Annotated in this window: 52 protein-coding genes and 3 pseudogenes (2 of these 55 only partly in view); 39 read left to right on the top strand and 16 right to left on the bottom strand. The window is 71.4% G+C overall.

Annotated features, from left to right (window positions below):
- The 4 genes and pseudogenes from ACYUED_RS22940 to ACYUED_RS22925 form a co-directional block, all read left to right on the top strand.
- On the top strand, positions 1-411 hold the 3' portion of the coding sequence (locus ACYUED_RS22940) for an amino acid ABC transporter ATP-binding protein (RefSeq protein ID WP_491294383.1). It extends 357 nt beyond the left edge of the window; only the last 411 of its 768 coding nucleotides appear in the window; the start codon falls outside the window, past its left edge; the stop codon is at positions 409-411.
- Positions 412-533: 122 nt separating this feature from the next.
- A complete protein-coding gene (locus ACYUED_RS22935; protein ID WP_491284498.1) occupies positions 534-890 on the top strand; it encodes a hypothetical protein in 357 nt (118 codons plus the stop codon).
- Positions 823-1418 (top strand): annotated as a pseudogene (locus tag ACYUED_RS22930) (IS607 family transposase). The gene ACYUED_RS22935 and the pseudogene ACYUED_RS22930 overlap by 68 nt, the downstream one beginning before the upstream one ends.
- Positions 1411-3054 (top strand): nuclease/transposase family protein, encoded by a 1644-nt coding sequence (locus tag ACYUED_RS22925; protein ID WP_491284496.1) that lies wholly within the window; start codon positions 1411-1413, stop codon positions 3052-3054. Before ACYUED_RS22930 ends, ACYUED_RS22925 begins: the two are co-directional and overlap by 8 nt.
- Before the next feature lie 125 nt (positions 3055-3179).
- Here the strand turns inward: ACYUED_RS22925 and ACYUED_RS22920 are convergent.
- Positions 3180-4265: pseudogene (locus ACYUED_RS22920) on the bottom strand (thiamine pyrophosphate-dependent enzyme); the annotation flags it as partial.
- Positions 4262-4453 (bottom strand): annotated as a pseudogene (locus ACYUED_RS22915) (hypothetical protein); the annotation flags it as partial. The pseudogenes ACYUED_RS22915 and ACYUED_RS22920, both read right to left, overlap by 4 nt.
- Before the next feature lie 574 nt (positions 4454-5027).
- Here ACYUED_RS22915 and ACYUED_RS22910 point away from each other — a divergent pair.
- From ACYUED_RS22910 to ACYUED_RS22895, 4 genes are all read left to right on the top strand, one after another.
- Positions 5028-5231 carry a cold-shock protein gene (locus ACYUED_RS22910; RefSeq protein ID WP_266518316.1) on the top strand — a complete coding sequence of 68 codons (204 nt, stop codon included), beginning with the start codon at positions 5028-5030 and terminating at the stop codon, positions 5229-5231.
- Between the two features lie 229 nt (positions 5232-5460).
- Positions 5461-6927: a DEAD/DEAH box helicase gene (locus tag ACYUED_RS22905; RefSeq protein ID WP_491284493.1), complete on the top strand. Its 1467-nt coding sequence runs from the start codon at positions 5461-5463 to the stop codon at positions 6925-6927.
- Positions 6928-7515: 588 nt separating this feature from the next.
- Positions 7516-7866 carry a MerR family transcriptional regulator gene (locus ACYUED_RS22900; protein ID WP_491284491.1) on the top strand — a complete coding sequence of 117 codons (351 nt, stop codon included), beginning with the start codon at positions 7516-7518 and terminating at the stop codon, positions 7864-7866.
- A gap of 75 nt (positions 7867-7941) precedes the next feature.
- On the top strand, positions 7942-8163 hold the full coding sequence (locus ACYUED_RS22895) for a CarD family transcriptional regulator (protein WP_491284489.1): 222 nt from the start codon (positions 7942-7944) through the stop codon (positions 8161-8163).
- A 382-nt stretch (positions 8164-8545) separates the two neighbouring features.
- Here ACYUED_RS22895 and ACYUED_RS22890 read toward each other — a convergent pair whose 3' ends face one another.
- The 4 genes from ACYUED_RS22890 to ACYUED_RS22875 all read right to left on the bottom strand — a co-directional run bounded on the left by ACYUED_RS22890 (position 8546) and on the right by ACYUED_RS22875 (position 12275).
- Positions 8546-9049, bottom strand: a complete 504-nt coding sequence (locus tag ACYUED_RS22890; protein WP_491284487.1) for a GtrA domain-containing protein — start codon at positions 9047-9049, stop codon at positions 8546-8548.
- A 12-nt stretch (positions 9050-9061) separates the two neighbouring features.
- Positions 9062-9730 (bottom strand): DUF4097 family beta strand repeat-containing protein, encoded by a 669-nt coding sequence (locus tag ACYUED_RS22885; RefSeq protein ID WP_491284484.1) that lies wholly within the window; start codon positions 9728-9730, stop codon positions 9062-9064.
- Positions 9731-9958: 228 nt separating this feature from the next.
- Positions 9959-11290 (bottom strand): phosphatase PAP2 family protein, encoded by a 1332-nt coding sequence (locus tag ACYUED_RS22880; RefSeq protein ID WP_491294381.1) that lies wholly within the window; start codon positions 11288-11290, stop codon positions 9959-9961.
- A gap of 241 nt (positions 11291-11531) precedes the next feature.
- Positions 11532-12275: a DUF4232 domain-containing protein gene (locus ACYUED_RS22875; protein WP_491284482.1), complete on the bottom strand. Its 744-nt coding sequence runs from the start codon at positions 12273-12275 to the stop codon at positions 11532-11534.
- A gap of 186 nt (positions 12276-12461) precedes the next feature.
- Between ACYUED_RS22875 and ACYUED_RS22870 the strand changes: the two genes are divergently transcribed.
- The 7 genes from ACYUED_RS22870 (at position 12462) to ACYUED_RS22840 (ending at position 19163) form a co-directional block, all read left to right on the top strand.
- Positions 12462-13850: a helix-turn-helix domain-containing protein gene (locus ACYUED_RS22870; RefSeq protein WP_491284480.1), complete on the top strand. Its 1389-nt coding sequence runs from the start codon at positions 12462-12464 to the stop codon at positions 13848-13850.
- A gap of 178 nt (positions 13851-14028) precedes the next feature.
- On the top strand, positions 14029-15393 hold the full coding sequence (locus ACYUED_RS22865; RefSeq protein WP_491284478.1) for a S53 family peptidase: 1365 nt from the start codon (positions 14029-14031) through the stop codon (positions 15391-15393).
- 246 nt (positions 15394-15639) lie between these two features.
- Positions 15640-16152 carry a signal peptide protein gene (locus ACYUED_RS22860; protein WP_491284476.1) on the top strand — a complete coding sequence of 171 codons (513 nt, stop codon included), beginning with the start codon at positions 15640-15642 and terminating at the stop codon, positions 16150-16152.
- Positions 16153-16434: 282 nt separating this feature from the next.
- On the top strand, positions 16435-16638 hold the full coding sequence (locus tag ACYUED_RS22855; RefSeq protein ID WP_007383480.1) for a cold-shock protein: 204 nt from the start codon (positions 16435-16437) through the stop codon (positions 16636-16638).
- Between the two features lie 169 nt (positions 16639-16807).
- Complete coding sequence (locus ACYUED_RS22850) at positions 16808-18274, top strand: DEAD/DEAH box helicase (RefSeq protein WP_491284466.1); 1467 nt, start codon at positions 16808-16810, stop codon at positions 18272-18274.
- A gap of 177 nt (positions 18275-18451) precedes the next feature.
- Positions 18452-18787: a CBS domain-containing protein gene (locus ACYUED_RS22845; protein ID WP_491294380.1), complete on the top strand. Its 336-nt coding sequence runs from the start codon at positions 18452-18454 to the stop codon at positions 18785-18787.
- A gap of 73 nt (positions 18788-18860) precedes the next feature.
- Entirely contained in the window at positions 18861-19163 is a 303-nt protein-coding gene (locus ACYUED_RS22840) for an SCO5918 family protein (RefSeq protein WP_491284464.1), read from the top strand.
- A 73-nt stretch (positions 19164-19236) separates the two neighbouring features.
- Here ACYUED_RS22840 and ACYUED_RS22835 read toward each other — a convergent pair whose 3' ends face one another.
- The 4 genes from ACYUED_RS22835 to ACYUED_RS22820 form a co-directional block, all read right to left on the bottom strand.
- Positions 19237-19797, bottom strand: coding sequence for a CGNR zinc finger domain-containing protein (locus ACYUED_RS22835; protein ID WP_491284460.1), 561 nt, complete (start codon positions 19795-19797; stop codon positions 19237-19239).
- Positions 19798-19841: 44 nt separating this feature from the next.
- The gene (locus ACYUED_RS22830; RefSeq protein ID WP_491284458.1) at positions 19842-20057 is read right to left on the bottom strand and encodes a hypothetical protein; all 216 of its coding nucleotides are present in this window, start codon (positions 20055-20057) and stop codon (positions 19842-19844) included.
- Positions 20058-20153: 96 nt separating this feature from the next.
- Entirely contained in the window at positions 20154-21221 is a 1068-nt protein-coding gene (locus ACYUED_RS22825; protein ID WP_491284456.1) for an alpha/beta fold hydrolase, read from the bottom strand.
- Positions 21222-21569: 348 nt separating this feature from the next.
- Positions 21570-22856, bottom strand: a complete 1287-nt coding sequence (locus ACYUED_RS22820; RefSeq protein ID WP_491294378.1) for a COG1470 family protein — start codon at positions 22854-22856, stop codon at positions 21570-21572.
- Between the two features lie 250 nt (positions 22857-23106).
- On the opposite strand from ACYUED_RS22820, the gene ACYUED_RS22815 reads away from it, so the two are divergent.
- The 20 genes from ACYUED_RS22815 (at position 23107) to ACYUED_RS22720 (ending at position 45308) form a co-directional block, all read left to right on the top strand.
- Entirely contained in the window at positions 23107-23772 is a 666-nt protein-coding gene (locus ACYUED_RS22815) for a helix-turn-helix transcriptional regulator (RefSeq protein ID WP_491284454.1), read from the top strand.
- A 146-nt stretch (positions 23773-23918) separates the two neighbouring features.
- Positions 23919-27089: a hypothetical protein gene (locus ACYUED_RS22810; RefSeq protein WP_491284452.1), complete on the top strand. Its 3171-nt coding sequence runs from the start codon at positions 23919-23921 to the stop codon at positions 27087-27089.
- Complete coding sequence (locus ACYUED_RS22805; RefSeq protein WP_491284450.1) at positions 27086-27784, top strand: Pvc16 family protein; 699 nt, start codon at positions 27086-27088, stop codon at positions 27782-27784. The genes ACYUED_RS22810 and ACYUED_RS22805 overlap by 4 nt, the downstream gene beginning before the upstream one ends.
- Positions 27781-30096, top strand: coding sequence for an AAA family ATPase (locus ACYUED_RS22800; protein WP_491284448.1), 2316 nt, complete (start codon positions 27781-27783; stop codon positions 30094-30096). Before ACYUED_RS22805 ends, ACYUED_RS22800 begins: the two co-directional genes overlap by 4 nt.
- A 112-nt stretch (positions 30097-30208) precedes the next feature.
- A complete protein-coding gene (locus ACYUED_RS22795) occupies positions 30209-30787 on the top strand; it encodes an eCIS core domain-containing protein (protein ID WP_491284446.1) in 579 nt (192 codons plus the stop codon).
- Complete coding sequence (locus ACYUED_RS22790) at positions 30766-31287, top strand: hypothetical protein (RefSeq protein ID WP_491284444.1); 522 nt, start codon at positions 30766-30768, stop codon at positions 31285-31287. Before ACYUED_RS22795 ends, ACYUED_RS22790 begins: the two co-directional genes overlap by 22 nt.
- A gap of 215 nt (positions 31288-31502) precedes the next feature.
- Positions 31503-31625: a hypothetical protein gene (locus tag ACYUED_RS22785; protein WP_491284442.1), complete on the top strand. Its 123-nt coding sequence runs from the start codon at positions 31503-31505 to the stop codon at positions 31623-31625.
- A gap of 154 nt (positions 31626-31779) precedes the next feature.
- Entirely contained in the window at positions 31780-33333 is a 1554-nt protein-coding gene (locus ACYUED_RS22780) for a phage tail sheath family protein (protein ID WP_491284440.1), read from the top strand.
- Between the two features lie 50 nt (positions 33334-33383).
- A complete protein-coding gene (locus ACYUED_RS22775; RefSeq protein WP_491284438.1) occupies positions 33384-33824 on the top strand; it encodes a phage tail protein in 441 nt (146 codons plus the stop codon).
- Complete coding sequence (locus ACYUED_RS22770) at positions 33821-34318, top strand: hypothetical protein (protein WP_491284436.1); 498 nt, start codon at positions 33821-33823, stop codon at positions 34316-34318. The genes ACYUED_RS22775 and ACYUED_RS22770 overlap by 4 nt, the downstream gene beginning before the upstream one ends.
- Positions 34315-34473: a DUF6760 family protein gene (locus ACYUED_RS22765; protein ID WP_189151611.1), complete on the top strand. Its 159-nt coding sequence runs from the start codon at positions 34315-34317 to the stop codon at positions 34471-34473. The genes ACYUED_RS22770 and ACYUED_RS22765 overlap by 4 nt, the downstream gene beginning before the upstream one ends.
- A 4-nt stretch (positions 34474-34477) precedes the next feature.
- Positions 34478-37417, top strand: a complete 2940-nt coding sequence (locus tag ACYUED_RS22760) for a hypothetical protein (protein ID WP_491284434.1) — start codon at positions 34478-34480, stop codon at positions 37415-37417.
- Positions 37418-37456: 39 nt separating this feature from the next.
- Positions 37457-37882 (top strand): phage tail protein, encoded by a 426-nt coding sequence (locus tag ACYUED_RS22755; RefSeq protein ID WP_266518219.1) that lies wholly within the window; start codon positions 37457-37459, stop codon positions 37880-37882.
- A gap of 63 nt (positions 37883-37945) precedes the next feature.
- Complete coding sequence (locus ACYUED_RS22750) at positions 37946-38668, top strand: CIS tube protein (protein WP_491284432.1); 723 nt, start codon at positions 37946-37948, stop codon at positions 38666-38668.
- Positions 38665-40515 carry a VgrG-related protein gene (locus ACYUED_RS22745; protein ID WP_491284430.1) on the top strand — a complete coding sequence of 617 codons (1851 nt, stop codon included), beginning with the start codon at positions 38665-38667 and terminating at the stop codon, positions 40513-40515. Before ACYUED_RS22750 ends, ACYUED_RS22745 begins: the two co-directional genes overlap by 4 nt.
- A gap of 64 nt (positions 40516-40579) precedes the next feature.
- Positions 40580-40897 carry a PAAR domain-containing protein gene (locus ACYUED_RS22740; protein WP_491284428.1) on the top strand — a complete coding sequence of 106 codons (318 nt, stop codon included), beginning with the start codon at positions 40580-40582 and terminating at the stop codon, positions 40895-40897.
- Positions 40897-41319, top strand: coding sequence for a GPW/gp25 family protein (locus ACYUED_RS22735; protein WP_491284426.1), 423 nt, complete (start codon positions 40897-40899; stop codon positions 41317-41319). The genes ACYUED_RS22740 and ACYUED_RS22735 overlap by 1 nt, the downstream gene beginning before the upstream one ends.
- Complete coding sequence (locus tag ACYUED_RS22730; protein ID WP_491284424.1) at positions 41319-43289, top strand: putative baseplate assembly protein; 1971 nt, start codon at positions 41319-41321, stop codon at positions 43287-43289. Before ACYUED_RS22735 ends, ACYUED_RS22730 begins: the two co-directional genes overlap by 1 nt.
- Positions 43286-43849, top strand: coding sequence for a phage tail protein (locus ACYUED_RS22725; protein WP_491284423.1), 564 nt, complete (start codon positions 43286-43288; stop codon positions 43847-43849). Before ACYUED_RS22730 ends, ACYUED_RS22725 begins: the two co-directional genes overlap by 4 nt.
- Positions 43850-43853: 4 nt before the next feature.
- Complete coding sequence (locus ACYUED_RS22720; protein ID WP_491284421.1) at positions 43854-45308, top strand: zinc ribbon domain-containing protein; 1455 nt, start codon at positions 43854-43856, stop codon at positions 45306-45308.
- A gap of 233 nt (positions 45309-45541) precedes the next feature.
- Here the strand turns inward: ACYUED_RS22720 and ACYUED_RS22715 are convergent, their stop codons facing one another.
- From ACYUED_RS22715 to ACYUED_RS22705, 3 genes are all read right to left on the bottom strand, one after another.
- On the bottom strand, positions 45542-46372 hold the full coding sequence (locus ACYUED_RS22715; protein ID WP_491294122.1) for an inositol monophosphatase family protein: 831 nt from the start codon (positions 46370-46372) through the stop codon (positions 45542-45544).
- Positions 46373-46492: 120 nt separating this feature from the next.
- On the bottom strand, positions 46493-49477 hold the full coding sequence (locus ACYUED_RS22710) for a transglycosylase SLT domain-containing protein (protein WP_491294375.1): 2985 nt from the start codon (positions 49475-49477) through the stop codon (positions 46493-46495).
- A gap of 517 nt (positions 49478-49994) precedes the next feature.
- Positions 49995-50177 (bottom strand): hypothetical protein, encoded by a 183-nt coding sequence (locus tag ACYUED_RS22705; protein ID WP_491294120.1) that lies wholly within the window; start codon positions 50175-50177, stop codon positions 49995-49997.
- A gap of 520 nt (positions 50178-50697) precedes the next feature.
- On the opposite strand from ACYUED_RS22705, the gene narJ reads away from it, so the two are divergent.
- Positions 50698-51213: a nitrate reductase molybdenum cofactor assembly chaperone gene (gene narJ / locus ACYUED_RS22700; RefSeq protein WP_491294119.1), complete on the top strand. Its 516-nt coding sequence runs from the start codon at positions 50698-50700 to the stop codon at positions 51211-51213.
- Positions 51214-51376: 163 nt separating this feature from the next.
- Here the strand turns inward: narJ and ACYUED_RS22695 are convergent, their stop codons facing one another.
- The 3 genes from ACYUED_RS22695 to ACYUED_RS22685 all read right to left on the bottom strand — a co-directional run bounded on the left by ACYUED_RS22695 (position 51377) and on the right by ACYUED_RS22685 (position 53419).
- A complete protein-coding gene (locus ACYUED_RS22695) occupies positions 51377-51769 on the bottom strand; it encodes a VOC family protein (protein ID WP_491294117.1) in 393 nt (130 codons plus the stop codon).
- A gap of 110 nt (positions 51770-51879) precedes the next feature.
- Positions 51880-52254 (bottom strand): DUF952 domain-containing protein, encoded by a 375-nt coding sequence (locus tag ACYUED_RS22690; RefSeq protein WP_491294116.1) that lies wholly within the window; start codon positions 52252-52254, stop codon positions 51880-51882.
- Between the two features lie 28 nt (positions 52255-52282).
- Positions 52283-53419, bottom strand: a complete 1137-nt coding sequence (locus ACYUED_RS22685; protein WP_491294114.1) for a sugar ABC transporter substrate-binding protein — start codon at positions 53417-53419, stop codon at positions 52283-52285.
- A gap of 255 nt (positions 53420-53674) precedes the next feature.
- Here ACYUED_RS22685 and ACYUED_RS22680 point away from each other — a divergent pair, with 255 nt between their 5' ends.
- The 3 genes from ACYUED_RS22680 to ACYUED_RS22670 all read left to right on the top strand — a co-directional run.
- Entirely contained in the window at positions 53675-53896 is a 222-nt protein-coding gene (locus ACYUED_RS22680) for a hypothetical protein (RefSeq protein ID WP_491294112.1), read from the top strand.
- Between the two features lie 574 nt (positions 53897-54470).
- A complete protein-coding gene (locus ACYUED_RS22675; RefSeq protein ID WP_491294111.1) occupies positions 54471-55403 on the top strand; it encodes a chitinase in 933 nt (310 codons plus the stop codon).
- A gap of 200 nt (positions 55404-55603) precedes the next feature.
- Positions 55604-56516 carry the 5' portion of an SCO2400 family protein gene (locus ACYUED_RS22670; RefSeq protein WP_491294110.1) on the top strand. Its footprint extends 17 nt past the window's final position, so only the first 913 of its 930 coding nucleotides appear in the window; its start codon is at positions 55604-55606; its stop codon lies off the right edge, out of view.

Below are 56516 nucleotides of genomic sequence, written 5' to 3'. Positions count from 1 at the left end.
ACGCCGAAAGCCGAAGCGAGGGAGCAGGCGCGGGCGCTCCTGGCGAGGGTGGGCCTCGAACACAAGGCGTCGTCGCGGCCGTCGGCGCTGTCCGGCGGCCAGCAGCAGCGCGTCGCCATCGCCCGCGCCCTGGCCATGAAGCCCGAGCTGATGCTCTTCGACGAACCGACCAGCGCCCTCGACCCGGAGATGGTCGGCGAGGTCATCGCCGTGATGAAGGAACTCGTCGACGACGGCATGACGATGATCGTCGTCACGCACGAGATGGGTTTCGCCCGCTCGGCCGCGGACCGGCTGGTGATGTTCGACCAGGGGGCCGTCCTGGAGGAAGGCCCCCCTGAGCAGGTCATGACCGACCCGGCCCACGAACGCACACACGCCTTCCTGCGCCGTATCCACGAGGGCGGCTGAGCACTCGCGGGCGCAGGGTGCACCGGTGCTGGGAGTTCGGATGGTTTCGGTGTGTTTAACGCACTTAGAGGCCATTTGCTGTGAATATCTCAGCACCAGCGTCCGAGTGAAGAGGAGCCGTTATGTCTGTGATCATGACGTTCAAGGTCGCCGGCGACCCCAAGGGTGTGGAGCAGTTCGCCTCGGCCAACACGGAGAAGATGCAGGCCGTCCTCGAAGCGGCGAAGCGTCATGGCCTCATCGCGCACCGCTTCTACGGCTCCGAAGACGGCAGCGGCCTGATGGTGCTCGACGAGTGGCCCGACCGGCAGAGCTTCGAGTCGTTCTTCCAGGAGCAGGGGTTGCCAACTGCTGGCAGCGGAAGGTTGTTGAGTGTGCGTAACCATGAGGGAGTGGTGGCGTTATCAGCATATGAACCTGACGGAGTGGGCGCGGGCGCAGGGGGTGAACCCGCATACGGCATATCGCTGGTTTCATGAGGGCGCCTTGCCGGTGCCCGCGCGCCGGGTGGGGCCGCGCACGATCCTGGTGAACATCGAAGCGAACACCTCACCCTCCGTGACCGGTGGTGTAGGTCTGTATGCCCGCGTCTCCTCGATGCCCGCGTCTCCTCGCACGATCGGAAGCCGGACCTGGAGCGGCAGACCGCTCGCCTGTCGGCATGGGCGGCGGAGGCGGGACAGAAGGTTGTGCGGATCGAGTCCGAGATCGCCTCGGGTATGAACGGCTGCCGCGCGAAGGTGAAGCGGCTGCCGGCCGATCCGGCGGTGACCACGGTCGTGGTCGAGCACAAGGACCGCCTCGGGCGGATGAACGTGGAGCTGATCGAGGCCGCCCTGTCCGCGACCGGCCGCCGACTCGTCGTCCTCGATGACGGCGAAGTCGAAGACGACCTGGTCCGGGACATGGTGGAGGTACTGACGTCGTTCTGCGCCCGCCTGTACGGCCGTCGGTCGGCGAAGAACCGGGCGAGGAAGGCTCTCGAAGCGGCGGCCGGCGATGAGTGAGGCGAAGAAGCAGCTCCGCACCATCGACGCACCGTTCGTCGCGCCCGGGCCGTCCGGGGTGGCGATACGCGACCGCCTCAAGCACCTCACCGACGTGGACGACAAGGTGTTGCGGCTGGTCGGTGAACACCTCGGACGCCTCGCCTCGCTGGACCTCAAGAACCGCTGCGCCGACGGCCTGGACCACGACAGCGACACGTGGGCCGCCCGCAAGCAGGGCCTGACGGCCGACTCCTCGTCCCGGTGGGCCGGTTCGATCACGAAGGCCACTCACGATCAGTGGGCGCTGTCCCGCCGCTGTCAGCTCGCCCACATCCAAGGGCTTGAGGCCGGTGTGCGGACGCTGATGCACCGACTGGCGCAGCCGGTCGGGGAGAAAGGCACCAAGCGGGCACCCGGCGGATACCGCAGTCGGGGCGAGTGGTGCCACAAGTCCCGCCGTCTGGCGACCCTGGAACACCGCCTCGATGTCGCCCGCGTGGAGCGTGAGGCCGGTGTCGTGCACGTCGTGCGCGGCGGCCGGCGCCTGCTGGGCAACCGCAACAACCTCCAGGATGCGCAGCTCAGCGAGGCCCAGTGGCGCCGGCGCTGGGAAGCCGAACGCTGGTTCCTCGCTGCTGACGGCGAGTCCGGCAAGCGGTACGGGAACGAGACGATCCGCGTCACCCCCGATGGCGAGGTCTCCATCAAGCTGCCCGCACCACTGGCCCATCTGGCCAACGGCAAGTTCGGCCGGTACGTCCTCTCCTGCAGGGTCCAGTTCCAGCACCGGGGCGCGCAGTGGCGCGACCGCGTCGAAGCCAACCGTGCTGTCGCCTACCGCATCCACCTCGATGTGGAGCGCGGGCGCTGGTACATCACCGCCTCGTGGACGAAGCCCGTGGTGAAGACGGTCCCGTTGGAGACAGCCCGCGCCCAGGGCATGGTCGGCGTCGATACGAACGCTGACCACTTCGCCGCCTACCGGCTCGACCGCAACGGCAACCCGGTCGGCGACCCGAAGCGGTTCTTCTACGACCTGTCCGGCACCGCCGACCACCGCGACGCGCAGATCCGGCACGCCATCAGCCGGCTGCTGCACTGGGCCAACCGGTGCGGCGTCAAGGCGATCGGTATCGAGAACCTGGACTTCACCGCCGAGAAGACCCGCGAGAAGCACGGCCGCAAGAAGCGGTTCCGGCAGCTCATCTCCGGCATCCCGACAGGCAAGCTCAAGGCCCGTCTGGTGTCCATGGCCGCCGAGCACGGCCTGTCGATCGTCGCGGTCGACCCGGCGTACACGTCGATGTGGGGCGACCAGCATTGGCGTAAGCCCCTGGCCGGCAAGACTCGCAAGATGTCCCGGCACGACGCCGCGAGCGTCGCGATCGGGCGACGCGCCCTCGGGCACCCGATCCGGCGACGGACGGCACCGCCCCCGCAGCACCAGAGCGATGCTGTGGGGCATCGGACCGCCCAGGCCGGACCAGGCGCACGAGGGCATGAGGGAACCCGCCCACCCGTCACGGAGCGTGCACACGATGCACGCAGCCGGACGGGGACACAGCGAACGCGGGAGACCAGCGCATCCAACACCGTTCGGGATGCGCGCAGTTCCAGGAGCTGGCAGCAAATGTCACTCCTGGACACTGTTTAGGAACGGTCCGAGATCAGGCCGATGCTCGAAGCCGCGGGAGTATCAGGCCCGGTCGAGCCGTCGTTCTGGAGCGAACTCACGACGCGCGACGCCTACGGCTGGGGCGCCTGATCCATGACGGCACGTCACCGCGCGTCCTGGGCACCGGGCCGGTCCTCGCGGTGGCGGTGGCCGGGCAGCATTTCCTGGACCTTCGCCTTGAAGCCCTGGCGGACCATGGCGGCGCGGTCGCTGTCGCCCTTGAGGACGGAGGCCCCAGCGGCCTCGATCTGGTCGAGGGACGCGTGCGGCGGAATGGGCGGCACGGCCGGATCGGTGCGGAAATCGAGGACGTAGGGCCGGTCGGATGCCAGCGCCGTCTCCCAGGCGCCCTGCACGTCCTGCGGCTTCTCCACCCGCATCCCGCCCAGGCCCACCGAGCGCGCGAAGTCCGCGTAGGCGACATCGGGCAGGAACTGCGGGGCGCCGGACATGGCACGCATCTCCCAGGTGACCTGGTTGAGGTCCTGGTTGTTGAGCACGGCGACCACCAGGCGCGGATCGGCCCACTGTTCCCAGTACTTCGCGATCGTGATCAGCTCGGCGAGGCCGTTCATCTGCATCGCTCCGTCGCCCACGAGCGCGATCGCCGGCCGGTCGCCGTGCGCGAACTTCGCTCCGATCACGTAGGGGACGCCCGGCCCCATGGTGGCCAGCGTCCCTGACAGCGAGCCGCGCATGCCGCCGCGCAGCCGCAGATGGCGGGCGTACCAGTTGGCGGCGGAGCCGGAGTCGGCGGCCAGGATGACGTTGTCCGGCAGCAGACCGTTCAGGGTGTGGGCCACGTACTCGGGGTTGATCGGGTCGGCGTCCACCGCGGCGCGCCGCTCCGTGACCTCCCACCAGCGGGCGGTGTCCTTCTCGATCTTCTTGCGCCATGCGTCGGACCTGGCCGGCTTCAGGTGCGGCAGCAGCCGCTGAAGTGTCGCGCGGGCGTCGCCGACGAGGTTGACCTCGAACGGGTAGCGCAGACCGACCATGTGCGGGTCGATGTCGATCTGCACGGCGCGCGCCTGGCCGAACTCCGGCAGGAACTGGGTGTAGGGGAAGCTCGATCCGATGACCAGCAGGGTGTCGCAGTCCTGCATCAGCTCGTACGACGGACGCGTGCCCAGCAGGCTGATCGAACCGGTGACATACGGCAGGTCGTCGTCGAGGGCGTCCTTGCCGGGACGACCACGCCGATGGGCACCTGCCGGTAGTTGGACCCGTCGGTGGCATACGCTCCCCTGCTGCCCGCGTCGAAGCGGACCTCGCCCTCGACCGCGTCGCGAAGCGCGGCCTCCAGAGCGGCCGCGTCGACCGTCGTCTCCGATCCGGCGGCCGGGCCGCGCGCGCCGTGTCGTGATGTACGAGCCATCGCATCAACCTTCGGGTCGAGGGCTGGGCTCCCAGGAGAGCCTCCGGCCGACGAGTACCCGCCTTTGCACTGCGCAAGGGAAGCATTCGGGCCCCGGCTGCACGGCGTCCTGTCGCTGGAACTCGCCGGCCACTTCACCGGTAGGGGAATCGACCCCGCGCAACTCTTCACCGCCCAGCTGGACCTCCTCGCGGGAGATGTGACCTTCGTCGCGGGAGTGGCGCCTCGGGCGGTTCGCCCTCGCACCGTCCGCTGACGACGGTGGCGGCGGCGCAGCACCCGTCGGAGGAGGCCACAGGGCTGCGGGTGGACGTGCACGACAGTGAAGGTCCCGCCCGCGGAGAGCAATATCTGCGCTCGCGAAATGAGAATTAGGTGCGGGGCACCACGAGTATTCCCCGACCGCTGACCAGGGCGGAATTATCGACCGTGCAGGGCCGATCGCACCGTGCTACTGTCGATGTCAGTTGCAGGTGTGGTTGCCAGAAGGTTCATTTCCGACGGGTTAATCATCACGGCGACACGGAATTCACACAGGGTGAATTCCTGACCCCGCCTCCGAAGGAGAAATGACATGGCTACTGGCACCGTGAAGTGGTTCAACGCAGAAAAGGGCTTCGGCTTCATCGAGCAGGACGGCGGCGGCCCCGACGTCTTCGCCCACTACTCGAACATCGCCGCCTCCGGCTTCCGCGAGCTGCAGGAAGGCCAGAAGGTGTCCTTCGACATCGCGCAGGGCCAGAAGGGCCCGACGGCCGAGAACATCGTTCCGGCCTGACACCAGCGCTGACAGATACTTCGCAGCTGGGGCCCGCACCTCTGGGGTGCGGGCCCCAGCTCGCTGCTTTTCAGGGCGAGCGACGGGAAGACTCCGCCGCACGACCGACCGGTGATGTATTCCCTGTCGGTCCGACCCGGCCCACATCGACTCTGGCTCGTCTCGAGATTCTCTGCGCCGCTCCGTGCTGCGGGAATTCCTTGCTGCGTGCCATCAAGGAAGGTTCCGCATGAATCGTGCCCGCACATCCCGTACATATGACCGCTCCGGTGGCCCGCGCCGTTCCAAGAGTTTCGGAAATCGACAGGCCCGGCCGGCCCCGCAGGGCGAGTTCGCACTTCCGAAGACGATCACGCCCGCGCTGCCCGCCGCCGAGGCGTTCGCCGACCTCGACATGCCCGCGCGGCTGCTGGCCACGCTGGGCCGCGAAGGCGTGACCGCGCCGTTCCCGATCCAGGCGGCGACCCTGCCGAACTCCCTGGCCGGTCGTGACGTACTCGGCCGTGGCCGCACCGGCTCGGGCAAGACCCTCGCCTTCGGCCTCGCTCTGCTGGCCCGTACGGCGGGGCGCCGTGCCGAGCCGCGGCAGCCGCTCGCCCTCGTTCTCGTCCCCACCCGCGAGCTCGCCCAGCAGGTCACCGACGCGCTCAAGCCGTACGCCGGTTCCGTGAGCCTGCGGCTGGCCACGGTCGTCGGCGGAATGTCCATCGGCAGGCAGGCCGGTGCGCTGCGCGCCGGGGCCGAGGTGGTCGTCGCGACGCCCGGGCGGCTCAAGGACCTCATCGACCGGGGCGACTGCCGGCTGGACGACGTCGGCATCACGGTCCTCGACGAGGCCGACCAGATGGCCGACATGGGCTTCATGCCCCAGGTCACCGCCCTGCTCGACCAGGTACGTCCCGACGGACAGCGGATGCTCTTCTCGGCCACCCTGGACCGCAACGTCGACCGGCTGGTCCGCCGCTACCTGTCGGACCCGGTGGTCCACTCCGTCGACCCGTCCGCGGGCGCGGTCACCACGATGGAGCACCACGTCCTCCATGTGCACGACGCGGACAAGCACCGGACGACCACCGAGATCGCGGCCCGAGACGGCCGGGTGATCATGTTCCTCGACACCAAGCACGCGGTGGACCGCCTGACCAAGCACCTGCTGGGCAGCGGTGTCCGCGCCGCGGCCCTGCACGGCGGCAAGTCCCAGCCACAGCGCACCCGGACCCTGGCCCAGTTCAAGAGCGGGCACGTGACGGTACTGGTCGCGACCAACGTCGCGGCGCGCGGCATCCACGTCGACAACCTCGACCTGGTCGTCAACGTGGATCCGCCCACCGACCACAAGGACTACCTCCACCGCGGCGGCCGTACGGCCCGTGCCGGCGAATCCGGCAGCGTCGTCACCCTGGTGACCCCTGATCAGCGTCGCGGCATGAGCCGGCTGATGGCTACGGCGGGCATCACCCCCCAGGTGGCCCAGGTGCGTTCGGGCGAGGCGGAGCTGAGCCGCATCACAGGTGCCCAGGCGCCCTCCGGTGTCCCGGTCGTCATCACCGCGCCGGCCGCGGAACGTCCCCGAGGCGCGGGTTCGTCGTCCCAGAGCCGTCGAGGCCGCCGGGGCCACGCAGGCCAGGGCCGGCCCGCCGGCGAAACGGCCCGCCGCAGGCCACAGCGGCGGACCGGCTCCAGCTCGGCCGCCTAGAGCCCCAGGCGAAAAGCCACACCCCAGGACCCGGTGAGGGCCCTGCCGACGCGCGTCGGCAGGGCCCTCACTGTCTTATGCCCGTGTCGCACTGCCCGGCCAAGCCCCCAGGCCACAGGATGCCTACGGCCCCCGAACACCAAAATCTACTCTTGCCAGAGTAGACATTGGGTCCCGCGGCGGTTAACGTTTTCCTCGTTGACACGGTCAAGCGAGACCCGGCAGACACGAACTGGCGGGGAGTGCGGTGTTGGGCGGCCCGCAGGTCGAGGGGCTGCCGACAGCAGCACCGAGCAGTACCGCAGTACCTGTTTCACCCAGTGATTGGTTCAGGAAGGACGGAGGAGCAGACGCCATCAGGATCGCCCGGCCCGGGTAGCTCTCGGCCCGGGTGCCGCAAGACCCCGGAATGGATGGTGGTCCCCGGTCAAGCAGTCGCGATCCCCGCACCCCTGCCCTTGCCGGGCCGGGTAGCGGAAAACAGAAGGTCGGCACAGCATGAGGGCCGACCGATGGTGTTGAATTCCCCTCGGGGCCCTGGTGCCGTACGGCATCGGGGCCCCTCGACGCGTTGCACAACGAGGTGACATGGCAGCAGATACTCCGCTCAGCGATCGTCTGGATGACGACGACTACCCCGCGTACACCATGGGTCGGGCCGCCGAAATGCTCGGCACCACCCCTGGTTTCCTCCGAGCCATCGGCGAGGCTCGACTGATCACTCCGCTGCGCTCGGAGGGCGGACATCGCCGTTACTCCCGCTACCAGCTGCGGATCGCCGCTCGCGCCCGCGAGCTCGTCGACAGGGGAACCCCGGTCGAGGCCGCGTGCCGCATCGTCATCCTCGAGGACCAGCTCGAGGAAGCCCAGCGCATCAACGCCGAGTACCGCCGTGCCGCGAAAGGGGCGTCCGACCCGTCCGGTCCCGTTTCGAGCTGATCACGTGGGCTCGGGTGGGCCGGTCATGAACGAGTGAGCGGAAGGCCCGGTTGGAGTAGGCGCATACTGGGGGCAATGACAAGGCACGCTGCACCGAAGCGCCATCTGCCCACCAGCCCCTTCAAGGCGCCGGTCGCCCCCACCCCCAAGCACTTCGCGGTGGGCGACCAGGTCACCCACGACATGCACGGCCTCGGCCGGGTCCTCGGCATCGAGGACGGAATCGCTGCGCTCGTGGATTTCGGCTCGGCCAGGATGCGGATCTTGAGTCCGTACACCAAGATGACCAAGCTGTAGAACCGCTGTGCCCGGTCACGGCACGCCAGGCCCCTTCGGGGACCTGTAACGAAAGGCAGACCCCTCATCGACCCCACCTCGCTGTTCTCCGCCACGGAGGAGCAGCCCCGCTGCTCCGCCACGGCCTTGCCGCCCCCGACCACGAGCCCCTTCCAGGCCCCCGACTTCGGGGAGTACGGGGAGTACGAGGACGAGAGCGCGCTGCCCGAGGAAGCACAGGCCCCCGCCCCGCGCAGGCGAGCGGCACGACCCAGGGCGGCTTAGCGGTCCGACGGCCGTGCCGGCGCCCGCGACCGAGTGACCGAGTGACCGAGTGACCGAGTAGAGGACGGCCGCGACCGCCTCGGTCGGGCGGCCGGACTCCCGGGGACAGCACCGCCCGCTATGCCGCCAGCAGGACGGGCGGGGCCGTCGTCCCCCGGGGTTTCAGGGGACGTGCGGTCCTGGCGCGGCCGGAGGCGAACACGTAGAGGCGCAGGATGACGAAGCGGCCGGTGCCGGCGAGGCCGGAGGCGCCGAGGTAGACGATCTGCTCGGTCGGCCTGCCGGGTGAGGCCTGCACCAGATGCAGGACGAACACCGCGACGCCCGTCACCAGGTAGGCGGCGGTGGCCGAGCCTGCGGACTGCCAGTGCTCCCGCCATCCGGCGCCGCGCCCTCTGCCGAACGTGCAGCGGGCGTGGAGTTCGGTGCACAGCACGGTGGAGGCGGCGGTGATGATCGCGTTCGAGACCGCCCAGGGCATGATCGTGACCAGGAGCGGTATCGCGAAACTGGAGAGGACTCCGACGCCGCCTCCGAAGATCACGAACCGTGCGAAGGAGGCGACGGGGCCAGGGCCGGCCGGAGTCGCCATCCCGGTTTCGCGTGCCGGCAGCGACGTCATGAGAGTCCTCCTTCAGAGGCTGCGGGCCGTGATGTCGCCGTAGGCGGTGCTGGCGTGGATGCTCAGGTCGGCGGCGCCCTCGGTGTTCCTGAGCGCGTTGTGGATGCGGCCGTAGGCGGTGCCGGCGTCCAGTGAGGCGGAGACTCCGCGGGCGGCACCGACCTGGATCCCGCCGTGCTCGGTGCGCAGGGTGACCGTGCCACGCACGGCTTCGGTGATGTGGAGATCGCCCTTCTGGGTGCTGACCTCGGCGGGGCCGCCCAGGCGGCCGACCCTCACGTCGCCGGCCTGGAGAGTGAGGCGGGCACTCGCCGTCTCGTCGAGCTTGACCGAGCCCTGCGCGCCCTCGAAGACCACGCCGCCGAGCCGTCCGACGCCCCGGAGTTCGGCGAGGGCCGCCTTCGCCTCGATGCGGGAGCCGGCGGGCAGCTGGACGGTGACCTCGACGGATCCGGAGTTGCCGAGGATCCGGTTCTTCGCGGCCGGGGCCTCGATCCGCAGGACGCCTTCGCCGTAAGCGACCTCGATCTGCTCCGCCGCCTTCACGTCGCGGCTCTTGGAGGCGTCCGCGGGCAGGACCTCGACCGTGGTGTCGGCCCGGTCGGCGGCGATGAACCGGATGCGTCCCGCGGGGATGTCGAGGACGGTGGCGATCGGGGCGGGGGTGTCGAACTTCTGCATCGTGAGCTCCTCGGTTACGTCGTTTCTGACGTTGGAAAAGCTACGTTGCGTTTATAGATTCGACAACGAGTTAGTTGCGTTTAATTCATGTCTCTGCAGGTCATCGGCGTTATATTGTTGCAATGACCTTGAACTTAACGCAACACTCCGACCCCCTACTGTTGCAATGGGCCGGGGTGAAGGCTATGCGGTGCGGCTTCACCCGCTGATGGAGGGGGTGGGGGACGGCTACGGGGACGGTGAGGGCGCCGGCACAGGTGCCGGTGCCCGCGCGGGCTTCGGCTGCTGCAGGGCGGTGTGCCGTACGAAGGCGTGGATCACGGAGGCCATCGCCAGCAGGAGAAGCGGTCCGAAAACCCACGGGTGGCGGGCCATCTCCATCGACAGATAGCGATAGGACAGCAACAGCGCGACGAATACCGTCGCGCCGTAGGCGACCGGCTGGATTCCCGACCGGTCCCAGCCGCGGTCGAGCGCCTGAAGGGCCGCCTCGACCGTGAGCGCGAACACCACGCCGGCGACGAGATCCGCGCCGTAGTGGAAGCCGAACCCCAGCGTTGCGGCGAGCGTGGCGACCAGCCAGACCGTGCCGGCCCAGCGCAGAACCCGCGGGCCCTTCCGGGAGTGAACGAAGATCGTGACGGCCCACGCCGTGTGCAGGCTGGGCAGGCAGTTGCGCGGGGTGATCCGGTCGAACGGCATCCCCTGCGGGGCACGGATCGGCGGTACCACGTCCGGCCACAGGTTGGCCACCGCCCACTGCCCGGTGGGCTGCGCGGGGAGCCCCAGGTGGGCCGCGGCCCAGTGCGCGTTTCCGGCGCCGTAGGCGTAGATCGGCCCGACGACCGGAAAGACCATGTAGATGGCCGGCCCGAGGAGGCCGATCACCAGAAAGGTGCGCACCAGATGGTGGCCTGGAAAGCGGCGCTCGACCGCCACACGACGCAGCTGGTACAGCGCGACGACGACCGCGGCCACCGGAAGCTGGCCGTAGACGAAGTTGAGAACGTGGGCGCCGATCGGGCCGGTGGCCGTGAGAGCACGGCCCACCAGCCACGACGGATTGCCCAGCGCATGGTCGGCGTTCTCCATGTACTGGTCGAGCACCACAGGGCGGGACTTCGACGTGATCAGGAGCCAGGTGTCGCCGGTCTTGCGGCCGGCTATCAGCAGCAGGCTCAGCCCGACGCCCTTCAGCAGCAGGACGCGTTCGCGGCCGGTGCGTCGCGTGACGGCCATGACCGCACAGCCGCAGATCACCCACAAGGCGCCGTTGCCGAAGGGGTGCCCGCCGGTCATCCTGGCGCCGACCACCCACCGCACCAGCAGGACGGCGGCGTCGATACCGATCGCGGCACCGATCGCGACGAAGCGTTCCCGCCGGGTGAGCACCACCGTCATCAGCGCCAGACCGGCGTACAGCACGAAGCCCGACTTGGGCGGGAATATCAGCTCCCGCACCTGACTGGTGATCGGTCCCGGCAGGCCGTAGTGGCGCGCGACGATCTCCAACGCGACAAGGAATCCAAGGGCCACGGCACCCGCCGCGGCCCAGACTATCGCCAGTGACCTGCCCCGCTCAGAGCCCGCAGTTCTGCACTTTGTTCGCGAAAGAAACCGCGACGCCATAGGTCTCAATTGTGTGGCCGATTTTCAGGACGCTTATGGAATGGAGGTGCTCATCGCGGTAAATGGCATGGTTCCCGATGGAGAGTGGACGATGGGTGACGTTCATCTCAAGTTCGAACATGCTAGCGGATCGGTGCGCGGAGTTCGCCAGTCGTGACGGGTTCCGCCGACTTCACCAGTTGACGGCGTCGTCCATCGACTGCTGCCAGTACGTGACTTTGAGCGAGTCGTCGATGTAGGCGCCCTTCGCGGGAAGCGACGGATGCGCTCCCGCGCCGACGCTCTCGTTGCCGGAGCGGCCGTGGAAGTAGACGGTCAGGGACTTCACGGTGTGGCCGTTCGAGCCGCTGCCGTCGGTGGCGGACAGGCTCACGGACGCATACCCGGACTCGCCCGGCTTCAGGGTGACGACGGCCTGCGGCTGCGACTCCTCGATGACCGGAGGCACGGCCTGGGCCTCGCCGAAGCGGACGGCCGGGTAGCCGTAGAGGAAGCAGGTCCTGCTGCCGGTGTTGGTCACCGTGAGCAGCATGTGGTTCACGGGGCGGTTCAGCGGGGCCGCGACCGTCTTGGTGTTGGACCCCTCGCAGGTGACCGGCTTGCCGGAGGAGGTGGGGGCCTTCGGCGAGGTGTGTGCGGTGGACTTCGAGCCGGCGCCGGGCTTGGCGTCGGAGGAGCCCGGGCCGTTCGAGGAACCCGAGGAGTTCGAGGAGCCCGAGGCGTCCGCGGACGAAGGGGAGCCGGAACCGGAGTCCGGCGAAGGGGCACCGGACGAGGAGCTCGTCGAGGCGGTCCCCGCGGCGCCCTCGTCGTGGGCGCCCGTTCCCTCGTTGCACGCGGTCAGGGAGAGCGCGGCGAGAACGGTGGTCGCCGCGGCGGCGGCGAGACGGGTGCGGGAGATGCGGTGGCTGGACACGTGGTCGTACCCCTTCGGTGTTCGGGTGGCGGTGGTGATTGGATGGCCGAAGCTTGTGACGTGATCCGTCCCAACTGCCACACATGGCGGGCAGTTGGGGACGCTGGAACGCCGAGACGCCCTCTGACCAGGGCGAAAGCAGTGGTTCTGGAACGCACCACTGGAATACGGGGATGAGGGGAACGGGTGTCGGGGGCGACGGAGGCAGGGCAGGCGGAGGCGTTCGCGCGGCTGCTGCGGGAGCTCAAGGACCGCTCGGGACTGAGCTACGGGGCCCTTGCCAAGCGTCTGCACATGAGTACGTCGACGGTGCACCGCTATTGCAACGGCACCGCGGTGCCGGTCGAGTACGCACCGGTCGAGCGCCTCGCCAGGGTCTGCCGGGCGACGCCGCAGGAGCTGGTGGAGCTGCACCGACGCTGGATCCTGGCGGACGCGGCACGCGGGCACCGGGCGGATCAGGTGGAGACGACGGGTTCGACGCAGGCAGCCGGTTCGGACGGTTCAGCCCATGCGGCGGGCCCCGGACGGGGCATGGAGAAGCACGAGGAGAAGCACGGGGACAACGGCGAGGACGAGGGCAAGGGCGCGGGCGAGGACGCGAACGGTGAGGCGGTTGTCGTCGACCCGCCGGACGAGTTCGCGCCGCCACTTCGCTCCCCTTGGCTCCGTCATTCCCCTTTGCTCCGTCGTCGCCGTACCGCGCTGATCGCCTCCCTCGCGGTGGTCGCCGCGCTGGGAGCCGTCGTGTTCGCCCTGCGTCCGACGGGCGCCGGGGACACCACGCAGGCGCCGATCACCGGCACGACCGGCACCACCGAGACCGGCGAGGCCGGAAAGCCCTCCGCCACGCCGTCTCCGAGCGGGATCGGACGCAAGCCGTCCGCGGCGGCTGCCAACCCCCCTGCCGCGACGGCCGGTTCCGGGGGCGCCGGCAAGCCGGGCGGGGCCCGGACCACCGGCGACAGCGTCGGCGGCGCCGTCCCGCTCACTGTCGGCACCCGCCCCTATGTCTACGAGGATCCGTGCAGCCAGCACTTCCTCGTCGACAGCGAACCCGAGCAGGTCGGCCCGCCGGCGAGCGAGCAGGACGCTCCGCGCTGGGCCGCCGCGTACGGGGCGGTGTCCTCGGGCGAACAGCGGGTCGCCCTCACGGTCCAGGGCACCGGCGAGGACACCGTCGTCCTGGAGGCGTTGCACGTACGTGTCCTCACCAAGGGCGCGCCCCTCGCCTGGAACGACTACTCGATGGGTGTCGGCTGCGGTGGCGGCGTCGGCACCAAGTCGTTCGACATCGGCCTCGACAGCGGCAGTCCCACGGTCACCGTCAAGAACGGCCAGCGCGACTTCCCGTACAAGGTCAGCGAGTCCGACCCGGAGGTCTTCTACGTCAACGCCCACACCACGGCGCACGACGTCCGCTGGGACCTCACCCTGGACTGGTCCAGCGGCGCCCGCCACGGCACGGTCCGCATCGACGACAACGGCACCCCGTTCCGCACGAGCGCCGATTTGGGCCGCCCGGGTTACGACTACCCGCTGGGCGGCGGCGAGTGGATCAAACGGGAGGGCTGACGTGAGGACCACGGGCGGCCAATCGCCGGGTAACGCGGGGTAAAAGGGTTCGGCATCGTCCCTTCAACGGCCTTGTTCTGTCCATGACCTATTCGATGGGATACCGGAGACCACCATGTCGCGATCACTTCAGTGAGACCGCGACCACTTCGTGAGACTCCGAACCACAGAGGGATCCATGCACATAGCCCGTACCGGTCGGGGGATCGCGGCCGCCACTGCCGTAGCCGCCCTCGCGGTCACCGCACTGACGACCGCCGCACCTGCCGCCGTATCCGCCGCCGTACCGCACACCCTGGCGGTACCGGCCGTCGCCGGGCACGGCCTGGCGCACAGCGTGAGCAGCCCGCTGACGAGCGAGCAGTGCGAGGCCAAGTGGCAGATCAACTGCTACAACCCGCTCCAGTACCGCAAGGCGTACGACCTGAACGCCCTTTACCGCAGGGGCGTCACGGGCAAGGGCCGCACCATCGTGATCGTCGACTCGTACGGCTCCCCGACCGTCCAGCACGATCTCGACGTCTACAGCAGGCAGTTCGGTCTGCCGAGCACCAGGGTGAAGGTGGTCAAGTGGGGGCACGTCCCGCCCTTCGACCCCAAGAACTCCGACATGACCGGCTGGGCCGGCGAGACCACCCTGGACGTCGAGATGGCGCACGCGGTGGCACCCGCCGCCAAGATCGTCGTGGTGGAGACGGCGGTCGCCGAGACCGAGGGCACCACCGGTCTGCCGGAGATGATGGACGCCGAGAAGTACATGATCGACCATGGCGTCGGCGACGTCATCAGCCAGAGCTTCGGCGCCACGGAGAACACCTTCCCCGGCTTCGACCAGGGTGACTTCGCCAGCATCAAGAACCTGCGCTACGCCTTCCAGGACGCGAGCCGCAAGAAGGTGACCGTGCTGGCCGCCTCCGGTGACGGCGGCGCGACCGACCTCCAGGCGGACGGGAAGACGTACTACAAGAAGCGCGTCAACTCCTGGCCCTCCTCGGACCCGTTGGTCACCTCGGTCGGCGGCACCCAGCTCCACCTGAACGACAAGGGCGACCGCCTCAAGCCGGACAGCGTCTACAACGACGACGGCTCCGGTGGCGGCGGCCAGTCCCACGTCTTCACCCGCCCGTCCTTCCAGAACGGCGTGAAGGGCGTGGTCGGTTCGCGTCGCGGCACCCCGGACATCTCGATGTCCGCCGCGGTCAACGGCGGCGCCTGGGTCTACTCCAGCTACGACCCGACCGCCGTCGGCTGGGACGTCAGCGGCGGCACCAGCGAGGCCACCCCGCTCTTCGCGGGCATCGTCGCGCTTGCCGACCAGGCGGCCGGCCACCGGGTGGGCAACATCCAGAGGGCCCTGTACGACCTCTCCGCCCACCACGCGAAGAGCAACGGCGTCGTCGACGTCAACGACGGCACCGACAACAGCTACAAAGGCGTCACCGGCTACAAGGCCGTGAACGGCTACGACCTCGCCACCGGCGTCGGCACCATCGACGCCCTGCGCTTCGTCCCGGCCCTCGCGAGGGCGAGCCACCACGGCTGACACGGCGGACACGTCCGGCACAGCTGACGGACACGTCTGACGCCACATGGGCGGCCCGGGTCTCGCACCCGGGCCGTCCGCGCGCCCTCCGAGGCCCCGTCCGCTTGCATATGTGAAGACCGTGTGCCGACGAGGCGGGATCCGTCCCGTCGGTCCGGGCCGCGCTGCGTAGCCTGGGTGACGTTACGGCCGACAGCCTTGCGGGGCAGGCCAGTTCATCCGAGCGAACCCGAAGGATCAGCGAACATGCCCTCGAAGAACAGCTGTCTCACGCTCGCTTCCGTGGCCTTCCTGGTGGCGCTCTCCGGTCTGGGCACGGCGGGCCCCGCCCTGGCGGCCGCCCAGCCGACGGTCGCGGGAGCGTCCACGTCTTCGCAGGTGCACGCATCCGCCGTACCGACCGGTTTCGTGGACCTGGCGACGAGCCCCCTGCCGGCCAGGGGCGAGCAGCACGAGTTCACGGTCACCTACCGCAACGACACGACAGCGGACCGGAGGGTCGCCCCGCAGCTCCTGGTGGTGTCGCCGGACGAGGGACCGTCCCTGGCGCCGTCGGACATCACGCTGGAGCGCCGCACGGCGGACGGCCGCTGGGAAGCCGTCCGGGTCGGCACCCAGACCGGCACGCTGTTCACCGACCTCTCGGCCGCCCGGCGCGTCCTGCACGCGGGCGGGACCCTGACCGAGGTCTACCGCCTCACCGTCGTCGGCCCGCAGGCCACGGGCACGGTGCAGCCGCGGGTGGCCCTCTTCGGCTGAGCCACCGCGGGGACGGCCGCCCGCCGACCGGGGACTCGCCGACACGACGGGCGGGCACGCAAAAAATCCTGGGGCGTTCGGCTCGACCTGTGATACCGTGATAAAAGTTGCAGTTTTGGTTACCAGAGACATCAGAAATTGGGTGCTCAACCGACTTGCGTCGACGAGCACCTTTTCTTGTTTCCGGAGCTTTCCGGATTTTTCCGGAGGGGCGATCATCGCGGCGACTCCGGGGCCTGCAAGGTGCGGACTCCGGTTAACTGCCCCAAAGGGAGATTCAATATGGCATCTGGCACCGTGAAGTGGTTCAACGCGGAAAAGGGTTTTGGCTTCATCGAGCAGGACGGTGGCGGCGCTGACGTGTTCGCCCACTACTCGAACATCGCCACCTCCGGCTTCCGTGAGCTTCAGGAGGGCCAGAAGGTTACCTTCGACGTCACGCAGGGTCAGAAGGGCCCGCAGGCCGAGAACATCGTTCCTGCCTGACGCCGACGCGTCGCGTTCTACGTGATCGGGGCCCGCACCCAGGGTGCGGGCCCCGATTCATTGCTCTCTCCCGTCGACCCACGGCAGGCTCATTCTTGCGAATCCCGGTACGGCCCCCGGCCGCTCTGCGGGACTTCCTCGATACGTGCCGCATCGAGGAAGGTCCTGCATGAACCGCACCGGCCGCACCACCGACGGCTCCTCACACCTCCCCCGGCAGAAACCGGCGCGCCGAAGCGCTCGGTCCCGTCCTGCCGAGGCCGGGCGGAGCGGTCGTAAGAACAACCGTCCGGCCGCGCCCCGCGAGGAGTTCGCGCCGCCGGTCACCGTCACCCCGGCGCTGCCGGCCGTCGAGGCGTTCGCCGACCTCGACCTGCCCGAGCCGCTGCTGACCGCCCTGGGCTCCGAGGGCGTGACCGTGCCGTTCCCCATCCAGGGGGCGACGCTGCCCAACTCGCTGGCCGGCCGGGACGTCCTGGGCCGCGGGCGCACCGGTTCGGGCAAGACGCTCGCCTTCGGCCTCGCCCTGCTGGCCCGTATCGCGGACCAACGGGCCGAGCCCCGGCGGCCGTTGGCACTCGTCCTCGTGCCCACCCGGGAACTGGCCCAGCAGGTCACCGACGCCCTCACCCCCTACGCCCGGGCGCTGCGCCTGCGGCTGGCGACCGTGGTCGGCGGTCTGTCGATCGGCCGCCAGGCGAGCGCGCTCCGCGGCGGAGCCGAGGTCGTCGTGGCGACACCGGGGCGGCTCAAGGACCTCATCGTCCGGGGCGACTGCCAGCTGGACCGGGTCTCCGTCACCGTCCTCGACGAGGCCGACCAGATGGCCGACATGGGCTTCCTGCCGCAGGTCACCGCGCTGCTCGACCAGGTGCGTCCCGACGGTCAGCGGATGCTGTTCTCGGCCACCCTGGACCGTAACGTCGACCGGCTGGTGCGGAACTACCTGCACGACCCGGTCGTGCACTCCGTCGACCCCGCGGCGGGCGCGGTCACCACGATGGACCACCACGTGCTGCACGTCGACGACGAGGACAAGCACGCCACCGCGACCGAGATCGCCGCCCGCGAGGGCCGGGTGATCATGTTCCTCGACACCAAGCACGCGGCGGACCGGCTGGCCAAGAAGCTGCTGGCGGTCGGGGTGCGCGCGGCATCCCTGCACGGCGGCAAGTCCCAGTCGCAGCGCAACCGGACCCTGGCCCAGTTCAAGGACGGCCATGTCACGGCCCTGATCGCCACCAATGTCGCGGCCCGCGGCATCCATGTCGACGACCTCGACCTCGTGGTCAACTTCGACCCGCCCGGTGACCACAAGGACTATCTGCACCGCGGCGGCCGTACCGCCCGCGCCGGTGCGTCCGGCACCGTCGTCACCCTGGTCCTGCCCCACCAGCGCCGCGAGATGGCCCGGCTGCTGGTCGACGCCGGCATAACCGCGCGGACCACCCGCACCCGGTCGGGCGAGGCCGAGCTGAGCCGTATCACCGGAGCCAGGACTCCTTCCGGGACCCCCGTCGTGCTCACCGTCCCGGTCGCCAATCCGCCGGCGCGCCCCCGGTCCGCCGGTCGCGGGCGGGACGGACGGCCCGTCCGGAACGGCCGTCGCAGGTTCCCGCCGAGCTCGAAGGCGTAACGCCAGTCGTCGTTCGGATGAACCAGCCGGCCGAGCCGGCCGGTTCAGCCATCCCGTCGTCATGCATGCCCCGACGCACACTTGTTCGCTGAGGAGAAGCCATTGACGCCCGACCGAACGCCCTCTCCCCTCCCGGCCGTCGAGACCGACGGCACCCGCCTGACCGCCGGTGACGCCATGGACGCGCCCGGACTGCAGGTCGACGACCACATGGCGGTCGATGTCGCGCTGTCCGTTCTCGACGGCGCCCGCGTCGCGCATCTGCTGCTGCGGGACGAGGACGGCAGGTGCGGTGGCCTGGTCACCCGGGCCCAGCTCGCCGCCCACCGCGGTGGCTCGTGGTACCGCGACCGGACCCGGCTGCGGGACATCCCGTACGACCGGGGGCCGTTCACCTCGTCCGCGGCCACGCTCGGCGACGCGGAGGCCGCCATGCGGGTACGGACGCTGGACGTCTCCCCCGTGATCGACGAGCACGGCTACACCCTGGGCGTCCTCGCTCTCCTTTCCTGACCGACCGACTGACTGACCGCCCGCACCGCGTCGGTCCGCTCCGGCGTTTCCCTCTCAACCCCGTGGAGGCAACATGCGCTGCGTCATCGCCCGTTTTCCCTTCGACTTCACCAAGTTCGAGGTGGAGCGCTCGATGGAGGGCATCAAGCCCGAGGCCGTCACGGGAGTGTCCGTGACCATCGGCCGCCGTACCTTCCCCGTCATGCAGGTCGGCGAGGTCATCACCAGGCAGAACCGTCGCGACTTCACCGTGGGCGAGGTGCGCAGGGCACTGACCCGGCTCGGCTTCACCTGTCATGACGCGCCGCCTGCCGCGCCCGCCCCGCCCGCCGACCAGCCCGCACCGTGGCAGGTCACGGGCGTCAACTGGGACTGAGCCGGACCCGCGCGATGCGCTCGGCTCGCCCCTCTCCCCTCTTACGGGCCGGCGGCGCGGCGGCTCGGGCAGGTCAGCGGGCCGGCGTGGGCGCGGACTTCTTGCGGGCGCGGTAGGCGGCCGCCTTGATCTTGTTTCCGCAGGACTCCATCCCGCACCACTGCCGGCGCGTGCCCCGCGAACGGTCGATGTAGGTGCGGGTGCACTCGGGGTTGCCGCACTCCTTGAGCAGGGGCACGTCCGGCCCGCTCAGGAGCTCGACGGCGTGACGCGCGACCATGGAGAGGGCTTCTTGCGGCGTCGCCTGCGTCCATCGCCCCGACGGGGTGAGCTGCGGCACCGCGGACGGCCTGCGCGCCGCGTTGTTCAGGACGGTCAGCGCCGCCCCGTCGCACTCCTCGCCGAGCCGCCGGGCGGTGACCAGCCGGTACACGGCTTCCCTTACGGTCGTCGCCTGCTCGACGTCGGCCTCCTGGCCGGGAGAGACCGCGTCGACGAGGCCGGACTCCACATACCATGCGTTCAGTCTGTCCGGCGTCGCGAACATCTCGAAGCGGACCGTACGGCGCGCTCGGAGTGTGGCGGCGAAGTCCAGCGCCGGGTGTCCGCAGACGAAGACATGATCGAGATTCACGTCACCATCCTGACAGGTGATGCCGGTGTGCGGCAAGGGTCGCGTCAGAGGCCCAGGTCGAGCGCGAGGCAGGAGAAAAACTTCCACGAGCCCTCGGGGTCGTAGGCGTACCGTGTCGGGTCGCTCGACACGGCCGCCCGCTCCTCGACCATCTCCTCATAGCGAATACGCTCGGGCAATGTGCCGAACCTCGCCCGCCGCACGGCAGTGGCAGCGGCAGTGGTGTCGGTGGTGCTGGTGCCGGCGCTGGTGCTTTCCATGGTCGAGCTCCGTTCGGTGGTCGGATTCGCCTTGCATGAATCAGCTGTCGATCACAGGGCGATCACCTGTCGGGACGGTGACCGGGCGGTGTTTCGTCAGAAGTGGTCCACGTCCACGACCGCCTGCGCGAAGGCCGTCGGCGCCTCCTGGGGCAGGTTGTGACCGATGCCGGCCACGGTGCGGTGCTCGTACTCGCCCGTGAACCTGTCGCGGTAGGTGGAGCCGTTGCCCGGTGCCGTGAAGGGGTCGCGCTCGGGGTCGAGGGTGATGGTGGGCACGTCGATGTACGGGCGTGCGGCGAGCCTCTTCTCCAGAACGTCGTAGCGGGGCTCGCCGTCGGCGAGGCTCAGCCGCCAGCGGTAGTTGTGGATGACGACGGCCGCGTAGTCCGGGTTCTCGAAGGCGGCCGCGGTGCGCTCGAAGGTGGCGTCGTCGAAGTCCCACGTCGGGGAGACGGTGTCCCAGACGAACCGGGTCAGGTCGTGGCGCAGTTTCGGGGTCTCCATGGCCTGCCGGCCGCGCTCGGTGGCGAAGTAGTACTGGTACCACCAGGTGTGCTCGGCCTGCGGTGCGATCGGTGAGAGCTGGGCCTCGCGGTTGGTGATCAGGTATCCGCTCACCGACACGAGGGCCTTGCAGCGCTCGGGCCACAGCGCGGCGACGATGTCGGCGGTGCGCGAGCCCCAGTCGAAGCCGGCCAGCACCGCCTTCTCGATCTTCAGGGCGTCCATCAGGGCGATGACGTCCACGGCGATCGCCGACTGCTGGGCGTTGCGGAACGTCCGGTCGGAGAGGAAGCGCGTCGTGCCGTGGCCGCGCAGGTACGGGACGATCACCCGGTACCCCTGCTCCGCCAGCAGCGGGGCGACATCGACGTAACTGTGGATGTCGTACGGCCAGCCGTGCAGGCCGATGACCGCCGGGCCGTGAGCCGGGCCCAGTTCGGCGTAGCCGACGTCCAGCAGGCCTGCCCTGATCTGCTTCAGCCGCAAAAAGCCGGTGCGTGGGCCGGATGCGGTCGCGGGGTCGGCTGTGGGGACTGTCGAGGGGACGGCCGCGGGGACGGTCTGCGCCGCGGACGCACCCTGCAGGCCGGCCACCGAAAGGGCGGCGGCGCCCGTGCCCACTCCCAGGACCTTGCCGAAGCCACGCCTGTCGATCATGCGAATCCTCCACTTGTCCCCGCGGCACCGGCTGGTGCGATGACCGACTCTCGCACGAGGGTCGTCACCAGTCAAGACGGTGACGCTTACGGAGGGGTGACGCCCAGATCCTGCCGGTGCGGGAGGGAGCGCGCCTTTCAACACCCCTTTGACCGGTGACATGAACGAAGCAGCGAAAAGCCCCGGGCCCATGGGACCCGGGGCTCATGCGCTCCGCCCGCCGGGCGGCGGGCCGAGGTTTTCAGACCGGTGTTGACGTTTTCCGGACGGATCCGGTCGCGTGAGATCGAACTCTTTGCATAAGGCACCTATGCCGATCAACAATGGCCCGGAAGTGGAGAGTTCGATTCATTGCTTGGTGCTGCGGAGCACACCGCTCACGTTCAGGACCTCGTGACAGCCCTTCGCCCGACGGCCGGTGGCCGGCGTGCCCGGCTTGTTGCAGGTCACCTCGATGGACACGGCATCGCCCTCGGGGATCTTGATGGGGGTCACCCAGTGGTAGTCCTGGTTGCGGAAGGTCTCCATGGCGATCGTGGTGATCTTGCGATCGCCGAAGGTGATCGTCAACAGGCCTTCGTCGCCTTGGAAGTTGGCAACGACGAGGTCCGTCACTTCGAAGACACTGTCCTTCGGCACCGTGTAGGTGCCGGGCTTGGTCTGGCCGCTCGCCGACTGCACGTCGATGGTCTGCGAGCTCTGCTGACCGCCGCCGGCGGTGCCGCCACCGCCCGTGCCGCCGCCGTCGCCGCCGCCCGCTCCGGCCGATCCGCCCGACCCCTGGCCGCCGGGAGTGGCCGAACCGGCGCCGCCGGAACCGCTGTTGCCCGGAGTCTGCTGTCCGGCGGGCGTGGGACGTGCCTGGACCGCCTCGTCGGCCGCGTCCTTGGCGGCACTGCGCACCGCGGGCCTGACCAGCAGGAACCAGGCGATCAGCAGCGCGAGAAGCGCGGCGAGGAGCGCGAGGAGCCACTTGGGGAAGATCGGGATCTGGACGAACTCGGCGTCCAGCGGCGTCCGTACGGCGTTCTGGTACGGGCTGGGCTCCTCCTGCTCGCCGTCCTCGGCGGTGTCCACGGTGAACGGCCAGACCACCGGGGCGCCGAACCACACCGGCTTGCCCGTGCGGACGCGCAGTCCGACCTCCGCCGACTCGCCGGGCTCCAGCTTCGGCTTCGCCGGAGTGAAGGCGAACGCCAGCTCCTCGCCCGCCTGACCGGGAGTGAAGCCCACCTGCACCGGGGTGTTGCCCTGGTTCTGGACGGCCAGCCGGTAGCGGCCGCGCAGCCAGCCGCGCCGACGGCGCGGGGCCAGCTCGGTGCGCAGCTCGTGGAACTCCTCGATGTGCACGGTCGTTTCGAGGACCCGCACGGTCTCGGGGTGCTCGGTCGGCAGGACCCGCACGCCGAGCGGCAGTTCGCCGGCCCGTATCTCGTGCGAACGCGGCGGCTCCAGACGGAGCGTCACCGTTTCGGAGGTGCCGGGATAGAGCGAGACCCGCGCGGGTTCCACGGTGGTCCAGGGTGCGCAGTCCCCGACGACCTCCAGGCTGTACGCCTCGACGATGTCGCTGTCGTTGCGGACGGTCAGAGTCGTCGTGGCGGTGTCCCCCGGCGCCACCGTCACGGCCGGGATGTCGAGGCCGGGCGCACCGGGACCGGAAGAGGCTGCGGAAGGCGTCACGCCACCACCGTAGAAACACACCCGGGGACGCCGCGAGGAACGCGAGGGCAAGATCCGGGCAGCCTCGATGCCCGTACAGTCATCGGCAACTCCCTTGTAACCGTGGGCCGTTAGTGTCGCCCGTCGCCTCCCGCGCACCGCCTGTGGTGGTCACCACGCTCCTGCGCCCCACCCCCACGAACCCATGGAACAGGTGCCCCCCATGCCCAGTGCAAGTACACAGGAGAACAGCTCGCCCGGACACAAGGACCGAGTGACCGTGACCGTGTACGCCGCCGACCCGGTCCTGCGCGTCGGTATCGTCCACCAGCTGCGCCAGCGCCCCGAGGTCGAACTGCTCGACGAGAGTGACGCGGAGCAGGCCCATGTGTCGCTCGTGGTGGTGGACACCGTCGACGACGACGTGGCCGCCCTGCTGGACCGGCTGCGGATCAACACCGTCACCCGCACCGGCCTGGTGGTCGGCACCCTCGGCTCCGGCGGGCTGCAGCGCGTCATCGAGTGCGGTGTGGCGGCGGTGCTGCGGCGTTCCGAGGCCGACCACGACCAACTGCTCAACCTGGTCCTGGCGGTGGCCAACGGCGAGGGTGTGCTCCCCGGCGATCTGCTGGGCAAGCTGCTCAGCCATGTGGGCAGCCTCCAGCGCTCGGCGCTCGACCCGCGCGGGCTGTCCCTGTCCACGCTGACCACGCGTGAGGCGGACATGCTGCGCCTGGTGTCGGAGGGCCTGGACACCGCGGAGATCGCCCGCAAGACCGCGTACTCGGAACGGACCGTCAAGAACGTCCTGCACGAGATCATCACCCGGCTCCAACTGCGCAACCGGGCCCACGCGGTGGGTTACGCGCTGCGCAACGGCCTTATATGACACCGGCGTTGCCCGAAAGCGCACCGCGCGCTTCCCCCGGGTACGGCCCCGCCGCCCTGCCGCGCCGCGCACGGCGGGTACAGGGTGGCGGGGGCCGTCCGGATGGGCACATGCGGCGGCCGCACCTGACTGCGAAGGGGACCGCGATGGGAACGGCTGACCCCGGCGGGCGGTACCGCCTGGGGAGACTCGGAACGTCGTTGCTGCTGCTGATCCCGCTGCTCGGGGTGACGGCGGCCTCCGGACAGGGCAGCGCCGTGTCCGCGCCGCGGGCGGCCGACGCCGCCGAGACCCGGGTCGCGTACGCCGGCACCGGGCACCGCAGCCTGGGCACGGTCGCCACCACCACCTCCAGCACCCCGCTGTTCGGTGCGGGCCCGGCCCACTACGACGTGCAGCCGTCCGCGCTCGGCGACCAGATGGTGTTCGCGAGCCTGCGCGACGAGAAGACCCCGCAGGTCTATCTGCGGGCCGCCGACGGTTCCGTTCGGCGTCTCACCAGCGGCATGGACGCGGCGCACCCCCGGCTGACACCGGACGGGCAGTCCGTGGTGTTCGACGCGGCCGAATCCGCCGGCCTGGGCGGCGGGACGCAGCGCGACCTGTGGCTGGTGCGCACCGACGGCACGGGTCTGACCCGGCTCACCGACACCCCCGCCAACGAGGAGTGCCCGACGGTCTCCCCCGACGGGCAGCGCCTGGCGTACTCCAGTGACGGCAATCCGCTGGTCGGGCAGCAGGTCTATGTACGGCCCCTGAAAGGCGGCACCGCCACCCGGATCACTTCCCCCGCCAACGGCACGGCCGGCGAACCCGCGTGGAACCCGGTGAACGACGACGTGAACCGGGACTGGATCGCGTACACCGCCACCACCACCGAGAACGGGAAGTCCGTACCCCGGCTGCGGATCACCAACGGGACCAGTGACGAGGCACTGTTCGCGGGCAACTACGCGGGGTGGCGGGCCCACGGGGCATCGTGGCTGCCCGACGGGGACCAGGTGATGTTCCTGAGCCCCGAGATCACCTGCACCTGCGAGGGCGACTACGACCACGTGTTCAAGTCGGTGGCGCACTCGGACCAGGAGCCCGGCCTCGTGCTCAACGAGGACCGGGAGGTCTCCTCGCCCACCTGGCTCGGCACGGCCGACGGCGGCACCGCGGTGGTGGAGCGCACCACCGCGGACGACCCCACCGAGAACCCCAACGACAAGTTCAACGGCGCCCATGTGGTGACCCTGCAGGACTCTCGGATGGACGGCTCCGACCCTCGCGACCTGGGGCTGCCGATCCTCAACGAGGACCCGGCGGCCGACACCAACACCGATCCCGCCAAGGACCCCCTGTTCCAGCCCGACGCGGACCACGACCCGTGGACCGAGCGGCAGAACTACACGCCCGACGGCCGCCGGATCGTCGTCACCCGCTTCGAGACCAACGCCCAGGGCCAGCGGATCGAGCGAATCTGGATGGTGGACGCCGACGGTTTCAACGCGGCCCCCATGCCGCTGGCCGGACGCGCCGCGACGGACTGGGACACCGACCCGACGTTCTCCCCGGACGGCAAGTACCTTGCCTTCACCCGGACTTCGCCGGGCGGCGTCGGCCAGGCGGCGGGTCCCAGCCGCATCCTCATCGCCGACGCGGCCACCGGCGCGATCACCGGCGGGATCACCCCGCCGGCCGGGCAGCAGCAGGGCGAGGACGCCCAGCCCACCTGGTCCTCCGACGGCACCACCCTGGCCTTCACCCGCAACGAGGTGATCGGCGGGAACGGCGGTAACAAGCACATCTGGACCGTGCCCGTGAACCACCTGGACCAGCAGCGCGACCTGAGCGCCACGATCTGCCCGGGCGACTGCGCGGTCATCGACGACAGCCCGGCGTTCTCCCCGGACGGCCTGAGCATCGCCTTCAACCGCAAGAGCGGCGGCGGCCAGGTCGACGAGCGCGACGGCATCCTGCTGACCTCCCTCACGGGCGACGACTGCCGGGTGCTGACCCCCGCAGCCGCCCGCGGCCTGCCCGGCGCCTGCGGCCGGCAGCTGCCGGACACCTCCACCACCGGCCCGTTCCAGCCGCGCGACGCCGCCTGGACGGCCGACGGCAAGGGCCTGGTGATCAGCTCGCGTGCCGCCGTGGCGGCCAACAGCCCCGAGAAGCTGAGCCTGTTGGACGTCGACTCCGGTGACCTCACGCCACTCTCCTCGCGGCTCCCGGGCCGGCAGAAGGAGCCCGGCGTCCAGCAGTCCGTGAACCTCGCGGTCCAGGCGCCCGGCACCACCCCCGACGTCACCGTCGGCAAGTCCACGACCGTCCGGGTCGGCCTCGTGAACAACGGCCCCGCCGCCTCCCCCGGCACCACCCTGACCATCGCCCCGCCGGCCGGCGTGCAGGTCACCAAGGTGACCTGGCCCGGGGGCACCTGTGACGCCGCCTCCCTGCAGTGCAACGTCGGCGTGGTGCAGCCCGGCACGACCGTCACGGTGAGCGTCACCCTCACCGGGGTCACCGCCGGCGACCAGCCGGTCGGCTGGACGGTCACCGGCACGGTCCTGGATCCGCAGCCCAGCGACAACACGGGCCAGACCGTGGTGCCGGTGCGCGAGGCCACGCCGCCCCCGTCACCCACCCCGCCGCCCACCGTTCCCCCGCAGCCGCCCGCGCCCGACGCCGGGCCCGGCGTCAAGGTCACCGCCCAGCCCAACCCCGGCTACGTCGGCGGCCGCGTCGTCGTGACGTACACCGTGCGCAACGGCCGCAACGCGCTGGCGACCGGGCTGCGGCTGCACATCGGCCTGCCCAAGGGCATCCCGGACAACGGGCCACCGGAGGGCTGCGACAAGGCCTGGGTGTGCGCGCTCCCGGACCTCGACCAGGGCGCGAGCACCGTCGTCCGGGTGGTCCTCTCCCCCGACAAGGCGCTGACCGGCCACGTCACCGGCCGGCTCACCACCACCGGGACGGACGCCGACAAGAGCGACAACACCGCCCGGCAGCGGCTGCGCATCCTGCAGCCGCGCATCATCGCGGTGCCGCCGATCGGCAAGCCCGGCTTCGTCACCTCGGTGCGCGGCAAGGACTTCCCGCCGGGCGTGCCGGTGCGGTTCAGCTGGAAGCCGGGGATCACCGCGGCGGCGGCGCCGACCGTTCCGCTGCGGGACGGCACGTTCATCGGCCAGTTGCTCATCCTCGCCAAGGACCAGACCGGGCCGCGGATCATCACCGCCAAGGGCCCCGGCTTCTCCCCGGTGACGACCGACTTCCTGGTGGTCACCGGCAGCGTGCAGCCGCCGGACGAGGTGACCCGCCGGTGATCCACGAGGTCGACGAGGGGCTGCGCAGGCTGCTCGGCGAGTCCGGCCTGGAGGCGTCGGGCGTCGACGTGGTCTTCGACGCCCCCACCCGGGACTGGGCGGCGCGCCGCAGCGCCCCGACGGTCTGCGTCTTCCTGTACGACATCCGCGAGGACGCCGTCCGGCGCGGCAGCGGCTCCGGGGAGGTGTACGACGAGGACGGCCACCTCGTGGCGCGGCGCACACCGCCGCGCTGGTTCGAGCTGACGTACCTGGTCACGGCGTGGGCGACCCGCCCGCAGGACGAACACCGGCTGCTCTCGCAGGTGCTCGGCACGCTGGTGGCCGCCGACAGCCTGCCCGCGCGGCTGCTCACCGGCACGCTCGCCGAACTCGGCCTGACCGTGGGGCTGGACACCGCCGGATCCGCGGACGCGCCGACCGCCTCCGACGTGTGGTCGGCGATGGGCGGCGAGCTGAAGGCCTCGCTCAACGTGCGGGTACGGGCACCGCTCGCCGGCATCACCAGGGCCACCGCGCCTCCGGTCACCGAGGGCCTCGTCGTACGCGCCACCCCGCGCACCGAGGACGCGGACGAGGGCCGCCGGCTGCGCTACGCGGAGACCAGTGACCCGGGCCCGAGCGGCTATGCGGGGCCCCGTGAACGTCCGCCCGCACCGGCCAGGCGCCGCCGCAGGGGAGACCGGCAGCCGTGACGCAGACCGCGGAACCCGTGACGGTGTCCCCCGCCGGTACCGAAGAGCATCTGTGGCTGCGGCTGCGCGCCGTCGAGGAACGGGTGCGGCTCGCGGTGGCCCTGCGGCGCGCGGGTGACCCCGATCCCGACGACCCCTACCGCGGCCAGTACCTCACGCCCGAGGCGGCGGCCCGCATCCTGGACGAGCCGGGTGGGCTCGACGTACCCGAGCAGCAGCCCTGGCAGCCCCCCGCCGGCTCCGTCCTCGGCGCTCTCGCCGCGCGGTTCGCCCTGTCCTCCCTGGACCTGGACCTGCTGCTGGTCGCGATGGCACCCGACCTGGACCCGCGGTTCGAGCGCCTCTACGGCTACCTCAACGACGACCTGACGCGTCGTCGGCCCACGGTCGGGCTGGCCCTGGAGCTGTGCGGGCTCGCCGGCGCGGCGTCCGGCCGGTTCCGGCTGGCCCCCTCGGCGCCGCTGGTCGTGGGCGGCCTGGTGGAGGTCGCGGAAGCCGAACGGCCCCCGCTGTCCCGCGTGCTGACCGTCCCCGACCGGGTCACCGGGCATCTCCTGGGCAGCACACAGCCCGACGCCCGCCTCGCCGGGGTGCTCGGCGAGGCCCGCGAGGACCCGACCGCCGAGACGGCGGAGGTCCACCGGGCGGCGTCCGCGGCCGGCACCGGCACCGGCCTGGTCCAGCTGCGCAGCCGGGGCGGTGACGCCGGGGGGCTGGCCGTCGCGGCCCTGCACGCGGCCGGGCTGCGCACCCTCGTCCTGGACGCGGCGGCACTGGCCCGGCGCCCCGACGACGTACCGGCGCTCGCCCGGGTGGTGGCGCTCGAAGCCCGGCTGACCGGTGCCGGTGTCGTCCTCGGGCCGCTGGAGGCACTGCCCGCCGAACCCGCCGAACGGGCCCGCACACTCGGCGCGTTGTGCACGACACTGCGCGGGATCCCACTGCTCACGCATGGCACCGTCGGCTGGGACCCCCTGTGGGCGCCCGACACCCCCGTGGTCCTGACCGTCCCCGCCCCCTCCCCCGAACGACAGGCCGCCCGCTGGCGGCACGCCCTGGCGCGGGCTGCGGGTGCGGGTGCGACCGCGGGTACGGATACGGGTGCGACCGCGGGTACGGGTACGGGCGATACCGCTCGGCACTCCGACGCCCCTGGCGCCGCACGCACCGCCGGGCAAACCGCTGCCGGGGACGCCGGTGACAGCGATGACGTCCGGGCTGCCGGTGACGGCGATGACGTTCAGGCTGCCGACCACGGCGCCGGCGCCCGTGTCGGCGTCGGCGTGGGTGTCGGGGTCGGCCATGGCTCGGTGGCCGGTGACGTGGAGGCTCTCGCCCGTGCGGTCGCCGCGCATCGGCTGGACTCCGGGCAGTTGCACCGTGCGGCCGACGTCGCGGTACGTACGGCCGCCCTCGCGGGCCGCCCGGTCCGCGCCGACGATCTGCGCAGCGCCGTGCGGGCCCAGAACGGCGCGGGGCTCGAACGGCTCGCCCGCCGGGTGGAGCCGGGGGTCGGCTGGGACGACCTGGTGCTGCCGCCGCCGACCCACCGGCGGCTGCGCGAACTCGCGCTGCGCGCCCGCCATCGCGAGCAGGTGCTCGGGCAGTGGGGGATGCGGCCGGGAGGCGGCCGGGGCCGCGGCGTGATCGCACTCTTCGCGGGCGAGTCGGGCACCGGCAAGACGATGTCCGCCGAGGTCGTCGCGGCGGATCTGGGCATGGACCTGTATGTGGTGGATCTGTCCACAGTTGTGGACAAGTATGTGGGAGAGACCGAGAAGAACCTGGAGCGGATCTTCACCGAGGCGTCCGCGGTCAACGCGGTGCTGCTCTTCGACGAGGCCGACGCGATCTTCGGCAAGCGCTCGGAGGTGAAGGACGCGCACGACCGGCACGCCAACATCGAGTCGGCGTATCTGCTGCAGCGCATGGAGTCCTTCGACGGGATCGCGGTGCTGACCACCAACCTGCGGGCCAACCTGGACGAGGCGTTCACCCGCCGCCTGGACGTGGTGGCCGACTTCCCGGTGCCCGACGCGGGCCAGCGCCTCGCCCTGTGGGAACGGTGCCTGGGCGAACGGCTGCCCCGGGCCGCCGACCTGGACCTCGCCTTCTGCGCGGACCGCTTCGAACTGGCCGGCGGCTCGATCCGGGCGTGCGCGGTGACGGCGGCGTATCTGGCGGCGGAGTCGGGCGCACCGCTCGCCATGCACCAGCTGGTGACGGCGATCGCCCAGGAGTACCGCAAGCTCGGACGACTGGTGCTGGAGGGCGAGTTCGGGCCGTACCTCGCGGAGGCGGCAGGGGCCTGAGGGCTCGAACGGAACAACCCCGTTGCCTGAAGGGGCAGAGTCCCGCGACGGCCGCCCCCGGGGATCCGGGGCTTTGGTACTACGGGTTTCGACCGTGTGGAAAGGACTGCGGATGCGTGCCCACGAGCAACCGAAAGAGGCCGACGGACAGGGGCAGGCGAAGGCGCGGTCGGCGGTGCCGGCAGCGGGTGTCCTGGCACAGTCCGCTGCCGGGGGGACGACACCGGCCGGGATCCTGGCTCTGCAGCGCACGGTGGGCAACGCCGCTGTGGCACGGATGATGGGGACGGAGCGGCACACGCACACCGAGGAGTGCGGCCATCTCCGGGACCCACAGGCCGTACAGCGTCGCACGGCGCCCGAGGACGCGGCGGACGTGGACGTACCCGTGCAGCGCCGTGCGAGCGTGCACGACGTCCTGAAGTCCCCTGGCCGCCCCCTGGCGGAATCCGTTCGGAAGGAAGCCCAGAGCCGCATGGGAGCGGACTTCTCCCAGGTACGGGTCCACGACAACGGCAACGCCCGCGCCTCGGCCGCCGGCATCGGCGCCCGCGCGTACACGTCCGGCCATCACGTGGTCCTCGGCGACGGCGGTCGCGACAAGCACACCCTGTACCACGAGCTGGGGCAGTCATCCAGCAGAGCCACGGCCCCGTCGAGGGCACCGACATGGGTGACGGCACACGGATGAGCACCCCGGGCGACCGGCACGAGCGTCAGGCGGACGCCTGGGCCGACACGGCCCTGTCCCGGCCGCTCTCCGCGGTGCAGCGCGCCCTCGCGCACGAGGGGGACGAAGCCCCCGGACAGCACCGGGCCGACGGTCCCGGCGTGGTGCAGCGGATGGCCAGGACGAGCTCGAAACGCAAGAAGAACGACGACAGTCCGCCGCCCGCCGACCCGCCCCCCGCCAAGGGAGGGCGGACCACCAGGTCCAGCGGCAAGAAGGTGGACCTCAGCAGGCCGGTCCTGGACTTCGAGTCCTCGTATGACGGGGTGCGGACGCAGCGGCTGGCCGACAAGCAGAAGATCGGGTTCGCGCAGGCGGCCACGCTGAGGCGCCCCAACGGGGCACCGCAGAGCACGGCGTACTACTACCACTTCTGGCAGGAAGTCCAGGACGAGTACGTATCGAGGACGAGAGCGGCAAGGAATACCCGCAGGACGTCGAGGAGTGGAAGCAGGACCTGAACTACTGGCCGCCGTACAGCAACGCGGTCATCAACAACACCGCGGCCTCGATCACCTTCAACGACAACCCCGGCTGGTCGAGCGACCGTCCCATCGGGGCGGGGGAGTGGCTCAAGTCCTACCGGATCAGTTTCCGCTGGAAGGTCGCCTACGCGAACGGCACCACGTTCCGCCGGGGTGCGGACGGCACCCGGGCCGACTGGATCAGTCCGCCGGTGACCCACACGATGACCTCCGCGTTCGACCCGGACAACCCCGACACCGAAGCTCCGGTCGTGGCCAATGCCGCGGGTTCACACCGTTGGACGGTCGAACTGCCGGCCCAGGAAGAGGGCTGAGGAAACCGCACAGCCGGGTCCCGGGCCGCGCAAAGCGTCCGGAAGGGCAGGGGAGTTGCCCCCGGCGAGGTCCGCACGTCCCTGTCGTCCGCCTCACCCGCCCCGCAGAATCGCCCTGGACACAGGTGCCCCGCAAGGACGTGAAGGAGCAAGCATGCCGACGTACCTCACCCCGGGCGTGTACGTGGAGGAGGTGCAGTCCGGTGCCCGACCGATCGAGGGGGTCGGCACCGCCGTCGCCGCGTTCGTAGGGTTCGCCGGGAGCGGTCCCTTCCACGCGCCGACACTGGTCACCAGCTGGGACCAGTACACCCAGCTGTTCGGCTCCTTCACCGAGGGCACCTATCTGGCCCACGCGGTCTACGGGTACTTCTCCAACGGCGGCGGCGCCGCCTACATCGTGCGCATCGGCGGCTCGGCCGACGGCGCCTCGGGCCCGTCGGCGAACGGCGCCGGACAGCCGAGGGCGGCCCAGCCGGTGGAGCTCGGCGGCTTCCTCGTCGCGGCCCGGCCCGGTGTGACCGGCGTGTCGGTGGAGATCGCCGACGCGGACGGCGAGAACCCGCCGGAGGACCGCTTCAAGGTGCTGGTCCGCCAGGGCGAGCAGGTGGCGGAGACGTACGACGTCTCCGTCCGCAAGAACGTCAAGGGCTACCTGCTCACGCAGACCCGCGCCTCCAAGCTGATCGAGGTCACCGAGCAGCGCGGCGCCACGCAGAGCAGGCCCGCCGCCCAGACCGTGGCGGTGCCCGACGCTCCGGGCGCGCCCGCCGCGAACGGCTCCGGCGAGCTCTCCCGCCTGGACCCCGCCGAGTACGTCGGCGACTCCGCGGCCCGCACCGGGTTCGGCGGTCTGGAGACCATCGACGAGATCACCATGGTCGCGGTGCCGGACCTGATGAGCGCCTACCAGCGCGGCGACATCGACGCCGAGGGCGTGCGCACCGTGCAGCTCGCGGTGATCTCGCACTGCGAGCAGATGGGCGACCGCGTCGCCGTCCTGGACACCCCGCCCGGCCTCAACGCCCAGCAGGTGCGCACCTGGCGCAACGACGAGGCGGGCTACGACTCCCGCTACGCCACCCTGTACTACCCGTGGGTGCGGGTCTTCGACCCGGCCGCCGGGCGCAACACCACCGTCCCGCCGAGCGGTCACGTCGCCGGTGTGTGGGCGCGCAGCGACGCCGAGCGCGGGGTGCACAAGGCGCCCGCCAACGAGGTGATCCGCGGCGCGGTCGACCTCGAACTGCGGCTCAGCAAGGGCGAGCAGGACCTGCTGAACCCGATCGGTGTGAACTGCGTACGGGCCTTCCCCGGCCGGGGCATCCGGATCTGGGGCGCCCGCACGCTCTCCTCCGACCCGGCCTGGCGCTACCTGAACGTGCGCCGCCTGTTCAACTACCTCGAAGAGTCCATCCTGTTGGGCACCCAGTGGGTGGTCTTCGAGCCGAACGACGACCGGCTGTGGTCGAGCATCCGGCGCAACGTCACCGCGTTCCTCACCGAGGAGTGGCGCCGCGGCGCGCTGTTCGGCCGCACCGCCGAAGAGGCGTTCTACGTGAAGTGCGACCGCGACAACAACCCGCAGGAGTCCATCGACCAGGGCCGGGTCGTCTGCGAGATCGGCGTCTCGCCGGTCAAGCCCGCGGAATTCGTGATCTTCCGGCTGGCGCAGTTCTCCGACAGCACCAGCCTCGTCGACGAGTGATCCCGGGTCCGCAGGAACAACGGCTCAGCAAGGAAAGGTGACAGACAGTCATGGCAGAGGGCGATGCTCTTTCCACCCACGTCTTCGGCGTGCAGCTCGGCGGCTACCGGGTCGAGTCGATCCAGGAGATCAGCGGGCTGACCGTCGAGGAGGAGGTCGTCGAGGTCAAGCAGGTCAGCGACCAGGGCAAGCAGATCATCCGCAAGCAGCCCGGCGCCCGGCAGGCCGGCGAGGTGACGATCACCCGGGGTCTCGACAAGAGCAGCGAGTTCACCAAGTGGATCAAGGAGACCCTGAACAAGGGCGCCGTCTCCTCCGCACGGCAGAACCTCACCATCGAGATCATGGACTCCGAGCTGAACACGGTCCGCCGCATCCAGCTGATGCAGGGCTGGGTGTCCAAGTGGGAGGGCCCGGCCCTGAAGGCGGGCGAGTCGTCTCCGGCCACCGAGTCCGTGACGATCGTGTTCGAGGAGATCACGGTCGAATGAGGCGCCGTACGGTCACGGCGGGCAACCTGGACGAGATCCTCGCGATGACGGCGCCCGGCCCCGCGCAGGAGCAGGCGGCGGCGCCCCCCGCCGCCGTCCCGCCGCCGCCGCGGGAGGATCACGGGCTGCGCACCGAGTTCGAGTTCGAGCTGCCGCGCGGGTACGTGGACGAGGCGGGCACCGTGCACCGGCACGGTTCGATGCGTCTGGCCACCGCCCGTGACGAGCTGCGGCCGCAGATCGATCTGCGGGTCAAGGAGAACCCGGCGTATCTGAGCGTGGTGCTGCTGAGCCAGGTGATCACCCGGATCGGCAGCATCACGGACGTGCACGCCGGGGTCGTGGAGCGGATGTACGCCACCGACGTGGCCTTCCTCCAGGACTTCTACCGCCGGGTCAACAGCGAGGGCCACACCCGCGCGGCCGTGACCTGCCCGCACTGCGAGGGCGGCTTCGAGGTCGACCTCTCGGGTGGGCGCCTGGGGGAATCGTGACGTACGCCCTTCCCCGGCTCCGGGAGGAGATCGCGTACATCGCCTACCACTTCCACTGGCGGCGCGAGGAGATCCTCGATCTGACGCACGACGAGCGCCGGCAGTGGGTGGCCGAGATCGCCCGTATCAACACCCGTGTGAACGAAGGCGGTTGAGCGCATGGCATGGCGGGACAGGCTGCGCCGCCGGACCGCCGCGCCGGACACCGCGGACCGCAGGGGTGCGGAGCACTCCGGCTCGGCGTCGAACGGTTCGCCGGACGCCGGCCCGGAGCCGGGCACGTCCGGCCACGCGGGTTCCGCCGTGCCCGGCGACTGGGACGGCGGCTGGCGTCGCACCGCGGCGCCGCAACTCACCGTGGCCCGCGCCCCGCTCGGGGTGAGCGACGGGCTCGCGTTCCGTGCGGGCCTCGCCTCCTGGCAGAACCCGACGTTCGACTCGGGTCTCGGTCACGCGGTGCTGCCCACCGCCCCGACCGGCCTGGTCCGCGGCGTCACCCGCCCGGCCACCCCGCAGGCCACCCATGCCGGCGGGGGGCCACTGCTGCTGCGCGCGCTGCGCCCGGAAGGGGCGGGCGAATCGGCGGACGGCACGCCGGGCGCCGGGCCGTCGGCGGCACCCGTACGGCCGTCCCGCGGCAAGGACGCCGCCAACGCGGCGGACACGGGATCCGGACGCGGGCCCGTGGTGGCGCGCTCCGGTGGCAACAGCACTGCCGCGACAGGGCGTTCGGGCGAAACGGCACCGCGCACGCGCGGCCTGACGGCCACGGACTCCCCCGCCGTGCTCTCTCCGTCGTCCGCTCCCGTCCAACGGGCCGCGCTGCCGGGCACCGACCCGGTCGTGACCCCCGCACGCCCCGCTCTCCCCGCCGACACCGGCCGCCCGGCGACCGCTCCGGGAATTCCTCTGGTACGACGTGTATCGGTGCTCCCGGTCGCGGGCACGGACACGGGCGGGGGCACGGGCGCTGGGGGCGGCGCGCCCAGGCCCGCCTCAAAGGCACCGTCCGGCACCGTTTCCGGAGGCCGTACGCAGCCGGAGGCGGCCCGCCCTGCCGTCCGGCCCACCCCGGCGGGGCCCACCCTGACCGCTGCCCGGCGACCGTCCTCCGGACCGGTGCGCCGCGTCGCAGCCCTGCGGCCCACAGCTCCCGCGGCACCGGGCAACGGCGCCGGCGCTCCCGTACAACGAGCCACCGCGGTCGAACCGAGCCGCGCGCCCCTCGGCAGCGGACAGGGCGAACTGCCGTCGCCGGCCGCACCGTTGCCGGCGGACGCCGCCGTCCCGCCCGCCCGCTCGGACCCCGCCCTGCCTGTCGTCCAGCGTCAGGCGGACAGCGCGGCCGGGGCGACAGGGGCGACCGGGGCGGACACCACACGTCCGCACGACAGCTCCGCGAACAAGCCGGTGCAGGGCGCCCGGGACGGCGCCCGGGTACGCGGCGGGCTGGGCGCACCGCTGTCCGCACTGCCGCCCAGCGCCGACGTGCCCGGTGCCACCGCGTCCGGCTCCCGGACCGCGGGTCCCGTGCCCGCCCCGGCGCCACCCGTCGTCCAGCGGCCGGCGGACAGCGCCCGGGTACGCGGCGGGCTGGGCGCACCACTGTCCGCACTGCCACCGAGCGCCGGTCTGCCCGGTGCCACCGCGTCCGGCGCCCTCACGGCGCCCACCACGTCCGGCCCGGCGCTGCCCATCGTCCAGCGTCAGGCGGACGGCACACCCGACGCGCGACAGGCTCCGGCACAACGGGACCGGAACGCACCGTCAACTCCCTTGCCGCGCACGGAAGATCGCGGCCAGGCACACACCGGCACCGCACCCCGTACAGAGGGACCGGACGCGCCGCTGCTGGGCACGATCGACGTCCAGCGCCGCCCGGCGGACCAGTCCTCCACCGGGGCCCCCGCGTCACCGGCCCCCGCAGACCACGAAAGCACCCCCGCCACCCCTGTGGTGACGCCCGCCCCGGCCGCATCCACGGGCGCCGGGGGCACGGAGAACCCGGCCGCGGCCGTACGACCGCCCGGTGTGCGGCCCAGCGGGCAGCGTCCCCGGGTCCCCGCCTCCCCGAGCCCGGTCGTCGTCGCCCGTGCAGTGGCCCCGACGAGCGCCGGAGGCGGCCGGCCCGGCACCCCGCGCCCTCTCACCGTCACCCACACCGGAGCGCACTCCACCCAGGCAGCACCCCTCACCCGCGCCCTCCAACTGCTCCCCGCGCGCCCGCTCTTGCTGAGCACGCGGGCTCCGCAAGGGGCGACACCGCCCGCCGCCGCGCGCTCCGGCGGCCCTCCCGTCGTGGCCGCGCGCTGGCCCGGCACCCCGGCCACCCACCAGAGCGACGCCGCGCCACCGTCACCGGGCCCGGCTCCGGCCGCCACCCCGGTCACGCCGACGACACCGCAGGTCCAGCGAGCCTCGTCCGCGCCCGCCGCACGGGACGACTCGGGCGTACGAGGCGTCGGCCCGGTCGGCTCCTCTTCGGGGTCTCCCGGCTCCCTCGCCTCTCCTCGTTCCCCTGGCTCTCCCCGTTCTCCCGGCTCCCCGGGCGGTTCTGCCTCGCTGGGTTCCTCTGCCTCACCCGCTTCCGTACAACGCGTCCCGGTCGTACGGCCCGCGCCCGCCGGCCGGACCACGGGGGGTGCCCCCGCCGTTCCGGCGCGCCCCCTGCCGGTCACCGCCCCGCAGGCGCCGCCGCTCGCAGAACGTCCGCCGAACACTGCGGCACCGGTGCAGGCCGTCCCCGTGGTCCGGGCGGTGCGCGGCGGGAACGGTGCGGCGGCGACCCCGGTTCAGCGCGACGCCACCGACGGCAACGGCGCCGCCCCGTCCAAGGGCGGGGCGGCGAAGTCGGCGCGGGCGCACGGCCGTTCGCGCTCGGCCTCCACGCCGGCCGCCTCCGGGACCTCCACTGCCGGATCCGCCTCGGGGTCCGCCTCCGGCAAGGGCGGGGACCGGCATGCCGGGACACCGCAGGACCCCGGTGTCGATCTGGACGACCTGGCGCGGCGCCTGCTCGACCCGATGGCCCGGCTGCTGCGCACCGAGCTGCGGCGCGGCCGGGAACGTACCGGCCGCCCCTACGACGGACGCCGCTGAGGACATGGAACGAAGGCGCATGGAACGGACGACGGACCGATGACCGACAACATCTTCGCCACGAGCGTGTTCTTCCGGCTCGCCATCGGCGGCAACGACCTGGGCGCCTTCCACACCTGCTCCGGCATGGGCGCCGAGGTCGAGATGGAGAGCTACGCCGAGGGCGGCAACAACGGCTTCACCTGGCAGCTGCCCGGCCGCGTGACCTGGTCGAACATCACGCTCACCCGGCCGGTCACCGCCGACACGGCGAAGATCGCGCGCTGGCTCGACGACACGCTGAAGCGGGTGGAGCCCAAGGACGGCGAGATCGTGGCGCTGAAACCGGACCTGACGCGGATCATCAGCTGGCAGGTGTTCGGGATCGTCCCGGTGCGCTGGCAGGGGCCGTCCTTCGACCCCGCCAACTCCGAGGCGGCGGTGGAGACGCTGGAGATCGCCCACCAGGGGCTGCGCCCGTCCTGACCCCACCCCTTCCTCGACCAGCAGACACCACTCGCCTCTACGCCCCGGAAAGGAGGTCCCGGCATGTCCCCAGCGGCACGCACCAGTCGGACCAGGGCCCAGCTGACCCTGAAGGAGCCGCCGGCCTCGGTCGGTGCGAAACCGGGCGGGACGATCGCGCGGCTCGACCTGCAGTTCAACCCCTCCACCCTGGAGTTGCGCAAGACCACCGAGTGGCGGCGCACCCCGTCCCGGATGGCGGGGGAGTCGGCGCTGCCCGAGTTCGTCGGCAGCGGCCCGCGCGTGCTGAGCCTGGAGGTGTTCCTGGACGCCACCGCCACCCACGACAAGTCCGTGGAGCAGGCGGTGGAGAAGCTGATGAAGGCGTGTGTGCCGAGCCCGGCGAGCCTGGGCCGCAAGAAGCCCGCCAGCCCGTGGGTGCGGTTCGAGTGGGGCACGGCGAAGACGACGTCGTTCGACGGGGTGATGTCGAGCCTTTCGGTGACGTACACGCTCTTCGACGTGGACGGCACGCCGCTCAGGGCCACCTGCGCGATGACCATCGAGGAGGCGAGCGTCGACCCGCCGGGCCAGAACCCGACGTCCGGCGCGCGCACCGCCCGCAGCACGCACACCGTGGTGGCGGGCGACAGCCTGGCCCTGCTGGCCTGGCGGGAGTACGGCGACGCGACCGCCTGGCGGGCCATCGCCGAGGCGAACGGAATCGACGATCCGATGGCGCTCGTGCCCGGCACCGAACTGGTGGTGCCGGGGCTGCGGGACGCGGGCGGTGAGGAGGAGCGATGACCACACCCGAGGCGCGGGGCGGGCGGTCGTTCGCGGCGGACCCCATCGTGGAGACGCCCGGCGAGCTGCCGCCGATCTGGGCCGCCCAGCTGGTGAGCTGCGTGGTGGACGAGAACGTGGGCCTGCCGGATGCGGCACAGCTCACCTTCCGCGACCCCGATCACGAGTTCCTGAAGGCGACCGGCATCACCATCGGCACCCCGCTGAGGGTGTCGGTGATGACCGTGTCCGGGCAGGCGCGCGAGCGGCTGTTCAACGGCGAGGTGACGGCCCTGGAGGTCGACCGGGACAGCACGGGCTCCTTCACGGTGGTGCGCGCCTACTCCAAGGCGCACCGTCTGCAGCGGGGCCGCAAGGTGGTGGCGTACCGGAACATGACGGCCGCGGCGATCGTCCGCAAGGTCGCCGCCGGGGCCGGGCTGACCTGCGGGAAGGTGGAGGCCGCGCCGGTCACGTACAAGCAGCTCTCGCAGGCGAACGTGTCCGACTGGGATTTCCTGCAGTACCTGGCGGGCGAGAGCGGCGCGCAGGTGCGCGTCGACGACAAGGGCGTGCTGCAGTTCACCAAGCCGGAGAAGGCGTCCGGCGCGCCCGCGCCGTCGACCCCGGCCACCCGCAACCCGATGGTGCTGGAGTACGGGCGCAACCTGCTGGCGCTGCGGGCCTCGCTGTCGGCCGCGGACGGCGCCTCGCAGGTGGAGGTGCGCGGCTGGGACGTCACCACGAAGCGGCCGCTGGTGAGCCGCAAGCCGTCGGTGGACAGCGAGACCGTGGTGCCGGGTCTGAGCCCGGCGTTCGCGGCCCGGTTCGGCAAGTCGTCGAAGCTGACGGTGACGGACACGCCGTACCGCACACAGGCCGAGACGACCGCCGTCGCGGACGCGGTCGCCGATCACGTCAGCGCGGGATTCGGCGAGTTGGAGGCCCTGGTCGAGGGCAACCCGCGGCTGCACGCGGGCAAGCCCGTGGCGCTGGGCAACGTCGGGCAGGCGTTCTCCGGCAAGTACACGGCGACGGCCGTGCAGCACGTCCTGGAGCCGCACGGCGGATACCGGACGACGGTGTGGGTGAGCGCCAGCCCGGACCGCTCCCTCGCGGGCCTGGTGACCGGCGCCAACGCGCCCGGCCGCGGACCGCGCATGCCGGGTCTGGCGATCGGCGTGGTGACGGACGTACGCGAGCCCGGCGGCGCCGAGAGCGGTGGCGTACGGCTGAAGTTCCCCTGGCTGGACGACAGTTACGTCACCGACTGGGTCCGCACCGTGCAGTGGGGCGGCAAGGGCGGCGGTGGCGTGGTGAGCCCCGAGGTCAACGACGAGGTGCTGGTCGGCTTCGAACAGGGCCTGCTGGACAGCCCGTACGTCATCGGCGGGCTCTACAACGGCGTGGACAAGCCCTCGAAGCACGACGTGCCGCTCATCGACGGCACCAGCGGGAAGGTCAACCGCCGTTCCCTGGTGTCGCGTTCGGGGCACCGGGTGGAGCTGCTGGACGCGCGGGCCCCGGGTCCCTCCGGGGTGCGGCTGAGGTCCGCCGACGAGCGCCTCGAAGTGTTCCTGGACGACCGGCGGGACCGGATCGAGCTGACGGTGTACGCCGGGAAGGGCCGGCAGCCCCTCAGCTCCGTCGTGCTCGACAAGAAGGGCATCACCCTGGACGCGGGACGGGGCAACGTGAGCGTGTCGGGCCGGAACGTGGACATCCAGGGCCGGGTCGGGGTGACGATCGGCGGCCGCGACGTGGACATCAACGGCAGCTCGAACGTGAACATCAAGGGCCGCGCAGGCGTCACCGTCGACGGTGGTCTGCTCGGCGTCCTCAAGGCCAAGCTCATCAGGATCAACTGACCCCCGGTCCTTGACCCCCTCAGTCCGTGACCCTCAGTCCTCTCCCTGTCGTAAGGAGCACCGCATGCCGGCCGCAGCCCGTACCGGTGACCAGACCAACCACGGCGGCGCGGTCGGTACCCCGCCGCCCATGGCCGCCAGGGCCGTGGCGACCGTGTGGATCGGCGGCAAGCCCGCTGCCGTTGTGGGCAGCCTGGTCGCCTGCCCGATCCCGCCGCACGCCGCCCTGGGACCGGCCAACGTGATCAAGCCCGACCCGAGCTCGCTCACCAAGGACCAGGTCCTCATCGGCGGTCTGCCTGCCGCACGGCAGCGCGACCAGTCCACCTGCGGCGCGATGGTCATGATGGGCGCCCTCAACGTCCTGATCGGGGGCGTGTGATGAGCGAGCGGTTCATCGGGCGCGGCTGGGCGTTCCCGCTGCGGGTCGGGCCGACCGGCGGGATCGGCATGGTCGAGCGGGCCCAGGAGATCGAGGAGGCGATCCGCCTGGTCCTCGGCACGGCACCGGGCGAGCGGCCGATGCGCCCCGAGTTCGGCTGCGGCATCCACGACTACGTCTTCGCCCCCGGTGACGGCGCCACCGCCGGACGTATCGCCCAGCAGGTGCGCGAGGCCCTGGAGCGGTGGGAGCCGCGCATCGCGGTGGAGGACGTGGTGGTCGCCTTCGACGCGGTCGAGGCCGGGACCCTCTACATCGACGTGCACTACACGGTGCGTACCACCAACGACCGCCGCAACCTGGTCTTTCCCTTCTACACGATCCCCTCCGAGGAGGGGGCCGAGGAAATGGTCGCCGACTGATGGCTCTGCCCTCCCCCAATCTGGACGACCGGCGGTTCCAGCAACTCGTCGACGAGGCCAAGCGGTACGTGCAGCAGCGCGCCCCGGAGTGGACCGACCACAACGTGTCCGATCCGGGCGTCACCCTGATCGAGACGTTCGCCTATCTCGTGGACCATCTGCTGTACCGGCTCAACCGGGTGCCGGACAAGAACTACACGGCGTTCCTGGACCTGTTGGGCATCCGCCTGTTCCCGCCGGCCGCGGCCGGCGCCGACGTCGACTTCTGGCTGTCGGCGCCGCAGCCCGACACGGTGGCGCTGCCCGCGGGCACCGAGGTGACCAGCGCGCGCGGCGAGAGCGGCGAGAGCGACGAGGCCGTGGTGTTCGCGACCACGGACGAACTGCGCATCGTGCCCAGCGAGTTGACGCGTCTGGTAACCGCGCCCCGGACCGGCGAGCAGACCGACCGGACCCGGGAGATCTCCGAGGGCGGCGACGTGCCCTGCTTCCAGGCGACACCGGAGCCGGGCGACGCGCTGCTGTTCGGCCTGCCCACGGCGGTGCCGCGCTGCATCGTCGCGGTGAACCTGGACAGCCGCGTGGAGGGCGTCGGCGTGGACCCGCGCCAGCCCCCGCTGGTGTGGGAGGCGTGGGACGGCGGCGGCTGGCGGCTGTGCGAGACCGGTACGGACACCACGGGCGGCCTCAACCGGCCCGGTGAGGTCATCGTCCACGTCCCGGCCGGGCACACTGCGTCGGTGATCGGCGGCACCCGGGCCGGCTGGCTGCGCTGCCGCGTCACCGAGGCGGAGCCGGGCCAGCCGTTCTACTCGGAGTCCCCGACGGTGCGCGAGGCGGCGGTGTTCACCGTGGGCGGCACCATGTCCGTCGAGCACGCCGAGACGGTGACCGACGTGCCGCTCGGCACCTCGGAGGGGGTGGCGGGGCAGACGTTCCGGCTCGGCCGCCCGCCGGTCCTCCTGGACGGCGAACCGCCCGTGGTGGAGGTGTCCTCCGCCGAGGGCTGGCAGCGCTGGGAGGTGGTGGACCACTTCGGCCGCTCCGGGCCCGCGGACCGGCACGTCCGCGTGGACGCCACGAGCGGCGAGTTCTCCTTCCCTCCCGTGCTGCGCGAGCCGGACGGCACGCTGCGCCAGTGCGGCGCCGTACCGCAGAAGGGAGCGCAGATCAGGGTGGCCCGCTACCGCACCGGCGGCGGCCCGGCGGGCAATGTCGCCCGCGGTGCGATCTCCGTGCTGCGCAGCTCCGTTCCGTACGTCGCCCGGGTCACCAACCGGGAGGCGGCGCGCGGCGGCGTCCCCGGGGAGACCCTCGACAACGCCAAGCTGCGGGCGCCGGACGCGCTGCGGATGCAGGAGCGGGCGGTGACCGCAGAGGACTACGAGATCATCAGCCGCCAGGCGGCGCCCTCGGTGCGCCGGGTGCGCTGTCTGCCCGCCGCGGACGACCCTGGTGCGGTACGGGTCCTGGTGGTGCCGGACGCGGTCGCCGACGAGGGCGACGACCGGCTCCGCTTCGAGCAGCTGATCCCCTCGGACCAGGTGCTGGAGACGATCACCGCGAGCCTCGACGAACGACGCCTGATCGGCACCCGCCTCGTGGTGGAGCCGCCGGTCTACCAGGGTGTCACCGTCGTGGCCCGGCTCGCGGCGGCGCCGGGCGACACCGACCGGGTGCGCGAAACGGCGCTCGCCGCGCTGTTCCGCCACCTCAACCCGCTGCACGGCGGGCCGGACGGCACCGGATGGCCCTTCGGGCGACCGGTGCAGTACGGCGAGGTGTTCGGCATCCTCCAACGCGCCACCGGCAACGCGCTGGTGGAGGAGATCCGGCTGTTCCCCGCCGACCCGATCACCGGGCGGCGCGGCGCGCCCTCCGACCGCATCGACGTGGCCGCGGGCGCCCTGGTCTTCTCCCACCAGCACCAGGTGGTCGTCACGGCCGTCGAGCCGGAGGCACGGGGATGAGCCGCGCCGCCGTACCCGGCCTGCCCAGCCGTCACCCGATCGGTGGGCAACTGCCCGCGCTGTACGCCGACGACGACTTCGCGCAGCGCTTCACCGCGGGCCTCGACACCGTCCTCGCCCCGGTGTTCACCACCCTCGACAACCTGCCTGCCTACCTCGATCCCCGCATCGCTCCGACGGACTTCCTGGCCTGGCTGGCGTCGTGGGTGGGCGTCACCGACGATCCGCAGTGGCCGGTGGAGCTGCGCCGCGAGGCGGTCGTCCGGGCGGTGGAGCTGCACCGGTGGCGTGGCACCCGGCACGGCCTGGTCGAGGCCCTGCGGCTCGCGCTGGGCGTACACGCCGAGGTGCGCGACGACGGCGGTTCGTGGTGGTCGGGCACCGCCGGAGCCGACCTGCCGCCGCGGCCCCCCGCCGAGCCCCTGGTCCGGGTGTGGCCGGATGGCGAGGAGCGGGTGGACGTGGGCAGGGTCCGCGAGTTCGTCCGGGCCATGTGCCCGGTGCACACCGTCTGCCGGGTGGAGGTCCTGCCCGGCCCACCCGCCGACGAAGGGAGGTGACGTCATGCGCGCATGTCCCGCGTGCGGGGCGTCCAACGGCCCCGGGGACGATTTCTGCGGCAACTGCGGCACGTACCTGGGCTGGTCGGAAGAGCCACAGGCCGCGAGCACCCCCGCGGCCACGTCCCCGGAGCGACCGGTACAGGAGCCGTCCGAACCGCAGCAGTCCATACCGCAGCAGTCCGTACCGGAGCAGTCCGTACCGGAGCCGGAGCCGAGCACGCCCTCGCAGCCCCCGGCGCCGGCATCGTCCACGGCCGAGGCCCCCACGTCCGCCGCGCCTGCCCGCACCTCGTCGTTGCGCAGCCGGCTGACCGGCCGGAGCCGCGGCGAGGCGGACGGACCGGGCGCCGCACAGACCCCCGACACCCGCTCCGGCGCCGACGAGCACCCGGACACCCCGCCCGTCCAGGACCGCACCGACGAAGCCCGGCAAGCTCCCTCCACTCCGACGTCCACGCCGACGCCCGCCCCAGCCGGGTCCGCCGGATCCGCGGGCGGCGTGTCCGGAACGGCCGACGGTTCGGGCACCGCCGTACCCCGTACGGGAGATGGGTCCGGACCCGCCGTTTCCGGTACGCCGCCGGTCCGCCCCGCCGCCTCCGCTCCGGGCACCCGGGACACGCCGGGCCCCCGGCAACCGGCCTCCCAGGAGACACCGGCACCGGCACCGGCGCAGGACCCCATCGTGGCCGTGCGCCCCGCGAAGCCGCAGGCTCCACGCCCCGTCGTACGGCCCACGGCGGTGCCGGACGCAGCGGCGGGGAGGCCCTGTCCCTCCTGCGGCACGCCCAACCCGCCGGAACGCAGGTTCTGCCGGCGCTGTGCGACCGATCTGAAGCCGACCGCGAAGGCCGATCCGTTGCCGTGGTGGCGGACCGTGTGGCCGTTCCGCCGCCGGGTGCGGGCGGGTTCGGGCCGGTGGGTGCGGCTGCTGGTGATCCTGGCCGTCGTGGTGGCCCTGTGCGCGGGCGTCCTCCTGCTGCTGCCGGCCGGACGCGCCCTGTTCGAGGACACCCGGGACAAGCTGTCCGACCCCAAGGCCGTGACACCGGCGACCATCAGGGCGAGCGCCCAGATCCCCGGGCACCCGGCGAAGAACACCACCGACGGGCTGCGAAACCGCTACTGGGGCACGCCCGCGCCCGGCGCCTCGGTGACGTACACCTTCGCCAAGCCGTTCCGGATGGTCGACCTGATCATCACCAACGGCGCGTCCAAGGAACCGCAGGAGTACGCCCGCGAGGGGCGCGCACTCCAGATGGACCTGGAGGTGACGACGGCGGACGGCGAGCGGCACGACAAGGAGCTGACCCTCAGCGACAAGCCGGGCCCCCAGACGATCCTCACCGGGATCAGCGACGTGAAGACGGTGCGCCTGGTGCTGCGCTCGGCCACGGGCCTGAAACCGGGCCGTCATCTGGCCCTGGCGGAGGTGGAGTTCTTCCAGCGGAGCTGATCGAGCGGGTCGATCTGGCGCTGCGGGGCCCTCTCGGGCCCGTCGCTCACCACCGCGTCGAGCAGGGGCCCGAGGTGCCGCGCCACGGTCGCCGGGGCGCGGCGGTCCCGCCCGGCGCGGGCGCAGTCCACGCCGTCCTCATCGAGCCGGCCGGCACCTGCTGGAGGAGTCAGCGCCGAGCCACGTCGCCGAAGGGCTGGGCGTGGTCATGCGCCGCATCCAGGACGGTCCCGTCACACACTGACCCGCGACGTGCGCAGCAGCTCCGTCGCCTCCCGTGCCACGCCCGGCGCCGCGAGGAGCAACGGCTGGTCGTACGCGGGCAGTTCGGGCACCGCCACCGCGCCCGCCTCCGTCGCGATCAGCAGGGCGGGGAGCCCGTCGACGTGGTGGAACTCGCCGATCGCCGCGGCCGTGGCGCGGCCTGCCGCGACCTGGACCAGGGACAGGGCCGTGGAACCCATCACGCGGACCGTGCAGTGGCGGTCCGCGAGGGTGGCGAGGAGGGTGTCCATGCCGGGCCAGTGGGCGTGGGCCGCCCATTCCGTCATGAAGACGTGGCCGGTGAGGGTGGTGTGGTCGGCCGCCCGGACGGGGGTGCCGTTGAGGTGGGCTCCCCGGCCCCGGACCGCGGTGAACGTCTCGCCCCGCCAGGGGTCCGCCACCAGGCCCAGCAACGGGGTGCCGTCGGGCGCCGCCAGGCCCAGGGAGAAGGAGCACCAGCCGAGGCCGTGGGCGTAGTTGGTCGTGCCATCGACGGGGTCGACCAGCCAGTGCGGGGCGCCCGGGATGCCCTCCGTGCGGCCGTACTCCTCGCCCACGATCCCGTGCCCGGGGAAGGCCCGGCCGAGCGTCGCCCGGACGTGTGCCTCCACCGCCTCGTCCGTGTCGGTGACGATGTCCGCGGGGCTGTCCTTCTCCCGTACGTCCGTCGCGGTGGCCGGGGTACGCGGACGCCGGATCATCTCCGAGGCCCAGGCCGCCAGCTCGGTCGCGACCTCCAGGGCCCGGTCCAGATCCAGGTCCGGGCCGTCCGGGTCCGGGTTCACATCATGCTCCGGCACAGTTCTCCACCACGCCCTCGGGATCGTTGCTGATCGAGTCACCGTGATCGTGTCAGAGCCCCTGGACGGAGACCGTCCAGGGGCGGGTGAAGAGGTGAGGAGGTGCCTCGGGAACCTCGACTACGGCGACGGCGACGGCGACGGCGTCACCGCGTCCGACGGCTTTCCGGGCAGCGGTTCGAAGGCCAGGGCGTCCCAGGCGATCGAGGCGTCTCCGGTGCCGTCGGCCGTGTCCGAGCTCAGCGAGACGCTCGGGATGCCGTGCACCTGGTACGAACCCAGCGGGACCCAGGCGTTCCTGCCTCCGGTGTCCTGCGAGATCGTCTTGTCCACGATCGTGCCGTCACCGAGGTCGATGCGGTACGTCGCCTGGCCGGTGTTGGCCTCGTGGTCGGGCAGATGGACCATGATCCGGGCCCAGCCCGTGAGCGACCGGCCGGGCGTCCAGGTGCCGGTGACGACCGAGTCGGTGAAACTCGGCACCCGGGTGTGGGTGAGCCAGAAGTGGCCGCCGAAGCCCGCACCGAGCTGATGGAAGTCGATCTTCGAGGGATAGACGGTCGCGCCGTTCTGCTGAGCCGACCCGAAGGTGAACTTCAGCGTGCCCCGGCTGGTCCAATTCCGTTTACCGGCACAGGGGTTGGTGCTGCCGGTGCGGAACTTCACCGTGTTCGGCACGTCGTCCACGATCACTGCGTTCATGGGGAGAGTGGACGTGCAGGACGCCGGGTGGACCGGCGTGACCTGTGGCTCCCGCTCGCCCGCCTGGTACTTCAGCACCTCGGTGCCGCAGGTGGTCGCGCAGTCCGTCCAGGTCACCGGCTCGTGCCACCAGCACTTGAAGTCGTCGCGCTGGCACGGGCCCTCGGGCTGGCTGGACCCCTCGACCTTGTGGGGCTTGGAGGTGTCGCACTCGTTGGAAGCGGGCTTGCAGAAGGTGTCGTGCGCGGGCTGGGCGTCCGGCGCGTTGCCGGTCGGCCAGGTGCCGACGGTGAAGGCCTTGCCGGTCGCGCCGGTCGCCGGGTCCGTCTTCTGCAGGGAGTACGCCGCCCAGCCCAGGACCCGCTCCGGGTACGACCACAGGTTGGGGGTGCGGGCGTCCCCGGTGCCGGAGGACAGGAACATCTTGCGGTCGGCCGGGTAGAGGCCGTTGGCCGGGTTGTTGAACCAGCCGAGACCCCAGGGAGCCGCGGTGTCCGACGGACTCGGGGCGTTGAAACCGCTGTTGTACGCCCAGAGCGCGAACCACCAGTTCTCCAGGTACTGCGGGTCCCCGCCGTTGACGAGCATGCCCTTGTCGTACAGCTGGTTCCACTTGTCCTGGAGGATCTGCAGACCGGCGGCGATATTGGCCGCGTAGTCCACGGTGATCGCCTTCTGCTGCTCCGCGGTGTAGGTCGTGGTGTCCGTGCGGGCCATGCCGCTGGTCACCTGTGCGACGCCGTAACCGCAGTCGGCGGCCGCCCAGTTGACGGTATGGACGCTGCCGGCGTTGCCGTAGTAGCCGCCCTGGATGAAGTTGCCGCTCTCCCCCGCGGAGGCACGCGAGTTGGCCTGCACCAGGTTGGACTCCTGGGCGAGCACGCCGAGCATGATCTGCGCGGGCACCCGGCCACCGCCCTTGAGCGGGACCGGCGGGAACAGGCTCTGCGGGGTGTACGAGGCGAGGTCGGTGCCGTTCCAGCCCTTGCGCCGGTGGACGTCGAGCTTGCCCTGCACGGCGAGGTCCGTCGCCCACTCGATCATGGCCGACGAGGGCTGGAGTGCCTGGAGTCCGGGGTCGTTGCGGGTGACGGCGCAGGCCCGGTCCGGGTCGGTGGTGGTGTGGGCCGGGTCGTCGTCGGTGGTGGCGGCCGAGGTGGACCGAGCGGACCGCGCCGCTCGTGGGCCACTGCCGTCGAGGCTCTCCGTACGGATGCTCTCCGTCTGCAGTCCGCCGTCCTGGGCGGTGGCCCTGTTCCCGGCCGTGCCGGGGGACAGGGCCGGGGACTGCTCGTCCCCCTGCGACCGCGCCGGCGTCCGGGGTTTCACGCGGAAGCCCAGGCTCTTGCCGGATCCGGCCAGGACGGCGTCGATGCCGACCGGCCGCGCCGTGCCGGCGGCGATCGCGCCCGGCTTCCTGGATCCGGCCGCCTCGGTGCCATGGTGCACTCCGGTCAGGGCGAGCAGACCGTTGGTGGAGACCTCGGCCGAGGCCGGTACCTGCAAGGCCTTCCAGCTCTTCGGCAGGGCGGACTGCCGTACGTCGTCCTGCGCGTCCTTGCCCGTCACGAACACCCGACCGCCGTTGCCCCGCACCGCGAGGGAGCCGAGCGCACCTGAGCCGAGCAGCCGGTCGGAGCCACCGGAGGTGACCCGTCGGACCTGCACGGTCTTCTTGGCGGCCGGGACCTGGTAGGCGAGCCCGTCGTGCGCGTCCGGTACGAGCCGGAACGGCGTTCCCGCGGTGTGGGCCAGGGTGCTGACATGCCCCCCGCCGGTCACCGAGACCACCGAGGCACCGGCGGCCGCCGCGATGCCCCGTCCGAAGGGCACGGCGGAGGTGAGTTGCCCCGGGACGGTCTGCCGCCGGACCAGCTTCCCCTGGCGGGTGTCCACGGTCAGCAGCTGTGTGCCGTCACCCTGCGGCCGGGACAGCACGGCCTGTTCGCCATCGCCGCAGCCGGGGTTGAAGTAGGCGATGGAGACCAGTTCCGGCAGCTTGGTGACCTTGCCGTCGGTGAGGTCGACCACGGCGGCGAAGGCTCCCTCCTGGAAGCCCTGCTGATCGTTGGTCACCTGGCGGGGCGCATAGACCACCACGGCGCGGTCGCCCGAGGCGGTGACGCAGGTCTGGCCGATCCACTGGTCGGTGTCGACACCGGGTTCGGACAGGGTGGCCGCGGTACGCCAGGTGTAGGCGTGCGCCGCGTCGGCGACCAGCACATGCAGTCCGGTGGCGTCGCCGTCGTAGGTGACCATGCGGTCGTCGGACTGCTGCCAGCCCGAAGGAAGTCGGGAGGTGTCGGTGACCCGGTTCGCCGGCGAAGGAGTGGCGGAGGAGGACCGGTCGGTCAGGGCGGCCGATGCCAGCGGCGCGAGGAGCGCCAGCGCCAGCACGGACATCGCCCCGGCGGCGGCTATACGGCCGCGCCGGCTCCTGGGCACCCGCCAGCGATGTCTTCCCCCGGGTGTTTCACGAGAAGTGCGCAAGGTGTTCCGTCCGGATTCGTTTGTGGAGGCGTGTGGGCGGCTCCGAGGTCAACCGGGGCCAGGGAAGCGGAAGTTAGCAGTCCGCCCTGAACGGAACGGGAATCCGGACGGTTTACCGGACGGTATCCACGAAACATCCATACGGATGACTTCCATGGCGCCGGCGACAGCCACAGCGTCGGCCACAGGCAGCAGCAGGTGACGCAAGGCCCGTACAGAACTCCTCAAAGCGCTCCGGCGTAAGGGCTGAGGCGTCGGATTCAGCGGATCGTCGACCGCTCCGGCCACGCGGCCCGCCTCGTCGGCCGAGGTCGAAGTCGAGGTCACGGCCGTCGGCGGCTTCGGTCAGGGCCCGGTTCCTCTCCCGCGGAGGTCCGCCGCGGCACCACCTCACGGCGGTTGTCCGGGTTGACCCACCGGTCGATGAGGGTCAGGACTCCAGCCGCTCGGCCATGCGCAGAGCCGTGGAGGGTGTGACACCGCGGGTGGCGGCCATGGCGGCGCGCTTGATCGGGCCACGGGTGTGCGGAGCGACCGGCGAGCGCGGCTGAGGCAGGGTCAGCCGGACGTCGACCGAGGCCACGGCCCGCGAGGTGGCCCCACCGATACACATGCCGAGCACAACCATTGCAAAGGGCAAGGAAAGCTCCGTATAGAGAAGATCAACCGTGCGTAGTCATGCGACTTCACGGCGTCACGATGCCCCACTCTGACGGGAGCGGAAGGCCGACTGCGTAGGGAGTGAGCACGGTGGGACGGTGCGGCGCCCGACGGGCCACTCCCGACCTGCGGGCTGCCCTCCGCACCCGTCAGGGCGTCAACAACGCTCCCCACCGGGAGAGTTGGACCCAGGGCAAGGTTGGCCTGATCACCTGGGAGACGCAGGAGACCGGCTCGCCCACCCGCGTGCGCCACCCGCACGTGCGGGGCGTGCTCCCGGAGATGTACCGCGCGGCCCGCGCACGGCTCGGCGATCCCGTGGCGGCGTGGGCCGAGGTCACCGTTGACTCCGCCGAGCGGCGGCGCCACCGGCCCCCGCGGGGCGGTCTGCCCGGCCGCGCCAGTCTGCTCAACCGGAACGGCCGCGGCCGACCCCGAGGGCTGTTCCCCGACCCGAAGGCCGAACCGCCCCGATGTACCAGCACCCAGCCGTCCACCAGGCAGCCTCCCTGCTCCTGCACTACCCCGACCATCGCTGGCCCGCGCACCGCGCCCTCGTACTGGAGTCGATCGACGGGCTCCCCGGCCCGGCGGCGGAGCCGCTGCGGCGGTTCTGCCGCCGCACCGCGGACGTCCCCGTGCTCGACCTCGCGGCCCAGTACGTCACCACCTTCGACCGCGGCCGCTGCCGCACCCTGCACCTGACGCGGTACACGGGCGGCGACCTCGCTCGCCGGGGCGCCTCGCTCGCCGCGCTCACGGCCCGCTACCGGGAGCACGGCTGGGTGCAGTCCGACAACGAACCGCCCGACCACCTCCCCGCCGTCCTGGAGTTCGCCGCGCGCTGCCCCGACGCCGGCCGTGCCCTGCTCCACGAACACCGCGCCGCCCTCACCCTGCTCGCCACCGGCCTCGCCGCCCACGGCAGCCCCTACCTCGACGTGATCCGCGCCGTACGGGCCACCCTCGACGAAGGAGTCCGCCGCTGACGGCACCTCCGCACATCGCACCGCGACTCCGACGGACTCCGTGAGTCCCACCGCCGCCCGGTCCACACCTTCGCGCCGCCGCCCGGGTTCACGACCCGCCCGTACGTGATCCTGCTCCACCGCTCCCGCGGCCGCCGATCATGACGCGTCGCGTGACACCCGCTCACTCACGCGCCTCGGGAAGGGCCGGCTCGAACAGCTCGACGGGATTTCCGGACGGATCGTCGACGATCACCTGCCTGCCGCCGACACCGGTGACCGGCTCGTTGCGGAACCGCACGCCGGCCTGTCGCAGCCGGTGGACGTCGGCGTCGAGGTCGGCCACCTGGAGCGAGATCCGGTTCCAGCCGCCGGGCCGCGGCAGCGTGCCGTCCGGCATGGCCTGCCCGCCGCCGCCCGGCCCGCCCCCGGGCCGGCTCAGCGCGAGCCGCAGATCGTCCCGGACGACCATGGCGAACGCCGGCGCGGGGTGCATCACCTCACGGAATCCGAGGTGCAGGCAGTAGAAGTCGAGGGCGGCATCGACGTCGTCGACGATGTAGCGGACCGTGACCATGAAACGCCTCGCAGGGTGAGCGGCGGTCCCCCTTCAGCAGCGTAAGTCCGTTGGCACGTCGAGGGTGATCCAGGACGCGCCGGGGGTCGCCGCGGCGCAGGACCCGGCCCTCAGGCGCCGCCCTCCCCCGCCTCCTCCAGCCCCGTCGCCCGGCCGTCCTCGCCCCACCGGACGACCAGGACCCGCTCCACGGCCTCGCGGTCGAGGGGACCGTACACATGCGGGAAACGGGTGCCTTCGGCGACTCCCGGCGGCGGCAGGGGAGCCGCCTCCTCCCACAGGCACTCCGCGGTGAGCCGTGCCTCGTCGATGAGCAAGGCGAGCAGCGGCCGGGGAGCGTCGCCGTAGAAGGAGTTGACGACGGTGAGCGTGGTCTCCTCGTCGGGGGAGCAGTGGACGAAGCCGTCTTCCGCGAGGGAGGCGGGGGCGTACGGCCGGCCGGGGCTCGCGGTCCACTCGGCGCGCGGCACGACGTGATAGATCATGGCCCGGTTATACCGGAGGGGAGCCGCGCTACTGCAGACCGATCGCCGCGCAGTCCGCCGCGTACTGGGCGGTGCAGATGTCCTTGACGGTGTAGACACCGTCCTTGATCACGGTGGACTTGATGTTGTCCTTCGTGAGGGCGACCACCGGAACCAGCATCGACGGGATGTCCTTCTGGGTCGGACTGTCGACGGTGTCCTCGGCCAGCGCGTCGAACTCGATCGCCTGGCCCCTCACCTTGGTCACCGCCATCTCCGCCGCGTTGGTCGCCTCCAGCAGGAACGACTTGTACACGGTCATCTGCTGCCGGCCCGCGACGATCCGCTGCACCGCGTCCAGGTTGGCGTCCTGCCCGGTGACCGGCGGCATCTTGGTGACGCCGTCATCCTTCAGGGCGTCGATGATGGCGCCCGCCATGCCGTCGTTCGCCGAGTAGACGGCGGCGATGTTGCTGAGCCCGATGGACTTGACGGCCTTGCTGAGGTTCGCCTTGGCGGCCGACGGCAGCCACTTCTCGGTGTCGTACGACTTGGCGATGACGACCCGGCCCTTCAACTCGCTGAGCGCGCCCTCCTTGAAGCGGGCGGTGTTCGGGTCGCCGGGATCACCGTTCATCATGACGATCTTGCTGGTGGCGGCCTTGCTGCCGAGCGCCTCCAGGATGGCGCGGCCCTGCACCTCGCCGACGAGCTCGTTGTCGTGAGAGATGTACGCGTCGATGGGGCCCTCGGCGAGCCGGTCGTAGGCGATGACGGGGATGCCCGCGTCCTTGGCCTTCTGGACGTCCGGCGCGATGGCCTTGGCGTCCACCGCGTCCACCAGGACGACATCCACCTTGGCGGCGATCATCTGAGCGAACTGCTTGCTCTGGTTGGCCACGCTCGCACCGGCATTGGCGTAGCGGACCTTGCCCTTGTCGTGGGTGAGGGCGGCGACCCGCTGCTTGATGAGGGGGTAGTCGAACTTCTCGAACCGCGCCGTGTCCGTGTCGGGCAGCAGCAGCCCCACCGTGATGTCGTCGCCCTTCTTCGGAGTCGCGGAGGTGCTGCTCCCACCGACGCCGTCGATGACACCGCACGCGGAGAGGAGGAGAGCCGAGGCGGAGGCGCACAGGGGTATGGCGTAGCGACGCGCATCGGATCTGCCGGGGGTGTGAACGTTCACTTACAGGTGCCTTCCGGGCATGGAGGAAGCGGGCCACGGGTGAAGGAGAAGCCAACGGGGCCGTAAAGACCACGTCAAGACATCCAGTTGTCCTCTCGCTGAGTCGCTACGGAATCTCCCCATCCGGCGACATAGGGGCCCAGTCGTCCGTCGGCCACCGCGACGGGCGGGCCGGCGGGGGCCGGTGGGGGCCGCCGGACAGCGGATCTGGACGGCCGCAGCGAAGGGGACGCCCATAGGCGCATACTGGAGGTGATGACAAAGCCTCCTGCACCCAAGCGCCATTTGCCTACCAGCCCCTTCAAGGCCAAGGCCACCCCGGCGCCCAAGCACTTCGCCGTGGGCGACCAGGTCACGCATGACATGTATGGCCTCGGTCGAGTGATCGGCATCGAGGAAGGAATCGCGGCTCTCGTCGATTTCGGCTCGTCGCAAATGCGGATCCTTAGCCCGTACACCAAGATGACCAAGCTGTAGGTCCGCCGGCGCACACCCTCCAGGCTCCGGACTTCGGACGTCGGGCGTCGAACGTCTGGGAAGACGAGATCTTCCCGTTCGATGACCCACAGGAGCCTGTATCCGGCATGCCTTCGGCTCGGCCCGAGGCGCTCAGCTCCGCACGGGAGCCGAGCGTCCTTTTCGCGTACCCGCGCTCACACCGTGCCCGTGCCCGCCGCACGAAAGTTTCGGCCGCCCGCGCGCCCTCACGGTGCGCTCCTCGCGGTTCACCCAGCGTGACGCCTCACCGCTGGACCCCTCCGCGACCCCCACGGTCCAAGAACCTGCCCAAGAACCTGGCCCACTACCGGCCAGGAATCGTAAAGAACCTTGACAGTCAATTGGTCTAGTCCAAAGATGGTCGTCGTTCGCCCCCACCCCCCTCCCTTCCACGTCCCTGGGAGCGTCAGTGAGACGACCTCGTTCTCGTCGTGTGCTTCGTGCTTTGTTGTCCTGTGTCGCCGTCAGCGGTCTGGCCGCCGGACTGGTCGCGCTAGGTGGGGGAGGAGCCCTCGCCGCGAGTGCGGGTCCGTCCCCGTACCGGCCGGGGGCCATGCCCGCCCATGTCTCGGCGCCGTACTTCGAGGCCTGGACCGGGCAGAGCCCGGCCGCGCTCGCCGCCGCGTCCGGCGACAAGTACCTCACCATGGCCTTTCTGCAGACGGACGCACCCGGTTCGTGCACGGCGTACTGGAACGGCGACACCACCCAGCCGATCTCCAGGTCGTCCTTCGGCACGGACATCTCGGCGATCCAGGCCCGCGGCGGCAACGCCATCCCCTCCTTCGGCGGCTACAGCGCCGACACCACCGGCACCGAACTCGCCGACAGCTGCACCAGCGTCGACGCCATCGCCAAGGTGTACGAGAGCCTCGTGACGACGTACGGGATCACGCGCATCGATCTCGACATCGAGGCCGACTCCATCAACAACTCCGCCGGGATCGATCGCCGCAACAAGGCCATCGCCAAGGTGCAGAAGTGGGCCGAGTGCACCGGGCGGCACGTGCAGTTCTCGTACACACTGCCCACGAGCACGACCGGGCTGGAGCCCAACGGTGTCGCCGTGCTGCAGAACGCCGTCGACAACGGCGCGCGCGTGGACGTCGTCAACATCATGACGTTCGACTACTGGGACGGGGCCACCCACGACATGGCCGCCGACACGGAGACGGCCGCCGCCGGCCTGCACGGCCAACTCGGCGCTCTCCACCCCAAGGAGAGCCCGGCGAAGCTGTGGCACATGATCGGTGTCACCGAGATGCCCGGTATCGACGACTTCGGCCCCGAGGAGACGTTCACGACCCAGGACGCGGTCAAGGTCGAGAAGTGGGCCGTCGCCAAGGGCATCAACACCCTCTCCTTCTGGGCAATCCAACGCGACAACGGCGGCTGCGTGGGCACCGCGGGCTCCAACTCCTGCTCCGGGATCGCCCAGGACACCTGGCAGTTCAGCCACACCTTCGCACCGTTCATGCGGCGCTAGCGGGGTGACCAACGCCACGGACCTGCACATCACCTGGAAGTCGATCGCTGAGCTGGGAGTTCACGTGTCAGGCACACGCCGGACACGCCATGTGCAGAGAATCCGTGCAGGAGCACCACACAGAGCCCACACGGTCTTTCGGAGACACCGTTAGCGTTGCGAGCTGCTCGATCTCCCGTGCGAAGGGTCAGGAACACAGCGTGGACTACTGCTCCTCGTGCCGCCGGCACCTCAACGGCGCCCTGGTGTGCCCCGGTTGCGGTGCCTACGCCCCGGGCATCGCACCGGCGACCGCACACGGCCACGGCATCCCGGCCTCCGCGACGCAGATCCGGCCCGAACCGCACCCGTACGACTCCTTCAACCCGTTCGCCCCAGTCGATCCGGTTGCCCCCGTCGACTCCTTCGACGACCTCGCGAGTGCCGGGGGAGTCGGGGGTGTCGGGGGAGCCGAGGATGCGGCATCCGCCGCGCCTGTCGCCGCGGGGCGGGCCGCCCGGCGCCGGCAGCGGGCCCGCTGGAAGAAGAGTCAGCGGCGGGCCGTGGTCGCGACCGCCGTCGCGCTCGTCGGCGGTGGCCTGACGGTCGCCTCGATGGACGGCGGCTCCGGCCACGGCAGCCGGGCGACGGCGGCCACCGACCTGTCGAGCATGGGTGCCGAGAACGACACGGCGGACCAGTCCGCCGAGCTTCCGTCGACCGGCCCGGGCACGGGCAAGCACCGCAAGCCCTCGGCCGGCGACGCCCAGTCCTCCGCGACCGGCACCCAGGCCCGGCGTTCCGAGGCCAGTGCGCCCCACACCGCTTCGGAGAAGACGGAGCCGTACACCACTCCCGCCCGGCACTCGAAGCCTGCGACGGCCTCGCAGCCGCAGACGGCGGGCACCACCTCGACGGGCTCCGGCACGACGTCGACCGGTACCGGTGCGTCGACGGCCAACCAGTCGCCCTCCTCCCCGTCCGCCGGCGACACGACGTCGGGCTCGTCCCAGTCGGGCACGTCCCAGTCGGACTCGTCCTCGGGTTCGTCCTCGGGTTCGTCGCAGTCGGGCTCCTCGCAGCAGAGCACGACCCCCGCGGCGACGTCGCCCTCGGGGATCTGCGTGCTCGGCC

The sequence above is a fragment of the Streptomyces sp. DF42 genome (assembly GCF_058267695.1).
This window is presented reverse-complemented; position numbering and strand designations above follow the sequence as displayed.

What these genes read in the sequence shown, in the direction of transcription:
- ACYUED_RS22790 (WP_491284444.1), top strand. Translation starts at nt 30,766, where the DNA reads ATGGGTGACGGCACACGGATGAGCACCCCGGGCGACCGGCACGAGCGT.
- ACYUED_RS22775 (WP_491284438.1), top strand. Translation starts at nt 33,384, where the DNA reads ATGGCAGAGGGCGATGCTCTTTCCACCCACGTCTTCGGCGTGCAGCTC.
- ACYUED_RS22850 (WP_491284466.1), top strand. Translation starts at nt 16,808, where the DNA reads ATGAACCGCACCGGCCGCACCACCGACGGCTCCTCACACCTCCCCCGG.
- ACYUED_RS22710 (WP_491294375.1), bottom strand. Translation starts at nt 49,477, where the DNA reads ATGTCCGTGCTGGCGCTGGCGCTCCTCGCGCCGCTGGCATCGGCCGCC.
- ACYUED_RS22795 (WP_491284446.1), top strand. Translation starts at nt 30,209, where the DNA reads ATGCGTGCCCACGAGCAACCGAAAGAGGCCGACGGACAGGGGCAGGCG.
- narJ (WP_491294119.1), top strand. Translation starts at nt 50,698, where the DNA reads ATGTACCAGCACCCAGCCGTCCACCAGGCAGCCTCCCTGCTCCTGCAC.
- ACYUED_RS22885 (WP_491284484.1), bottom strand. Translation starts at nt 9,730, where the DNA reads ATGCAGAAGTTCGACACCCCCGCCCCGATCGCCACCGTCCTCGACATC.
- ACYUED_RS22830 (WP_491284458.1), bottom strand. Translation starts at nt 20,057, where the DNA reads ATGGAAAGCACCAGCGCCGGCACCAGCACCACCGACACCACTGCCGCT.
- ACYUED_RS22855 (WP_007383480.1), top strand. Translation starts at nt 16,435, where the DNA reads ATGGCATCTGGCACCGTGAAGTGGTTCAACGCGGAAAAGGGTTTTGGC.
- ACYUED_RS22865 (WP_491284478.1), top strand. Translation starts at nt 14,029, where the DNA reads ATGCACATAGCCCGTACCGGTCGGGGGATCGCGGCCGCCACTGCCGTA.
- ACYUED_RS22725 (WP_491284423.1), top strand. Translation starts at nt 43,286, where the DNA reads ATGAGCCGCGCCGCCGTACCCGGCCTGCCCAGCCGTCACCCGATCGGT.
- ACYUED_RS22755 (WP_266518219.1), top strand. Translation starts at nt 37,457, where the DNA reads ATGACCGACAACATCTTCGCCACGAGCGTGTTCTTCCGGCTCGCCATC.
- ACYUED_RS22745 (WP_491284430.1), top strand. Translation starts at nt 38,665, where the DNA reads ATGACCACACCCGAGGCGCGGGGCGGGCGGTCGTTCGCGGCGGACCCC.
- ACYUED_RS22760 (WP_491284434.1), top strand. Translation starts at nt 34,478, where the DNA reads ATGGCATGGCGGGACAGGCTGCGCCGCCGGACCGCCGCGCCGGACACC.
- ACYUED_RS22720 (WP_491284421.1), top strand. Translation starts at nt 43,854, where the DNA reads ATGCGCGCATGTCCCGCGTGCGGGGCGTCCAACGGCCCCGGGGACGAT.
- ACYUED_RS22705 (WP_491294120.1), bottom strand. Translation starts at nt 50,177, where the DNA reads ATGTGTATCGGTGGGGCCACCTCGCGGGCCGTGGCCTCGGTCGACGTC.
- ACYUED_RS22910 (WP_266518316.1), top strand. Translation starts at nt 5,028, where the DNA reads ATGGCTACTGGCACCGTGAAGTGGTTCAACGCAGAAAAGGGCTTCGGC.
- ACYUED_RS22895 (WP_491284489.1), top strand. Translation starts at nt 7,942, where the DNA reads ATGACAAGGCACGCTGCACCGAAGCGCCATCTGCCCACCAGCCCCTTC.
- ACYUED_RS22860 (WP_491284476.1), top strand. Translation starts at nt 15,640, where the DNA reads ATGCCCTCGAAGAACAGCTGTCTCACGCTCGCTTCCGTGGCCTTCCTG.
- ACYUED_RS22925 (WP_491284496.1), top strand. Translation starts at nt 1,411, where the DNA reads ATGAGTGAGGCGAAGAAGCAGCTCCGCACCATCGACGCACCGTTCGTC.
- ACYUED_RS22815 (WP_491284454.1), top strand. Translation starts at nt 23,107, where the DNA reads ATGCCCAGTGCAAGTACACAGGAGAACAGCTCGCCCGGACACAAGGAC.
- ACYUED_RS22770 (WP_491284436.1), top strand. Translation starts at nt 33,821, where the DNA reads ATGAGGCGCCGTACGGTCACGGCGGGCAACCTGGACGAGATCCTCGCG.
- ACYUED_RS22845 (WP_491294380.1), top strand. Translation starts at nt 18,452, where the DNA reads ATGGACGCGCCCGGACTGCAGGTCGACGACCACATGGCGGTCGATGTC.
- ACYUED_RS22935 (WP_491284498.1), top strand. Translation starts at nt 534, where the DNA reads ATGTCTGTGATCATGACGTTCAAGGTCGCCGGCGACCCCAAGGGTGTG.
- ACYUED_RS22740 (WP_491284428.1), top strand. Translation starts at nt 40,580, where the DNA reads ATGCCGGCCGCAGCCCGTACCGGTGACCAGACCAACCACGGCGGCGCG.
- ACYUED_RS22695 (WP_491294117.1), bottom strand. Translation starts at nt 51,769, where the DNA reads ATGGTCACGGTCCGCTACATCGTCGACGACGTCGATGCCGCCCTCGAC.
- ACYUED_RS22810 (WP_491284452.1), top strand. Translation starts at nt 23,919, where the DNA reads ATGGGAACGGCTGACCCCGGCGGGCGGTACCGCCTGGGGAGACTCGGA.
- ACYUED_RS22690 (WP_491294116.1), bottom strand. Translation starts at nt 52,254, where the DNA reads ATGATCTATCACGTCGTGCCGCGCGCCGAGTGGACCGCGAGCCCCGGC.
- ACYUED_RS22905 (WP_491284493.1), top strand. Translation starts at nt 5,461, where the DNA reads ATGAATCGTGCCCGCACATCCCGTACATATGACCGCTCCGGTGGCCCG.
- ACYUED_RS22735 (WP_491284426.1), top strand. Translation starts at nt 40,897, where the DNA reads ATGAGCGAGCGGTTCATCGGGCGCGGCTGGGCGTTCCCGCTGCGGGTC.
- ACYUED_RS22900 (WP_491284491.1), top strand. Translation starts at nt 7,516, where the DNA reads ATGGCAGCAGATACTCCGCTCAGCGATCGTCTGGATGACGACGACTAC.
- ACYUED_RS22780 (WP_491284440.1), top strand. Translation starts at nt 31,780, where the DNA reads ATGCCGACGTACCTCACCCCGGGCGTGTACGTGGAGGAGGTGCAGTCC.
- ACYUED_RS22675 (WP_491294111.1), top strand. Translation starts at nt 54,471, where the DNA reads ATGCCCGCCCATGTCTCGGCGCCGTACTTCGAGGCCTGGACCGGGCAG.
- ACYUED_RS22825 (WP_491284456.1), bottom strand. Translation starts at nt 21,221, where the DNA reads ATGATCGACAGGCGTGGCTTCGGCAAGGTCCTGGGAGTGGGCACGGGC.
- ACYUED_RS22890 (WP_491284487.1), bottom strand. Translation starts at nt 9,049, where the DNA reads ATGACGTCGCTGCCGGCACGCGAAACCGGGATGGCGACTCCGGCCGGC.
- ACYUED_RS22680 (WP_491294112.1), top strand. Translation starts at nt 53,675, where the DNA reads ATGACAAAGCCTCCTGCACCCAAGCGCCATTTGCCTACCAGCCCCTTC.
- ACYUED_RS22730 (WP_491284424.1), top strand. Translation starts at nt 41,319, where the DNA reads ATGGCTCTGCCCTCCCCCAATCTGGACGACCGGCGGTTCCAGCAACTC.
- ACYUED_RS22750 (WP_491284432.1), top strand. Translation starts at nt 37,946, where the DNA reads ATGTCCCCAGCGGCACGCACCAGTCGGACCAGGGCCCAGCTGACCCTG.
- ACYUED_RS22840 (WP_491284464.1), top strand. Translation starts at nt 18,861, where the DNA reads ATGCGCTGCGTCATCGCCCGTTTTCCCTTCGACTTCACCAAGTTCGAG.